This is a genomic window from Arthrobacter sp. B0490 (assembly GCF_002929355.1).
Classification (GTDB): Bacteria; Actinomycetota; Actinomycetes; order Actinomycetales; family Micrococcaceae; genus Arthrobacter_D.
In genome coordinates, this window is record NZ_PJIR01000001.1 from 319,404 (window position 1) to 377,074 (window position 57,671).

Annotated in this window: 41 protein-coding genes and 1 pseudogene (1 of these 42 only partly in view); 20 read left to right on the forward strand and 22 right to left on the reverse strand. The window is 71.4% G+C overall.

Going from position 1 to position 57,671, the window contains the following annotated elements:
• From CXQ97_RS01510 to CXQ97_RS01540, 8 genes and pseudogenes are all read left to right on the forward strand, one after another.
• Positions 1 to 1,454 (forward strand): annotated as a pseudogene (locus CXQ97_RS01510) (lysozyme M1); the annotation flags it as partial.
• Positions 1,455 to 1,490: 36 nt separating this feature from the next.
• Complete coding sequence (locus tag CXQ97_RS01515; RefSeq protein ID WP_104179073.1) at positions 1,491 to 4,016, forward strand: GH25 family lysozyme; 2,526 nt, start codon at positions 1,491 to 1,493, stop codon at positions 4,014 to 4,016.
• 79 nt (positions 4,017 to 4,095) lie between these two features.
• Positions 4,096 to 5,418, forward strand: coding sequence for a polysaccharide biosynthesis protein (locus CXQ97_RS19330; protein ID WP_146069549.1), 1,323 nt, complete (start codon positions 4,096 to 4,098; stop codon positions 5,416 to 5,418).
• The gene (locus CXQ97_RS19335; protein ID WP_146069550.1) at positions 5,415 to 6,410 is read left to right on the forward strand and encodes a glycosyltransferase family 2 protein; all 996 of its coding nucleotides are present in this window, start codon (positions 5,415 to 5,417) and stop codon (positions 6,408 to 6,410) included. Before CXQ97_RS19330 ends, CXQ97_RS19335 begins: the two co-directional genes overlap by 4 nt.
• Before the next feature lie 58 nt (positions 6,411 to 6,468).
• Positions 6,469 to 7,206, forward strand: coding sequence for a glycosyltransferase family 2 protein (locus CXQ97_RS01525; protein ID WP_258062120.1), 738 nt, complete (start codon positions 6,469 to 6,471; stop codon positions 7,204 to 7,206).
• Positions 7,207 to 7,209: 3 nt separating this feature from the next.
• Positions 7,210 to 7,683: a DUF2304 domain-containing protein gene (locus CXQ97_RS01530; RefSeq protein ID WP_104179074.1), complete on the forward strand. Its 474-nt coding sequence runs from the start codon at positions 7,210 to 7,212 to the stop codon at positions 7,681 to 7,683.
• A 58-nt stretch (positions 7,684 to 7,741) separates the two neighbouring features.
• Positions 7,742 to 8,629 carry a glycosyltransferase family 2 protein gene (locus tag CXQ97_RS01535; RefSeq protein ID WP_104179075.1) on the forward strand — a complete coding sequence of 296 codons (888 nt, stop codon included), beginning with the start codon at positions 7,742 to 7,744 and terminating at the stop codon, positions 8,627 to 8,629.
• Positions 8,630 to 8,651: 22 nt separating this feature from the next.
• The gene (locus CXQ97_RS01540; protein WP_104179076.1) at positions 8,652 to 9,749 is read left to right on the forward strand and encodes an NAD(P)-dependent oxidoreductase; all 1,098 of its coding nucleotides are present in this window, start codon (positions 8,652 to 8,654) and stop codon (positions 9,747 to 9,749) included.
• 94 nt (positions 9,750 to 9,843) lie between these two features.
• Here CXQ97_RS01540 and CXQ97_RS01545 read toward each other — a convergent pair whose 3' ends face one another.
• Positions 9,844 to 11,073: an acyltransferase gene (locus CXQ97_RS01545; RefSeq protein ID WP_181034939.1), complete on the reverse strand. Its 1,230-nt coding sequence runs from the start codon at positions 11,071 to 11,073 to the stop codon at positions 9,844 to 9,846.
• A gap of 115 nt (positions 11,074 to 11,188) precedes the next feature.
• On the opposite strand from CXQ97_RS01545, the gene rfbA reads away from it, so the two are divergent.
• On the forward strand, positions 11,189 to 12,058 hold the full coding sequence (gene rfbA, locus CXQ97_RS01550; RefSeq protein ID WP_104179078.1) for a glucose-1-phosphate thymidylyltransferase RfbA: 870 nt from the start codon (positions 11,189 to 11,191) through the stop codon (positions 12,056 to 12,058).
• 65 nt (positions 12,059 to 12,123) lie between these two features.
• On the opposite strand, the gene CXQ97_RS01555 is transcribed toward rfbA, so the two are convergent.
• The 6 genes from CXQ97_RS01555 to CXQ97_RS01580 all read right to left on the reverse strand — a co-directional run bounded on the left by CXQ97_RS01555 (position 12,124) and on the right by CXQ97_RS01580 (position 21,254).
• The gene (locus CXQ97_RS01555; RefSeq protein ID WP_146069551.1) at positions 12,124 to 14,118 is read right to left on the reverse strand and encodes a DUF6541 family protein; all 1,995 of its coding nucleotides are present in this window, start codon (positions 14,116 to 14,118) and stop codon (positions 12,124 to 12,126) included.
• An 81-nt stretch (positions 14,119 to 14,199) separates the two neighbouring features.
• Positions 14,200 to 14,928 (reverse strand): ABC transporter ATP-binding protein, encoded by a 729-nt coding sequence (locus tag CXQ97_RS01560; RefSeq protein ID WP_104179080.1) that lies wholly within the window; start codon positions 14,926 to 14,928, stop codon positions 14,200 to 14,202.
• Positions 14,929 to 14,931: 3 nt separating this feature from the next.
• Complete coding sequence (locus CXQ97_RS01565; protein WP_104179081.1) at positions 14,932 to 15,831, reverse strand: ABC transporter permease; 900 nt, start codon at positions 15,829 to 15,831, stop codon at positions 14,932 to 14,934.
• Positions 15,832 to 15,836: 5 nt separating this feature from the next.
• Positions 15,837 to 17,864, reverse strand: a complete 2,028-nt coding sequence (locus CXQ97_RS01570; RefSeq protein WP_104179082.1) for a glycosyltransferase — start codon at positions 17,862 to 17,864, stop codon at positions 15,837 to 15,839.
• Positions 17,861 to 19,048, reverse strand: a complete 1,188-nt coding sequence (glf, locus tag CXQ97_RS01575; protein WP_104179083.1) for a UDP-galactopyranose mutase — start codon at positions 19,046 to 19,048, stop codon at positions 17,861 to 17,863. Before glf ends, CXQ97_RS01570 begins: the two co-directional genes overlap by 4 nt.
• Before the next feature lie 148 nt (positions 19,049 to 19,196).
• Positions 19,197 to 21,254 carry an acyltransferase family protein gene (locus tag CXQ97_RS01580; RefSeq protein ID WP_104179084.1) on the reverse strand — a complete coding sequence of 686 codons (2,058 nt, stop codon included), beginning with the start codon at positions 21,252 to 21,254 and terminating at the stop codon, positions 19,197 to 19,199.
• A gap of 194 nt (positions 21,255 to 21,448) precedes the next feature.
• Here CXQ97_RS01580 and CXQ97_RS20510 point away from each other — a divergent pair, with 194 nt between their 5' ends.
• Positions 21,449 to 25,699 carry an FtsK/SpoIIIE domain-containing protein gene (locus CXQ97_RS20510; RefSeq protein WP_104179085.1) on the forward strand — a complete coding sequence of 1,417 codons (4,251 nt, stop codon included), beginning with the start codon at positions 21,449 to 21,451 and terminating at the stop codon, positions 25,697 to 25,699.
• A gap of 533 nt (positions 25,700 to 26,232) precedes the next feature.
• Complete coding sequence (locus CXQ97_RS01590; protein WP_055769355.1) at positions 26,233 to 26,481, forward strand: WhiB family transcriptional regulator; 249 nt, start codon at positions 26,233 to 26,235, stop codon at positions 26,479 to 26,481.
• A gap of 112 nt (positions 26,482 to 26,593) precedes the next feature.
• Here CXQ97_RS01590 and CXQ97_RS01595 read toward each other — a convergent pair whose 3' ends face one another.
• The 4 genes from CXQ97_RS01595 to CXQ97_RS01610 all read right to left on the reverse strand — a co-directional run bounded on the left by CXQ97_RS01595 (position 26,594) and on the right by CXQ97_RS01610 (position 35,061).
• The gene (locus tag CXQ97_RS01595; protein WP_104179086.1) at positions 26,594 to 28,072 is read right to left on the reverse strand and encodes a sensor histidine kinase; all 1,479 of its coding nucleotides are present in this window, start codon (positions 28,070 to 28,072) and stop codon (positions 26,594 to 26,596) included.
• A 136-nt stretch (positions 28,073 to 28,208) separates the two neighbouring features.
• Positions 28,209 to 33,044 (reverse strand): NAD-glutamate dehydrogenase, encoded by a 4,836-nt coding sequence (locus CXQ97_RS01600; RefSeq protein ID WP_104179087.1) that lies wholly within the window; start codon positions 33,042 to 33,044, stop codon positions 28,209 to 28,211.
• A gap of 47 nt (positions 33,045 to 33,091) precedes the next feature.
• Positions 33,092 to 34,411 carry a P-loop NTPase gene (locus CXQ97_RS01605; protein ID WP_104179088.1) on the reverse strand — a complete coding sequence of 440 codons (1,320 nt, stop codon included), beginning with the start codon at positions 34,409 to 34,411 and terminating at the stop codon, positions 33,092 to 33,094.
• Positions 34,408 to 35,061 carry an SAF domain-containing protein gene (locus CXQ97_RS01610; protein WP_258062122.1) on the reverse strand — a complete coding sequence of 218 codons (654 nt, stop codon included), beginning with the start codon at positions 35,059 to 35,061 and terminating at the stop codon, positions 34,408 to 34,410. The genes CXQ97_RS01605 and CXQ97_RS01610 overlap by 4 nt, the downstream gene beginning before the upstream one ends.
• Positions 35,062 to 35,243: 182 nt before the next feature.
• On the opposite strand from CXQ97_RS01610, the gene CXQ97_RS01615 reads away from it, so the two are divergent.
• The gene (locus CXQ97_RS01615; RefSeq protein ID WP_104179089.1) at positions 35,244 to 35,471 is read left to right on the forward strand and encodes a helix-turn-helix domain-containing protein; all 228 of its coding nucleotides are present in this window, start codon (positions 35,244 to 35,246) and stop codon (positions 35,469 to 35,471) included.
• Positions 35,472 to 35,565: 94 nt separating this feature from the next.
• On the opposite strand, the gene CXQ97_RS01620 is transcribed toward CXQ97_RS01615, so the two are convergent.
• Entirely contained in the window at positions 35,566 to 36,123 is a 558-nt protein-coding gene (locus CXQ97_RS01620; protein WP_104179090.1) for a hypothetical protein, read from the reverse strand.
• A gap of 115 nt (positions 36,124 to 36,238) precedes the next feature.
• Here CXQ97_RS01620 and CXQ97_RS01625 point away from each other — a divergent pair, with 115 nt between their 5' ends.
• Both CXQ97_RS01625 and CXQ97_RS20045 read left to right on the forward strand, forming a co-directional pair.
• The gene (locus CXQ97_RS01625) at positions 36,239 to 37,225 is read left to right on the forward strand and encodes a LysM peptidoglycan-binding domain-containing protein (protein ID WP_104179091.1); all 987 of its coding nucleotides are present in this window, start codon (positions 36,239 to 36,241) and stop codon (positions 37,223 to 37,225) included.
• Positions 37,226 to 37,437: 212 nt separating this feature from the next.
• A complete protein-coding gene (locus CXQ97_RS20045) occupies positions 37,438 to 38,100 on the forward strand; it encodes an Rv3235 family protein (protein ID WP_258062123.1) in 663 nt (220 codons plus the stop codon).
• On the opposite strand, the gene secA is transcribed toward CXQ97_RS20045, so the two are convergent.
• From secA to mtrA, 7 genes are all read right to left on the reverse strand, one after another.
• Positions 38,101 to 40,809, reverse strand: coding sequence for a preprotein translocase subunit SecA (secA, locus tag CXQ97_RS01635; RefSeq protein ID WP_104179092.1), 2,709 nt, complete (start codon positions 40,807 to 40,809; stop codon positions 38,101 to 38,103).
• Positions 40,810 to 40,928: 119 nt separating this feature from the next.
• Entirely contained in the window at positions 40,929 to 42,149 is a 1,221-nt protein-coding gene (locus CXQ97_RS01640) for a winged helix-turn-helix domain-containing protein (RefSeq protein ID WP_104179093.1), read from the reverse strand.
• A 94-nt stretch (positions 42,150 to 42,243) separates the two neighbouring features.
• On the reverse strand, positions 42,244 to 42,978 hold the full coding sequence (gene raiA / locus CXQ97_RS01645) for a ribosome-associated translation inhibitor RaiA (RefSeq protein ID WP_104179094.1): 735 nt from the start codon (positions 42,976 to 42,978) through the stop codon (positions 42,244 to 42,246).
• A 105-nt stretch (positions 42,979 to 43,083) separates the two neighbouring features.
• Positions 43,084 to 44,115 carry a ComF family protein gene (locus CXQ97_RS01650; RefSeq protein WP_104179095.1) on the reverse strand — a complete coding sequence of 344 codons (1,032 nt, stop codon included), beginning with the start codon at positions 44,113 to 44,115 and terminating at the stop codon, positions 43,084 to 43,086.
• A 61-nt stretch (positions 44,116 to 44,176) separates the two neighbouring features.
• Complete coding sequence (locus CXQ97_RS01655; RefSeq protein ID WP_104179096.1) at positions 44,177 to 45,946, reverse strand: LpqB family beta-propeller domain-containing protein; 1,770 nt, start codon at positions 45,944 to 45,946, stop codon at positions 44,177 to 44,179.
• Positions 45,933 to 47,741: an MtrAB system histidine kinase MtrB gene (mtrB, locus tag CXQ97_RS01660; protein ID WP_258062124.1), complete on the reverse strand. Its 1,809-nt coding sequence runs from the start codon at positions 47,739 to 47,741 to the stop codon at positions 45,933 to 45,935. The genes CXQ97_RS01655 and mtrB overlap by 14 nt, the downstream gene beginning before the upstream one ends.
• Positions 47,713 to 48,390 carry an MtrAB system response regulator MtrA gene (gene mtrA / locus CXQ97_RS01665; RefSeq protein WP_104179097.1) on the reverse strand — a complete coding sequence of 226 codons (678 nt, stop codon included), beginning with the start codon at positions 48,388 to 48,390 and terminating at the stop codon, positions 47,713 to 47,715. The genes mtrB and mtrA overlap by 29 nt, the downstream gene beginning before the upstream one ends.
• A gap of 233 nt (positions 48,391 to 48,623) precedes the next feature.
• Here mtrA and CXQ97_RS01670 point away from each other — a divergent pair, with 233 nt between their 5' ends.
• The 6 genes from CXQ97_RS01670 to CXQ97_RS01695 all read left to right on the forward strand — a co-directional run bounded on the left by CXQ97_RS01670 (position 48,624) and on the right by CXQ97_RS01695 (position 55,186).
• Complete coding sequence (locus CXQ97_RS01670) at positions 48,624 to 50,033, forward strand: hypothetical protein (protein WP_146069553.1); 1,410 nt, start codon at positions 48,624 to 48,626, stop codon at positions 50,031 to 50,033.
• Positions 50,034 to 50,076: 43 nt separating this feature from the next.
• Entirely contained in the window at positions 50,077 to 50,733 is a 657-nt protein-coding gene (locus CXQ97_RS01675) for a DUF4129 domain-containing protein (protein WP_181034940.1), read from the forward strand.
• Positions 50,730 to 51,995 carry a DUF4350 domain-containing protein gene (locus CXQ97_RS01680; protein ID WP_146069554.1) on the forward strand — a complete coding sequence of 422 codons (1,266 nt, stop codon included), beginning with the start codon at positions 50,730 to 50,732 and terminating at the stop codon, positions 51,993 to 51,995. The genes CXQ97_RS01675 and CXQ97_RS01680 overlap by 4 nt, the downstream gene beginning before the upstream one ends.
• Positions 51,992 to 53,086 (forward strand): MoxR family ATPase, encoded by a 1,095-nt coding sequence (locus CXQ97_RS01685; RefSeq protein WP_104179101.1) that lies wholly within the window; start codon positions 51,992 to 51,994, stop codon positions 53,084 to 53,086. The genes CXQ97_RS01680 and CXQ97_RS01685 overlap by 4 nt, the downstream gene beginning before the upstream one ends.
• Positions 53,087 to 53,139: 53 nt before the next feature.
• A complete protein-coding gene (locus tag CXQ97_RS01690; protein WP_104179102.1) occupies positions 53,140 to 54,432 on the forward strand; it encodes a DUF58 domain-containing protein in 1,293 nt (430 codons plus the stop codon).
• 85 nt (positions 54,433 to 54,517) lie between these two features.
• Positions 54,518 to 55,186, forward strand: coding sequence for a DUF4166 domain-containing protein (locus CXQ97_RS01695; RefSeq protein WP_104179103.1), 669 nt, complete (start codon positions 54,518 to 54,520; stop codon positions 55,184 to 55,186).
• 73 nt (positions 55,187 to 55,259) lie between these two features.
• On the opposite strand, the gene CXQ97_RS01700 is transcribed toward CXQ97_RS01695, so the two are convergent.
• The 3 genes in view from CXQ97_RS01700 to mnmA are tightly spaced (at most 43 nt apart) and all read right to left on the reverse strand, a layout consistent with a single transcriptional unit that may run on beyond the window.
• On the reverse strand, positions 55,260 to 56,285 hold the full coding sequence (locus tag CXQ97_RS01700) for a hypothetical protein (RefSeq protein ID WP_104179104.1): 1,026 nt from the start codon (positions 56,283 to 56,285) through the stop codon (positions 55,260 to 55,262).
• Positions 56,278 to 56,688, reverse strand: a complete 411-nt coding sequence (locus CXQ97_RS01705; protein ID WP_104179105.1) for a chorismate mutase — start codon at positions 56,686 to 56,688, stop codon at positions 56,278 to 56,280. The genes CXQ97_RS01700 and CXQ97_RS01705 overlap by 8 nt, the downstream gene beginning before the upstream one ends.
• 43 nt (positions 56,689 to 56,731) lie before the next feature.
• Positions 56,732 to 57,671: the 3' portion of a tRNA 2-thiouridine(34) synthase MnmA gene (mnmA, locus tag CXQ97_RS01710; protein WP_104179106.1), read on the reverse strand. The gene runs 197 nt beyond the window's last position; 940 of the gene's 1,137 nt are visible here — the last part of the coding sequence; its start codon lies beyond the right edge, outside the window; the stop codon is at positions 56,732 to 56,734.

Consider the following 57,671-nt stretch of genomic DNA (forward strand, 5'->3'; position numbering starts at 1 on the left):
CGGTGGCGGGGCCGTTGGTGGCGGCTTCTGCTGCGCGGACGCCGGCGATCGGCAGCGCCCTGTCGGGGCTGGTGTGCGGGATCAGTGGCGGCGGCTGCTACCAGAACTACCAGTACGGCCAGGTGCACTGGACGAAGGCCACCGGGGCGCACGCCACGCAGGGCGCCGTGAACACCGCCTGGGGCAGGACCGGATGGGAGAAGGGCGTCCTGGGCTACCCGGCCAGTGACCTCACCTGCGGCCTGAAGGACAGCGGCTGCGTCCAGTCCTTCCAGGGCGGCAACATCTACTGGAGCCCGGCCACCGGGGCCACACTGACCCTCGGAGCGATCGACGGCGCCTGGAGCGCCCTGGGCCGCGAACGCAGCACCCTGGGCTACCCCACCGGCAACGAGATCTGCGGACTCACCGGCGGCGGCTGCTACCAGAACTTCCAGGGCGGCCAGATCCACTGGTCCGCCAGCACCGGCGCGTCCGCGACCTGGGGCCCCCTGGCCCAGGCCTGGGGACAGGCCGGCTGGGAGAAGGGCACCCTGGGCTACCCCACCAGCAACGAGATCTGCGGACTGACCAACGGCGGCTGCTACCAGAACTTCCAGAACGGCCAGATCCACCGCTCGGCCACGACCAGCCCCTACGCCACCACGGGCGCCATCGCCCGCGTCTGGGCCGGCAGCGGCTGGGAGAAGGGCAAGCTCGGCTATCCGACCAGCAACACCATCTGCGGGCTCGTCGGCAACGGCTGCCTCCAGACCTTCCAGAAGGGCAACATCTACTGGAGCCCGGCCACCGGAGCAGCACTGACCTCCGGCGCGATCGACACGACCTGGAGCGCGCTCGGCCGCGAACGCGGGAAACTCGGCTACCCCACCGGCAACGAGGTCTGCGGACTCACCGGCGGCGGCTGCTACCAGAACTACCAGGGCGGCCAGATCCACTGGTCCCCCACCACCGGCGCCCAGCCCACCTACGGCACCATCGCCTCCGCCTGGGCCAACTCCGGCTGGGAGAACGGCACCCTCGGCTACCCCACCAGCAACGAGATCTGCGGACTCACCGGCGGCGGCTGCTACCAGAACTACCAGAAGGGCCAGATCCACTGGTCCCCCGGCACCGGCGCCTACGCCACCCGCGGCGTCTTCAACACCGCCTGGAGCAAGGCCGGCTGGGAAGCCGGCAGCCTCGGCTACCCCACCGGCAACCAGTCCTGCGGACTCACCAACGGCGGCTGCTACCAGGACTTCCAGAAGGGCCAGATCCACTGGTCCCCCACCACCGGCGCCCACCCCACCACCGGCGCCATCGGAACCGCCTGGCGCGCCACCGGCTGGGAGACCGGCAGCCTCGGCTACCCCACCACCGACGAAACCTGCACCACCAGCCAGACCTGCACCCAGAAATTCCAGAAAGGCCAACTCAGCTGGTCACCCACCCGCGGCATCACCCGCCGCTAACCACCACCAGGCGCGTCGACCCCAAGGACTCCTGACATGAAACCGTTCTCCCGCACGTCCCGGTTGGCCGCCGCCGCCTTCGTGGTGACGCTCGCCCTTGCGCCGCTGCCTGCCGTCGCGGCGGAGGTGGCCGGTCCGCCTCCCTCGGCGCCGGCGACGCAGCCCGAGCTCCAGGCGCAGCCCACCCCGGAGCCGGAAGCATCCCCCGAACCCGACGCCACCGTCGGGCCTCCGGCCTCCGCGGAACCGACAGGGCCCACAGCCCTTCCGACGGAGCCGGGCCGGGCGTCCGTCGCGTCTCCGACGATGGCCGACGCCATCCAGGGATTCGGCAACGCCGCCATGGGGCAGGGCCTCGATCGGCTGAGGGAGACCGGCGATGCGCAGGTGCCGGCCGCCCCCGTGGAGCAGGAGTCCGCAACGACCCAGGCGGAGGGCCTCGCCGCCACCTGGCGGCCGGCAGGTATCCAGGGGATCGACGTCAGCAGCCATCAGGGAGCCGTCGACTGGCGCACGGCCAGGGCGCAGGGCTCCGAGTTCGCGTACGTCAAGGCGACCGAGGGCACGGGCTACATCAACCCGTTCTACGGACAGCAGTACGGCGGGGCGGCTTCCGTGGGGATGGTCCGGGGCGCCTACCACTTCGCGATCCCGACCACGTCGTCGTCCGGCGCCGAGCAGGCCACGTACTTCGTGCAGAACGGCGGAGGCTGGTCCTCGGACGGACGGACCCTGCCCCCGCTGCTGGACATCGAGTACAACCCCTATCCGTCGCTCGGGAACACCTGCTACAACCTGTCGGCGGCGCAGATGGTGTCCTGGATCCGGGACTTCTCCTCGACGATCCGGAACCTCACGGGCCGGGTACCGATGATCTACACGACGACGGACTGGTGGGCCACCTGCACCGGCAACTCGAGCGCGTTCGCCGATCATCCGCTGCACATCGCCGCCTACGGCCAGACGACCGCAGGGGTCCTGCCGAACGGCTGGTCGTCCTACGCCGTCTGGCAGTACAGCAGCACCGGCCCGTTCGTCGGCGACTCGAACGTCTGGCGCGGATCAGCCGCGGAGCTCGCAGCCTTCGCGACGAACTCCCAGGTGTCATCGGTGGCGGGGCCGTTGGTGGCGGCTTCTGCTGCGCGGACGCCGGCGATCGGCAGCGCCCTGTCGGGGCTGGTGTGCGGGATCAGTGGCGGCGGCTGCTACCAGAACTACCAGTACGGCCAGGTGCACTGGACGAAGGCCACCGGGGCGCACGCCACGCAGGGCGCCGTGAACACCGCCTGGGGCAGGACCGGATGGGAGAAGGGCGTCCTGGGCTACCCGGCCAGTGACCTCACCTGCGGCCTGAAGGACAGCGGCTGCGTCCAGTCCTTCCAGGGCGGCAACATCTACTGGAGCCCGGCCACCGGGGCCACACTGACCCTCGGAGCGATCGACGGCGCCTGGAGCGCCCTGGGCCGCGAACGCAGCACCCTGGGCTACCCCACCGGCAACGAGATCTGCGGACTCACCGGCGGCGGCTGCTACCAGAACTTCCAGGGCGGCCAGATCCACTGGTCCGCCAGCACCGGCGCGTCCGCGACCTGGGGCCCCCTGGCCCAGGCCTGGGGACAGGCCGGCTGGGAGAAGGGCACCCTGGGCTACCCCACCAGCAACGAGATCTGCGGACTGACCAACGGCGGCTGCTACCAGAACTTCCAGAACGGCCAGATCCACCGCTCGGCCACGACCAGCCCCTACGCCACCACGGGCGCCATCGCCCGCGTCTGGGCCGGCAGCGGCTGGGAGAAGGGCAAGCTCGGCTATCCGACCAGCAACACCATCTGCGGGCTCGTCGGCAACGGCTGCCTCCAGACCTTCCAGAAGGGCAACATCTACTGGAGCCCGGCCACCGGAGCAGCACTGACCTCCGGCGCGATCGACACGACCTGGAGCGCGCTCGGCCGCGAACGCGGGAAACTCGGCTACCCCACCGGCAACGAGGTCTGCGGACTCACCGGCGGCGGCTGCTACCAGAACTACCAGGGCGGCCAGATCCACTGGTCCCCCACCACCGGCGCCCAGCCCACCTACGGCACCATCGCCTCCGCCTGGGCCAACTCCGGCTGGGAGAACGGCACCCTCGGCTACCCCACCAGCAACGAGATCTGCGGACTCACCGGCGGCGGCTGCTACCAGAACTACCAGAAGGGCCAGATCCACTGGTCCCCCGGCACCGGCGCCTACGCCACCCGCGGCGTCTTCAACACCGCCTGGAGCAAGGCCGGCTGGGAAGCCGGCAGCCTCGGCTACCCCACCGGCAACCAGTCCTGCGGACTCACCAACGGCGGCTGCTACCAGGACTTCCAGAAGGGCCAGATCCACTGGTCCCCCACCACCGGCGCCCACCCCACCACCGGCGCCATCGGAACCGCCTGGCGCGCCACCGGCTGGGAGACCGGCAGCCTCGGCTACCCCACCACCGACGAAACCTGCACCACCAGCCAGACCTGCACCCAGAAATTCCAGAAAGGCCAACTCAGCTGGTCACCCACCCGCGGCATCACCCGCCGCTAACCACCACCAGGCGACGCCCGGGCACGATCCCTCCAGCGGATTGTGTCCGGGCGGAACGGCCTCGCTATGATCGGGGCTTATGTCCCTGAGTAATCCGGCGGAGTCCGCGGCTGACCCCGCGCACGGGAAGGCCGGACGGACCCGGGCCAGGGGACTCCCGGCCGTAGGTGCGGCCTCGGTGATCGCCGCAGCCGCGAGCTACCTGATCCTCTTCCTCGCCGCCCGTGCGCTCACCCCCGAGGAGAACGCCCAGTTCCTCACTTTCTGGGCCGTCCTGTTCTTCGTCCTCGGCGTGCTCGCGGGCATCATCAACGAATTCACCCGGGCAGTGCGGTCGGCGGCGACGGGGAGCGGGCAGGCAGGACCGGCACCAGGCGCGGCGGTCTTCCCCCTCGGACTCCTGATCGGCTGTGGAGCTGCAGCCGTGATCGCTGCGTCATCGCCGCTCTGGGCGCCGTCGATCCTGCCGGACGACACCGTCCTGCTGGTGGCCGTCCTCTCGGTGGCTGCCATCGCGTACGCCGGTCACTGCTCCGTTGCAGGAGCTGCGGGAGGATTGCAGCGGTGGTCGCTGTTCGCGGGACTCGCCGGCTCCGAAGCGCTGCTCCGCCTGCTCCTCGTCGTCGTCGTCGCCCTCGCCGTGTCCACGCGCCTCGGGCTGGAGGTCGCCAGCGCCGCCGGGGCGCTGACCTGGCTGCTCATCCTCCTGTTCGCGCGATCGTCGCGGTCCGCGCTCCGGGCACGGGCCGACGTCGGGAGGGCGGCCCTGCTGTCCAACACCGGCCATGCGATGCTCTCGGCCGCTGCCACGGCGGCACTCGTCACCGGGTTCCCCATCCTGCTGCGCCTGACCACGTCCCTCGAGCAGTACGCCGGTGCGGCGCCCCTCCTCCTCGCCATCTCCCTCACCCGGGCGCCGATCATGATCCCCCTCCAGGCGTTCCAGTCGGTACTGATCTCGCGGTTCGTCGGCGTGAGGGGCACGGCGCTCGTCCGGGCCATCGCCGGTCCCGCGGCGGGGCTGATCGCGCTCGGCGGCGTCGGCGCGATCGCGGCCGGGCTGCTCGGCCCCTGGATCATGCTGGTGTTCGGACCCGCCTACGTCGTCGCACCCCTGACCATGGCCGCCCTGACCTTCGCCGGGTGCCTGATGGCCGTGCTGACCGTGACGGGAACCGCCTGCCTGGCGCGCGGCGCGCATGCCGCGTACTCCGTGGGCTGGGTGGTCGCGACGGCGTCGACCTTCCTCGTGCTCCTGCTGCCCGGGTCCCTCGAAGGGCGGGTGATCCTCAGCCTGCTGGTGGGACCCGTCGTGGGGGTCCTCGTCCATCTCGCGGCCCTCCTGACCCTCGTCCGGGGCCGGAAGACCGGCTCTCCCCAGGAAGAAGGTACCGGCCAGTGACCTCCGGATCCCCCCTCGTCAGCGTCATCGTGCCCGTCTACAACAGCGCCGCGACGATCGAACGTGCGCTGGCCAGCGTCCTCGCCCAGAGCTACGGGAACTGGGAACTGCTGGTCGTCGACGACGCCTCCACGGACGACTCCGCCCGCCGCGCCCGGACCGTCACGGCGACCGTCCCCGACCGGCGGGCGCGCGTTCTCGACGCGCCCGAGAACCGCGGCAGCTCCGCTGCCCGGAACCTCGGCCTCGACGCTGCGACGGGCGAGTTCGTGGTCTTCCTGGACGCCGACGACGAACTGCTGCCCGACTACCTCGAGGTGCTGACGGCCGCCTGCGACGCGGGGGCCGACATCGTGGTGTGCGGTCATGTCGTCTCCGTGGACGGTGCCGAGGACCGGCCCCGGTCGAGCCGCCGGGCCGGACGGATGGACGGCCGGACCGCCCTGCGCCGGGCGCTGGCGGACGACATCACGCCGTTCCCCTGGGACAAGCTGTACCGCCGGAGCCTGTTCGAGGGCGTCCGCTACCCGGAGGGCCTCAAGCGGTTCGAGGACATGGTGATGAACCTCTCCCTCTATCCCAGGGCGCGGCAGGTCGTCGTCCTGGAGCGGCCCCTGTACCGCTACCGGATCTCCGCCGGCTCCCTCACGTGGGGGCGGGTGCCGTCCCGGGACGACGTCGGGCAGGCCCTCGCGCACCTCGACGACCACCTCGACGCGGACTTCCGGCGGGGCCGGTTCCGCGCGCCGTTCCAGGCGATGCTGACGCTCCTGACGCTCCTCGTGGCGCAGAGCGCCGCAGCATCCGGGGACGGCCCATCGGGACGGGTCGACCTCCGCCCGTACGGCGCGGATCTGCCGCTCGGGCGCCTGGCCGGCTGCGCCCGGGTACGACCCGACCTGGCGGCCGCGGGACTGCTGCTCAAGGCCGCCCCGGCGCTCTTCGGAGCCGTGTACCGGCGCTACGCACGCCGTTCCTACGGCGCGGAGTAGGCAGGGCGCGCTGCCGCGCAGCCCGGCCCTCCAGCCGTATTGGTATATCTTTGAAGTCATGCCCACGCCGTCCTACTCCCGCGCGCTCGTCATCATGCCGGCGTGGAACGAGGCCCAGACCGTGGGCAACACGGTCCGCGAGACGCTCGCCCTCGAGCACCGCTACGACGTGCTCGTCGTCGACGACGGCTCCTCCGACGAGACCGCGGCGGAGGCCGCGGCTGCCGGCGCCACCGTCCTGCGGCTGCCGTTCAACCTCGGCGTCGGCGGAGCCATGCGCGCGGGCTTCAAGTACGCGGCCCGCACCGGCTACGACGCCGTCGTCCAGGTGGACGCTGACGGCCAGCACGACCCCCGGGACATCGAGAGGGTGCTGCGCGGGCTCGACGACGCCGACATCTCCATCGGCGCGCGCTTCGCCGAACGCGGCGAATACCAGGTCTCCGGGCCGCGCAAATGGGCCATGCAGTTCCTCGCAGGGGTCATCTCCGCGCTTGCCAAGACGCGCCTGACGGACGTGACCAGCGGCTTCCGGGCCGCCAACACCCGGGCCATCGCCCAGTACCTCGACCACTACCCGGCCGAATACCTCGGCGACACCATCGACTCGCTCGTCGTCGCCATCAAGTCGGGCTGCCGGGTGGTCCAGGTCCCCGTGGAGATGCGCGTCCGTCAGGGCGGCACACCGAGCCACAATCCGACCAAGGCGGCCATCTACCTCGGCCGCTCCGTCTTCGCCCTGCTCTTCGCACTGACGCGCAGGAAATCCGGACCAGTTCACCTCGTGGGAGCCTGACTCGTGGAAACCATCGCCGCCTTCGTGCTCGCCATCGTCATCGTGGCCCTCGTCCTCGACCTCCTGCGACGCAAGAAGATCCGGGAGAAGTACGCGGCCCTCTGGCTGATCGTCGGAGCGGCCACCGTCGTCCTCGGCGCGTTCCCCCAGCTCCTGCGCATCGCCGCCGAGACCGTGGGCGTCAGCATCCCCTCCAATCTGCTGTTCGCCCTGGGGATACTCTTCGTGCTCGGTGTCCTGCTCCACCTCTCCGTCGAGATCTCCTCGGTCGAGGACGAGACGCGGGCCCTCGCCGAGGAGGTCGCGATCCTGCGCGCGCAGCTCGAGGCCCTCGCCCCGGCCCGGGCCCTCCCCGCCGAACAGGGCGCAGCACAGGCACTGGTGGCCCCGGTGGACACCCGCACCCCCGGGCACGGGCCCACGGGAGGGAGCGGCGCGTCCGCCGTGCATCCCCCGCAGAAGCAGAAACACCCCTGACATCGCGATGCACGGCGGGACCACCCGCCGCACCAACCCACGGAAGGCCGACCGACCCATGCCACTGGACATCTTCATCCCCTACTGGGGCGACCCCGGCTACATGAAGGAAACGGTCCGGAGCGTCCTGGCCCAGGAGTCCCACGACTGGAAGCTGACCGTCGTCGACGACGCCTACCCCGACCCGGCGGTGAAGGAGTACTTCGACGGCATGGACGACGAGCGGATCACCTACATCCGCAAGGACCGGAACGAGGGCATCACCGCGAACTACCGGACCTGCGTGTCGCTCGCCACGCAGGACCTCATGACGATCCTCGGCTGCGACGACGTCCTCCTGCCGAACTACGTCGACACGATCCTCGCCGCGCACCGCCGCTTCCCCGAGGCCGCGATCATCCAGCCCGGAGTGCGGATCATCGACGAGGCCGGCACGGTCGTGACGACCCTCGCCGACACCGCCAAGCAGAAGCTGGTCCGCCCGCGCGGTTCCGGGCTCCAGCTCGTCTCCGGCGAGGCCATCGCGGCCAACCTGATGCACGGCGACTGGCTGTACTGGCCCTCGCTCGCGTTCCGGACCGACAAGATCCGCGAGGTCGACTTCCGCGAGGGCTTCCCCATCATCCAGGACCTCGCCCTCGTGATGGACATGGTCTACAAGGGCGACCAGCTCCTCATCGAGCCCACCCTCTGCTTCTCCTACCGGCGCCACTCCGCCAGCGCCTCCTCCGCCAAGCTCGTCGACGGCTCCCGGTTCGCCGGGGAGCGCGAGTACTTCAGTCTCGCGGCCGGCCAGGCCAGGGAACTCGACTGGAAGCGCGCCGAACGCGCCGCCCGTCTCCGCCTCACCTCACGGGCGCATGCCGCGACCCTGCTGCCCGGCGCGCTCCTCCGCCGCAACCGCACCGCAGCGAAGGCGCTCGCGCGCCACATCTTCGGCCTCTAACGGCCCCTTCAGGAAGGCTCACATGACCCACGCCCCACGTTCCGGAGAGTCGGAACAGACAGTCCTCGTCACCGGCGGAGCCGGCTTCATCGGGACCGCCATCTCCGGCGCCCTGGCGGCCGCCTTCGGGCGGGTCGTCGTCGTCGACAACCTCCACCCCCAGATCCACGCCACGGGCGAGCGGCCGGAGGACCTCCATGCGTCGGCCGAACTCGTCAAGGGGGACATCACCGACGCCGCCGTCTGGGACGGCCTCCTCGCCACGGTGACCCCGGACGTCATCATCCACCTCGCCGCGGAGACCGGTACGGGGCAGTCCCTCGAGGAGTCGACCCGGCACACGATGACGAACGTCGTCGGCACCTCCCAGATGCTCGATGCACTCAACCGCCACAAGAAACTGCCGCGCCGGATCGTGCTCTCCAGCAGCCGCGCCGTGTACGGGGAGGGCGCCTGGCGCCGCACCGGAGCGGACTCGCTCTTCTACCCGGGCCAGCGCACCAGCACGACCCTCGACCAGGCACAGTGGGACTTCGCCGACGCCGAACCGACCGCGATGAAGGCCGACGACGTCTTCCCCGCCCCGGTGAGCGTCTACGGAGCCACGAAGCTCGCCCAGGAGAACATCCTCCTGGCGTGGGGCAAGTCCTACGGTGTCGAGACGGCGGTCCTCCGGCTCCAGAACGTGTACGGGCCGGGCCAGTCCCTCATCAACCCCTACACCGGCATCATGTCGCTGTTCTGCAGGATGGCGAAGTCCGGCACCTCCATCCCGCTCTACGAGGACGGGGAGGTGCGCCGCGACTTCATCCTGATCGACGACGTCGCCTCGGCGCTCGTGGCCGCAGCCACCTCGCCGTCCGTCAGCGACACGCCCCTGGACATCGGCTCGGGAGAGTTCCAGACCATCGGGACCGCCGCGGCGATCATCGCCGGGTACTACGGGGCCCCGACCCCGCACGTCACGGGCCAGTACCGGCAGGGCGACGTCCGGCACGCCTGGGCCGACGTCAGCGCGGCCGAACAGGTGCTCGGCTGGACCCCCCGGTACGACCTCGAGCAGGGCATCTACCGCCTCGCCCGGTGGATCGACTCCCAGGCCGACGTCCAGCCGGCCTGACGCTGCCGGACGAACCGCCGACCGGACAGAAGAAGTCCCCGCGCAGTGCGCGGGGACTTCTTCTGTTCGCGGATCACTTCCCGGGATCCGCGTGTCACCCACCCGTCGCGCGGGTCCCGACGACCGAGGGCTGCTGAGGGACGTGCGGGTCCTCCTGGACCACCGGGAGGACTGTCGCCGTGGTCGGCGCGGCTCCCTGGTCAGGTGCGGAGCCGCCGGGCCGCGCGGTGACTGCCGCAGGCCCGGGGGCGGCCTTCCCGTGCCGGCGCACGGCGCGCATCACGGGGCGCTCGACGAGGAGCCAGCTGGCGATGCCGGCGGCGATCGTGAGGACCGCAGCCACGAGCATGTACACGGCCAGTCCACGTTCGTGGACCCCGTGGATCGCGAGCAGCTGCTGGATGGGGAAGGCGTAGATGTACACGCCGTAGGAGACGTCGTTCCTGCGGATCAGCAGCGGCGAGGGCAGCAGCGTCGAGATCCACAGGATGCCGTAGGCGATGAAGACCGCGGAGGCCGCGCCGCCCCAGTTCGGCACCAGGGCCGTGATCGCGACCGACGCCGCCACGGAGACCGCTCCGGGCAGCCAGTGGATGCCGACCCGGTCCTTCCACGCCTGCACGACGGCGCCGCCGAGGAAGAAGGGCAGCAGGCGGAACAGGAGGTCGAAGTCGAAGTTCCCCTGCGTGTAGGCGGTGATGTCCCCGATGGACGCGTGGACGACCACGCTCGCGACGAAGAGGAGGGTGAGGGGCCACGGGGACTTGCGGATGATCGCGAAGACCCCGATGAAGGCGAGGATCGCATAGCAGTAGAACTCGTAGTAGAGGCTCCACAGTGATCCGTTCCAGGCACCCGGGTAGGGCACGTCCGCGGGCGTCCCGGCCACGTCGTACGTGACCATCTTCAGCCCGAGGTTGGCGAACACGTAGTTGAAGGGGGTCGTGCCGGTGGTCAGGAAACCGTCGAGGGTGCCCCTGGCGGCGAGATAGCCGAGCGGGGCGAAGACGCCCGCGACGACGACGAGGCAGACGATGAAGGCCGGCATGATGCGGGCGATACGGTGCACCAGGTACTCGCCCAGGGAGTGGCTGAACCGGCTCGCGGTGATGAGGTACCCGCTGACGACGAAGAAGCCCGCCACGGCCCACCCGCCGAGGGTGTCCCCGGCGAAGGCTGGTTCCTCCATCCGCCCGGACAGGGGCCAGCTGTGGTGCACGAGCACCGTCAGTGCGAGCACCAGGCGGATCAGGTTCAGGCTGTTGTTCCGGGTGTCGAACGGTCGTCCGAACCACAGCCCAGACTGGTTTTTCCTCCGTGGCACAATCTCTCCATCAGCACGACCGACACTGGGACAACCCGGTCATCCTACCTCAGCGCCCGCGCCGGGCCCGGGGAGCGATTTGGCCTTGCAGTGCCGCACGGCAATAATTCGAAGCATGCGCGGGATAATCCTTGCCGGGGGCACCGGATCCAGACTCCACCCGATCACCTTCGGCGTCAGCAAGCAGCTGATGCCGGTCTACGACAAGCCGATGATCTACTACCCGCTGTCCACCCTCATCCTCGCCGGCATCCGGGACATCCTGATCATCACGACGCCCCAGGACGCGGACCAGTTCCGGCACCTGCTCGGCGACGGCAGCAAGTTCGGTGTCTCCCTCACCTACGTCCAGCAGCCCTCCCCCGACGGCCTGGCCCAGGCGTTCATCCTCGGCGCGGAACACATCGGCCAGGAGACGGTCGCCCTGGTCCTCGGCGACAACATCTTCTACGGCCAGGGCATGGGCACCCAGCTCCGCCGCTTCGCCGACGTCGACGGCGGCGCCGTGTTCGGGTACTGGGTGGCCGAGCCCTCCGCCTACGGCGTCGTCGAGTTCGACCGGGACGGCCGGGCGCTGTCCCTGGAGGAGAAGCCGGAGAACCCGAAGAGCAACTACGCGGTCCCGGGCCTGTACTTCTACGACAACGACGTCATCTCGATCGCGCGGGAGCTGAAGCCCTCGCCCCGCGGTGAACTGGAGATCACCGACGTCAACAAGGCCTACCTCGAGGCAGGGCGCCTGCAGGTGGAGATCCTGCCGCGCGGAACGGCCTGGCTCGACACCGGGACCTTCGAATCCCTCAGCGACGCCTCGAACTTCATCCGCACGGTCGAGCACCGTCAGGGACTGAAGATCGGCTCCCCGGAGGAGATCGCCTGGCGCCAGGGCTTCCTCAGCGACGACGACCTGCGCCGCCGCGCCGAGCCCCTCATCAAGAGCGGCTACGGGCACTACCTCCTCGGGCTCCTCGCCCGCGGCAAGTAGCACCCGGGGCACCCCCGCGGCGGGTGCCCCGTCGCCGGCGCTGACCGGCCGGTCCGCGGGCCGGGCTACTGGCAGACGACGACCTCGTACAGCCTCGCCGCGCCCTGCTCGTCGACCAGCCGCACCGCGTCGGAGGTGGCGAGGTCGGCGAGGCCGGGGTACCCCCGGGCCTCCTCACCGTCGATGAGGTACTGCGTACCGAAGTCCAGGGCGTAGGACACGTTCTCGTCCCGGATCGCCTGGCAGGCCTCCGCGGACTGCGCTGCATCGTCCAGGCTCCGCGCGAGGACGAGGGCCTGCGGCGTCGACGTCTCGAAGAGGTGGTGCACCAGGGTTTCGCGACCCGTATAGGCGTAGGCGAGCGAGCTGCCGTTCCACGGGTTGACCGCGATGACGGCGTCCTCCGGGACCTCCCCGTCGAAGCGGTCCAGGAGCGCCTGTTCGTCGGTCGACAGGATCGAGGACGGCGAATCGGGCACGTAGTGGATCTTCGCCCAGGAGACGTATTCGCTCACGGCGCCGGGCTGGGTCGCGGGTACCAGGAGCCCGGCCAGCGCGACCAGGCCCAGGCCTGCGGCGGCACCCCGCAGCACCGGACGGCGGCCGAGGTCGGCCGCTTCGAGCCGTCGTCCTGCGAGCCGCCGGACGACTCCGGACGACGCGTCCACGACGGCGACCGCGCCGAGGGCGGCGAGGACGACCGACACGACCGGCAGCACCGCGGCCAGCCTGTTGGTGTCCGCGTACCAGATGCCGGTCAGCACGGCGCGCCACGGCCCCCGCTCGATGCTGGCGTCGACGAGGTAGAGGTAGCCGATGACGACGAAGCTGAGGATCAGCCAGGCCGACCGGCGGGTCCGTGCCGCGTGGATCAGGCCGATGAGGGCCAGCGCGGACACGGTGTAGGCCATCAGGCGGTAGTCCATCGGTGCGTTGCCCAGCACCTCGCCCACCGCCCCGGAGGTCGTCTGGTGCGGACCCCAGACGTCGTACGGGACGGGCCTGAGCTTCAGCCAGACGACGACGAACACGGCCAGTCCGACGACCGTCCCGGCCGCCCACGGCAGGTAGCGCCTCGGTGCCGCACCGCTGCGGGCGAGGAAGGCGACCTGCCGGGACACGGACCAGAGGACCACCGGCAGGCCCAGTGCCAGCAGCGTGTTGACGCTGCTCATGTGCGAGAACCCGAGGCTCGCGAAGGCCGCGGCCAGGGCGATCCACACCCGGGCCGGCGCTTCGGTCATGGAGGCGCCCATCCGGCTGGCGAGGACCACGAGGGCCAGCGCGGCCGGCAGGAGCGCGACGGAGAGCATGTAGGGGAAGAGAGGGCCCCAGGCCATGAGCAGGTAGGGGAACGCCATGTACCCGGCGGAGGTCACCCCCGCCGTCACCAACCCCACCATGCGCGGCCCGACGACGACGCGGGCGAGGAAGAGCGCCGAGATCGGCCAGACCACCGCGGCGGTGACGATGTTGACGGCGTTGACGGCCAGGGGGACGGAGGCCCCCGTCAGCTGCATCGCGAGGGCGCCGAAGGAGTGCCAGGCCGCCGGGTAGACCGCGGCGAAGCCGGAGTTCCCGGTCATGGTGCCGAGGGTGAGGGTCGAGGCGTCGCCGGTCTCGAAGATGTAGCGGACGGCGTTGAGGTGGAAGACGTTGTCGAAGCGCTGCGAGATGTGCTCGGGGGCCCCGATCATCCGCACGGTGCTCCGGGCGATCAGCACCCCTCCGATGACCGCGCCCGCGACGCCGGCAGCCACCAGCGCCCAGCTGTCGCGCCGGGGTACGGGACCAGCGGACCTCCGGGCCGCGAGGCGGGAGATGAGCAGGCCGATCGCGGCGGTCAGCACCGTGACCGCGAGCAGGAGCCAGCTGGTCCACGGGATCCCCGCGACCGACCCGAGGACGGCGGCGAGTCCCGCGATGCCCACCGAGAACACGGGCGCCACTCCGAGCAGCGCGAGCCGGCGGAACCCGAGCGACAGGCCGATCACCAGACCAGGGCCCACCATCACGGCGATCGTCGCCGCCAGCACCGGCGCAGTACTCCACCAGGACACAAATCCTCCAAAAATCAGCACGAGATGGGATGCCGGGCCCGGAGGCCGGCGGGGCGCCCTCGGCGCCCCGGGTCGGTGTTCCTAGCCCTGCCTCAGGCGTTTGACGACCTCGTCGACAGGACCGTCGAGCAGGACGCGGCCGTGGTCGAGCAGCACCCCGCGTTCGCAGATCTTCGCGACCATGTCGAGGTCGTGGCTCACGACGACGAGGGTCTTCCCCTCCGCAGCCAGTTCCGCGATCTTCGCCAGGCACTTCTTCTGGAACGGTTCGTCGCCGACCGCGAGGATCTCGTCGATCAGGAAGACCTCCGGATCCGTGTGGACGGCGACGGAGAACGCCAGCCGGAGGTACATGCCCGAGGAGTAGAACTTGACCTCGGTGTCGATGAACTGGCCGATCTCGGAGAACTCGACGATCGAGTCGAACCGCTCCTCGATCTCCGCGCGGTCCATGCCGAGGATCGCCCCGTTGAGGTAGACGTTGTCGCGACCGCTGAGGTCGGGGTGGAACCCTGCCCCCACCTCGATCAGCCCTGCCACCCGGCCCCGCGTCTGCACGCTGCCGGTATCGGGGCGCATCACGCCGGAGATGTGCTTGAGCAGGGTCGACTTGCCGGAGCCGTTGAACCCCAGCAGGGCGACGGTCTCCCCCTCCTCGATGGTCAGCGACACGTCCGCCAGCGCATGGAAGCGCTCGGAGAGGTCACCCTTCCGTCCCTTCATCAGCCAGACGAAGGCCTCCTTCATGGACCGGGTGTGCCGGAGGACGAACTGCTTGTTGACGTTGCGGATCTCGATCGCGGTGGTCACGTGTCACAACTCCTGGGCGAAGCGGCCCTCGAGCCGCCGGAAGACGAGCTGGCCGATGACGAGCATCAGGCCCGAGGTCACGAGCGCGACCGGTATCCACAGGGACAGCAGGTTCGGGGGGATCGCCTCGGCCCGCTCCGTGGTGGGCAGCCAGAACGCGAAGTGGAACGTCTCGACGGCCACCGTGATCGGATTGAGCTGGTAGATCAGGAAGAACGTCTCGCCCAGCTTCTCGCGCACGAGCAGCCACGGGTAGAGCACGGGGGACGCCCAGGTGGCGACCATCAGCAGCATGTCGACGAGGTTCTCCGCGTCGCGGAAGTACACGTTGACCGCGCCGAACAGCAGGCCCAGTCCGATCGCGAACATCGTGACGATCAGGAACCCCGCGACGGCCGCGGCGAGCTGGAGCACGGTCGGCGACCACCCGGAGAACAGGCATGCGACGAGCAGGATGAGGATCTGCGGGACGAAGTGCACCGCGGACACCCAGGTCGAGGCGATCGGGAAGAGCTCCCGGGGCAGGTAGATCTTCTTGATCAGCCCGCCGTTCGACACGATGGCGCGCGACGCATTGCCCAGCGCCTCGTTGAAGTAGTTGATGAGCACGATGCCCGAGAACAGGTAGATGGCGTAGTTGGGCAGGCCGGCGGGGTTGCGCTCGCTCTGCTCGAGTCCCAGGAAGACGCCGAGGGCGACGTAGAACACGACGAACTGGACCCCGGGCTTGACGTACGACCAGAGCAGCCCGAGGACCGATCCGCGGTAGCGGACGCGCAGCTCCTTCTGGACCAGCAGCTTGAGCAGGTAGCGGGACCGCACGACATCGCGGAGACCGTGTCCGTAGCCGGGGGCCACGAGCTCGTCGCGCGGCCCCCCGCCGGCCGCCGAGCGGTCCGTCATACTGCTCACTGCGACGACTTCCCCGCGCTTCCGGCCGGGCTGGCGTTCTCGAAGGTCTCGGCCCAGGCCTCCTGCGACGTGAACTCCGGCAGCGCTCGCTGGTACTCGTCGGCGAGGTCGTCCCAGCGGCTCAGCAGCCGCTGGTGGAGGATCACGCTCCGCCGGAGCATGGACTGGAACTTGGCGGAGTCGCGCTTGTACCAGGAGGCACCCGACCCGTCGGCCGAGGACACGAGCGCCGAGTCGAGCTGCGAGAGCCTCCACCACCGGGCGTCCATGGCCGGGACGTTCGCTTCGGGACGCACGCTCGCCTCGGGGCGGGCGGGACGCACCTGGCGGAGGGCTCCCGTGCCGGCCTTGACGAGCGCGCTCCTCAGGGTGCGCGGCGGCGTCGGCTTCAGGCCCTTCTTGGGGGGCTTCACCCGCTTGATGTCCGGGAACTCGGCGATGTTCTTGTTGATGCGCGCGTCGTCGAAGTCGGCGCGGCGCTTGCGGATCTCGGGGAGCTTGGCGCCGATGGTCGCGTGGAGGTGGGAAGGACCGTCGAGCAGGTCCTCCAGCGCGTTCAGGCGGAGCTCGACCGCGGAGTACTGCATCGACAGGAGGTGGCGGACGTCCACGGCGAAGCTCTCACGCGGCATCCGGCCCCCGTGCTTGTACGGCGAGTACAGCATCGCCGCGAGCCAGCGGTTGCGCTGGTGGTAGTAGGCCTGCCAGTCGATGGTGTCGTCCTTCTCGGTCCAGGGCATGTGCCACACCGCCGCACCGGGGAGGGAGACGGTGCGGTAGCCGTGGGCCTTCGCCCGGATCCCGTACTCGGCGTCGTCCCACTTGATGAAGACGGGGAGCGCCAGACCGATCTCGCGGATGATGCTGGTCGGGATGAGGCACATCCACCAGCCGTTGAAGTCGACGTCGACGCGGCGGTGCATCCACGGCGTCGTCCTGAGGTTGCTGGACGAGAAGTCGTGCGCCTCGAAGGTGTTCGACACGGGCCCCCAGAAATAGCGGTACTCGTTGACCTCCTCGCCGAAGCTGTGGAGCACCGAGCGCTCGTACAGGTTGAACATGTGCCCGCCGACGATGGTCGGCTTGCGGGTGAAGTCGGCGAAGTTGGCGGCCCGCAGGATGCCTTCCGTCTCGACCAGCACGTCGTCGTCGAGGAGCATGACGTACTTGCTCCGCCCGTCGTTGACGGTCTCGTGCATGCCGCGCGCGAATCCGCCCGACCCGCCGAGGTTGCCCTGCTCGAGCAGCGTGAACTTGTCGCCGAGGGTCGCCGCGGCCTCGTCGAAACCGTCCTGGTCCCGCACCTTCTGGGTCCCCTGGTCGGTGATGATGAGGCGGTCGAGGACGCCGAGCAGGTCCTCGGACTCGGCGAAGGTGGACAGGTGGCGGACGCAGTAGTCCGGGCGGTTGAAGGTGGTGACGGCGACCGACAGGGTCCCGGCCTCGAACCCCTCGGGCTGCGGCACGGCCCATTCGGCCCGCTGCAGTGTGACGTCGTCCTCCGCGGCGACGAGGTCGAACCAGTACCAGCCGCCGTCGCCGAACGCGGTGATCGGCAGGTCGACGGCCACCGGGCTGCCCGCGTCGACGTGGACGCTCTGGACCCGGTTGGACGTGCCGCGTGCGCTCGAACGGTAGATGACGACCGACGCCTCGGCGTCGGTCTCGACGGTCAGCCGCACCTGCGCGACGTCGGTGTGGGCCCGCCAGTAGCTCGCGGGGAAGGCGTTGAAGTAGGTGCCGAACGAGACCCGCCGGTAGGCGGGGAGGCGCAGGCTCCGGCGGTCGATGATGAAGTCGGAGCGCTGGGTGCTGTGCTGCGCGACGACGGCGGTCGTCCCCGCGCCGGCCCGGGCCGAGCGGTGCTGGTCGTCCACGACGCGCTGCGCCGCGTTGAAGTCGACGTAGAGGGGCAGGGTGTCGGTGTCGCCGTCGGTCGGGAACACCACGCGGTGGACGGTCTTCCAGAGGGCGGCGCTCGTCTCGTCCGTCGCCGCGTCCATCTCCTTGGAAACGATGCTCATGCTTCCACTCCTCCGCTTTCCAGCTTTGCGCCCGACGTGAAGTGGGGTGCGATCTTGTTGTCGAATGCCGACAGCGCAGACCCGATGGCCATGTGCATGTCGAGGTACTTGTAGGTTCCCAGGCGCCCGCCGAACAGCACCGACTCCTCGCCCTTGGCGAGATCGCGGTAGGCGAGCAGCTTCGCCCTGTCGTCGGCGGTGTTGATCGGGTAGTAGGGCTCGTCGCCCTTCTCGGCGAAACGTGAGTACTCGCGCATGATGACCGTCGCGTCCTTCGTGTAGTCCCGCTCCGGGTGGAAGTGACGGAACTCGTGGATCCGCGTGTAGGGCGCGTCCTCGTCGGGGTAGTTCATCACCGAGCACCCCTGGAAGTCCTCGATCGGGAGGACCTCCTCCTCGAGGTCGATCGTGCGCCAGGAGAGGTCGCCCTCGGCGAAGTCGAAGTACCGGTCGACCGGGCCGGTGTAGACCACGGGGACCTGACCGAGCGTGGTCGCGCGGGAGTACTCGTGGCCCTCGTCGAAGAAGTCCGTGTCGAGGTGGACCTCGATGTTGGGGTGGTCCGCCATCCGCTCGATCCAGGCCGTGTAGCCGTTGACGGGCAGACCCTCGTACTTGTCGTTGAAGTACCGGTTGTCGTACGTGTAGCGGACGGGGAGCCGGGAGATGATCTCCGCCGGCAGGTCCTTCGGGTCGGTCTGCCACTGCTTGCCCGTGTAGTACTTGATGAACGCCTCGTACAGGGGCCGGCCGATCAGCTGGATGCCCTTGTCGTTGAGGTTCTGCGGGTCCGTCCCGGCGAGCTCGCCCGCCTGCTCCTGGATCAGGGCGCGGGCCTCGGCGGGACCGAGCGCGGCGCGGAAGAACTGGTTGATGGTGCCGAGGTTGATCGGCATCGGGAACACCTCGCCCTTGTGGCGTGTGTAGACCTTGTGCACGTAGCTCGTGAACTCGGTGAAGTTGTGGACGTAGTCCCAGACCCGCTCGTTCGAGGTGTGGAACAGGTGCGCACCGTAGCGGTGGACCTCGATCCCGGTGCGAGCTTCGTTCTCGCTGTAGGCGTTCCCACCGATGTGGTGGCGCCGGTCGAGCACCGCCACCTTGAGGCCGAGCTGGGTGGCCGCCCGTTCAGCAATGGTCAGGCCGAAGAAGCCCGATCCAACGACAACGAGGTCAACGTTCACAAATGCTCCTGAATTGATTCGAACCACGGACATGCCCGCTTAAGGCTACCCGAGAGTGGTCCTCCACCTCGCCGGACACCGCGAGCGGCGCCTCCGTGGAGGGGAGGTGGGACGGCACGGCGCCGGTCGGCGACGGTGCAGGGAGCGGTCAGGCGGGCTCCAGGACGGACACGCCGAGCAGTCGCTCCTCGAACTGCGGGACCATGGTGCGCCAGTACGTCGCACTGACGTGGTTGTTGTCGATGTACACGTACACGTTGCCGATGATCGGCGGGCAGGTGTCGCCGGGACAGATCACGTCCGTCATGTCGACCGACCGGTAGAGCGGGGTCCCGGGATCGAACCCCTCGAGGGGGGAGACCGCCGGGAGCAGGTCCGCCTTGACCGGGCTGCAGGCGGCCAGGGCGTCCTCGTTCTCCTGGATGCAGGCGGGCATGTTGAACTCGAAGCGCGCATTGTCGCGTACTCCGATGACCTCGATGCCGCGCTCGGTGTACCGCCTCACCGTGTTCTCGAAGTCCGGCACGATCTTCTCGTCGGTCGAGCCGAACTCGGTCTTCGTCGCGATGGTGAAGACGGCGTCGGGCCCCAGCTCCTCGATGTAGGCACTCGAGCCCTCGAAGAAGTCCGCACATTCGGGGGTGATGTCGGGTCCCACCGGTGCGAAGACGCAGCCGAGGGAGATCAGCTCGATGACCGTCCAGTTGTGCTTCTCCGCCAGCGCGACGACCGCCGCGGACATGTGCTGCGCATGGCTGTTGCCCACCACGACGACGGTCCTGCTCGGCTCACCCTCGGCGAGCCTCTGCGTGCAGAATCCCTCCAGGTCGGACGGGACGCCTGTCGCCTCCGCGTCGCACGCCTCGAGCCGGGGGAAGTCGCCCCGGATGGTACTCAACTCGGGCAGGATCACCGCGTCGTCGGACACCTCGTCCTGGTAGCCCGGCAGCAGGGACACCGCGCCGGGATTGTCGGCACTGGTCTGCGCCGCGGCGCGCGCCGCCTGCGCCCGCAGGTCCAGCTGCCAGGCGGTGAGCGGCGCGGCGACGAGGCCCATGCACACGAGCAGGACGACACCGGCACGACGGCGCCGCTTGTCGGCCCACACGAGCGCCCGCATGGGCCGTTCGACGAACCGCATCGTCAGGTAGGCCAGCACCAGCGACACGCCGATGACCAGGAAGCCTCCGAGCACACCGGGCGACGGCCGGTCCTGCCAGACGAGGGCCAGCACGAGTACCGGCCAGTGCCAGAGATACAGCGCGTAGGAGAGGTCGCCCATGCGCACGAGCGGCCCGGCGGACAGGAACCGGTCGGCTCCGAAGCGGCTGCCGGTCTGCCCGGCGACGATCACCAGGGCAGCGGCCGCGAGGGGCCAGAGAGCGACATAGCCCGGGAACTGGCCCTGCACGTCGAGGAGGAAGCCGCCGCTGAGCATCGCGGCCACGCCGACCCACCCCGCCCCGATGCGCAGCGGGCGCGGGAGGCGGATGAACGGCAGTGCCAGCGCCAGGAGCGTCCCGAACGCGAACTCCCAGAGGCGGGCCCGCGTGTCGAAGTAGGCGTACGCCTGGTTCGTCGACGTCTCCCACATCGAGAACGCCAGGGAGCCCGCGAACAGCACACCGAACACGAGCAGGACGACGCCGCGGAACTTCAGCCGGAAGCGGCGCGCCAGGAGGGAGCTGGCGAGGAACAGGAGCGGCCAGAGGATGAACACCTGGCCCTGGACGGAGAGCGACCAGAAGTGCTGGAGCGGACTGGCGAGGCTGTGGTCGTCGGCGTAGTAGTCGACGGCGTTCGAGGCGAGGACCCAGTTCTGCACGTAGAGCAGCGACGCCCACGACTGCTCGATGATGTCGGTCCACCTGGACCGCGGCACCAACACGTAGCTGGCTGCCAGTGTCGCGAGGATCACGACGACGACGGCCGGCAGCAGCCGCTTGAACTGGTGGAGCCAGTGCCGGACGAGATCGAACGGCTTGCCCGCCTCCGCCTTGCGCAGGAACGACAGCGCCAGCAGGAAGGCCGAGATCAGCAGGAAGACGTCCACGCCGCCGGACACCCGGCCGAACCAGATGTGGTACGAGACCACCATCAGGACGGCCAGGGCGCGGAGGCCCTGCACCTCCGGGCGGAAGCCGCGATCCGCGCCGACGGCCGCGGCGGGGGGAGCCGCGGAACGGCTCGCTTCAGCGACGGACATGGAGGACTTCAGGGGTAGACACGATGGTCAAGTGTAGCGGGAGCACCCGGGGAAGCCCGGGACATCCCCCGCCCGCGCGGAGGGTCGCGCGGCCCGGTCCGCGTGCGGCCCTTGTCCACAACCCGCGATATCCCCGCCCTCCGCGAGCGGCTCCTCCCTAGCCTCGGAGGCAGTCCCCACCCGAGGAGGCCTCCGTGGATCTGCACGTCACGCTCGCGAGCGCTCCCCCGTGCGCGTTCCCCACCCGGGAGATCGTGGTCGACACCCTGGCCCTGCCCACGGGTGCGGCGCTCGCCGCCCGGCTGGCGGCCGCGGGGTACCGGGGGCCCTTCGCGATCGACGGCGCACCGCTCGCGGCGATGACGGCATGCGTGGGGAGCCTGACGGACGGCGCGATCATCGTCTGCGGATCCTCCCCGCTCCAGGACGACGCGCCGCCGATGCCCCATCTCGTCTTCGTCGTCCGCTCGGGCCCGGACGCCGGGCAGGTGGTCCCGCTGCGGCGCGGCGGCTACACGATCGGGCGGGCGGCCTGCGACATCGTGATCGCCGACCCCGCGCTCTCACGCCGGCACGCGCTCCTCACGGTGACCGGGAACGCCATCGTCCTGGAGGATCTGGCGTCGGTGAACGGGACCTTCGTGGACGGCCGACGCATCGGCACGGCGGAGGTCACGGTGTCGGCGGCCCTGCGACTCGGCGGGAGCCGGTGCCGCATCGAACTGGTCGACGGCGACGGATGGCGCTACGTCCCGCCCGCCGACGTCCTCGCACCCGTGCAGGTCGGACGCGAACCCCCGAGGGCACCGTCCCGCGTCCTGGTCCTCACCGCCGTGCTGCCGCTGGTCCTCGGCATCGTCCTGGCGGCGACCACGGGCCTGTGGTTCTTCCTGGCCTTCAGTGCCCTGTCGGCGGTGACCGGATCGGTTCCCCTCGCCGTCCATCGGCGGAACGGCCGCGTCTTCGCGGACGCCCTTCGCGAAGCGGCCGAGCGCGACCGCGTGCGCCGGATGCTCGCCGTCCCGGACCCCGGGCAGACCGCCCTCGACGCCCTGCGCGCCTGCCGGCCCGTCGCCGGAGGGCCCGCAGCAGGGGCGCAGCCGCTCGCTGCGGAGATCCTGCTGAGGATCGGCACGGCGGACCAGCCGGCCAATCTCGCCACGGCGCGGGAGCCTGCCTTCGTCCCACCGGTCCTTCAGGACCTGCCGCTGGTCCTGCCCTGTCGGGCGGGCCGACCCGGCGCGACACCGGGCGGGGCCTCGGAGGGGACATCGGGCGGCGTGGCCGGGGAGTCCTTCACCATCACGGGCGACCCCGCCGCCGTCCTGGGCAGCCTGCGCGCCCTGCTGCTCCAGGTCGCCCACCCCGAGCAGGGATCACCTCCCGTGGTCTGCTGGGGTTCGGCGCGGCACCTCCCGGTCCACGCCCGGTTTCTCCCGAACGTCCTGCTCACCAGGGACCCGCGGGTCCTGGCCGGGATCGACCGCCGGGCCGGCGTCCTGCTCGTCCTCCAGGTCGCGGAGGACCTTCCCGAGGGTGCCCGACGCCCCGACGCGGTCGTTGTCCGCTTCCGGCTGGACGGGGCCGGCGCCGGTCACGCGACGTCCGGGACCGCGCTGCCCGCGGCGGGCATGGTGATGGCGGCCGACGGCGCCCGTGCGCGCATCGACGGGCGGGAGTACCGGGTCGTTCCCGACGGCGTCTCCGAGCGGACGTTCGAGCGGACCGCCCGGGCGCTCGCCCGTGCCGCGCGGCACCGGCCCGGAACCCGTACCCGACCGGGGCCGGGAGACGGATCGGACGTGCCGTCCTCGGTCTCCCTCTGGTCCGGGCAGTCCGGGCCGGACACCCTCGCCTCGTCGGTCCCCGGCCGCTGGGCTGCGGCCGACGCCCGGCGGCCGACCGCGTTCGTCGGGCGGTCGGCTGCCGGGCCCGTGGCGATCGACCTGGTCCGGGACGGCCCCCACCTCCTGGTCGCCGGCACCACGGGCTCCGGCAAGTCCGAGTTCCTGAGGACCCTGGTGCTCGGACTGGCACTCGACCAGCCTCCCCGGCACCTGTCCCTGCTCCTCATCGACTACAAGGGCGGCTCCGGGCTCGGCGCACTCGCCGCGCTCCCCCACTGCGTGGGGAGCCTCACGGACTTGTCCCCCGAATCGACGGCCAGGGCCCTGACCTCGCTGCGGGCGGAACTGCGACGCCGGGAACTCCTGTGCGCCGGCCACGGCGCCCGGGACCTCGACGGACTGCGCAGGATCTCGCCGGCCACCTGCCCGGCCAGGCTGGTCGTGGTGATCGACGAGTTCCGGGTCCTGGGCGACGCCGTGCCGACCGCCGTACCGGATCTGATGAGGATCGCCGCCCTCGGCCGGTCGTTGGGCGTCCATCTCGTACTCGCCACCCAGCGGGTACAGGGAGCGGTGACGCCCGAGCTGAGGGCGAACATCACGACGTCGGTGCTGCTCCGGGTCCAGACCGCGGTGGAGTCGCAGGACCTCCTCGGGTCCGGCGCGGCGGCCGAGATACCGGTCGACGCCCCGGGGCGGGCCTTCGTGCGCCGCGGGGCCGAAGCGCCCGTCGCCGTCCAGGTCGCCTCGCCGTCAGGACTCCCGACGGCGGACCGGAGGCCCGGCTGGCAGGACGTCGCGGCCTACCTCGGAGGGGCGGCAGCGGATCCTCGCCCCGGGGAGGCCGCCGGCACCCCCGATACCGAGGATGCGGGAGGTCCTCCCCGGGATCCCCTCGTGGAGGCGGTCGCCGGACTCGCGGCGGCCGCCCGTGGCGCGGCGGCCTGGCGAGAGCCCCGCCCCGTGCTGCCACCGCTGCCCGTACGCCTCACGCCCACGGCGTGTGCCGGCTTCCGCCCGGTCGGGCCCGGCCCGTCCCCCGCGGACGCCGTCGGCGTGGCGCTCGGGATCGTCGATCTCCCCGGGCGCCAGGCACAGCACGTGCTGCGCTGGCACCCCGACAGCCACTCGCACCTCGCCCTCGTCGGTCTTCCCGGCAGCGGTGTGGCAGAGGCACTCGCGGCCGTCGTGGCATCCCTGCCCGGGAGCGACCCGGACCTCCACCTGTACGTGCTGGACGGCGACGGGACATTGGGGCGGTGCTCCGCGGACCCGCACGTCGGTGCGTACGTCCTGCCGCAGGAGACGAGGCGGGCCGGCCGCGTCCTCGAACGGCTGGCGGCGCCGGGGCCCGGAGGGCGCGCCACCGGCCGGATCGTGCTCGTGGTCACCGGCTGGGCACGGTGGAGCAGTCGGTTCCGCAACGGGCGCCTCGCACGGGCGGAGGACGACCTGCAGGCGCTGGTCCGGGACGGTGCCAGGAGCGGCGTGAGCGTCCTCGTCGACGGCGACCGGGACCTGACCACGTCGCGGTTCTTCCCCCTGCTGCCGAACCGCGTCTACCTGCCCCTCGGTGCGCATCAGGAGACGACCATGACGTGGCCGGCGATGCCGCCGATCGATGCCGTTCCCGGTCGGGGATTCGCGCAGGGACCGATCACGGGCGGCTGGGGAGACGGCACGTGCCAGCTCGTCACGGACCGCACGGACCCGACGGACCTCATGGATCCCGCGGGCGCCGGGCCGGTCCGCCCGCCCGTCCGGACTCCCTTCCCGGTGCATCCCCTCCCCCGCGAGGTCGGCCTGGCCGGCATCGCCGTGGCAGGGACACCGGACCGGCTGGTGGCGGGTGTGCACGGCGACGACCTGGAGCCGTTCTCCCTCGCCCTCCACCCCGGCGACGTCTACCTGGTGCTGGGACAGCGAGGATCGGGACGCACGAACACGCTGCGCGTGCTGGCGGAGTCCGCCGGGCGCCTGATCCCGCCCCGCTCCGTCCTCGTGCCGCCCGCCGGCGCAGCGGGACTACCGGCGCCCGCGTACTGGCGGGACGTCGCCGGCGGTACGGGGCCGGGCGCCCTGGACGGGTACATCCTCGTGGTCGACGACGCGGACCGGCTGCCCGCCGATGTACAGCAGGCCCTGGCCGGCTTCGTGGCGCGGGGCGCCGCGTGCGTCCTGTCCGCCACCCCGGGTCCGGCCCTCCTGACGCGCGTCCCCCTCGCCCTGCAGGCCCGCGCGGCGGGACGCGGACTCGTCCTGGCGCCGAGGACGGCGGGGGACGGCGACTTCTTCGGGGTGCGGCTCGACACGGACGGGGAGCCCGTCGCGGGCCGGGGCTTCGCCTGCGACCCGACAGGAGTCACCGAGGTGCAGATCGCCCGCGTATCCGGAGGGACGGAAGGACCGGAAGGGATCCGCGGGCCGGGGGCGGCGGACGACACCCCGGAACGGGTCGGCGGCCCCTACAGTGCCTTCCCGGTCACCGTGGTGCGGACCGTGTACCCGACGACCGGTCCGGAGAAGAGCGTCACGATGACGACGGCGGCGGGGACGAGGAGCGCCACCCCGATGAGCGGTGCGCCGATGGAGAAGTAGGGGAACGCCAGGATCACCAGGAACAGCTGGACGACGAGCGAGGGCGACCTCGGCCAACGGAAGCCCGCGGCGAGCTGCCGGGCGAGGGCCATGAGGCCCGCGCCGACCAGGAGCAGGAGGACTGCCATGAAGACCGATCCCCCGACGGAGAGGGCATCGTCGCTGAAGGCGGTCACCACGAAGCCGGCGGCGACCGCGAGCAACGCGACCGCCTCGAGCACCAGGATCGCCGCGATCAGGAGGACGCCGCGGGGGCGGCTCGAGGGAGGCAGGGCTGGGTCAGGAACCACCCTCGAACCCTACCCGACGTGCTGCGCCCTCCCCCGGGGACGACAGGACACCGGCGCTGCTGTGACTAACCCCTCATGCGCACGGTCAATCGGAGCTGTAAAACCCTTGTTTACCCGCTGGTAACGTGACAGCCTTAAAAGCAGTGGATACCCGGGGGGCCCAGAGTCGGCCCCCTTTACTATGAGCCCGCTCGTGAATCTTTTCACAAACGAAGAGCGAGGCCGAAGGAGAATGTGATCACCATGGATTGGCGTAGTCGTGCAGCCTGCCTGGACAAGGACCCGGAACTGTTCTTCCCGGTCGGCAACACCGGACCGGCCCTCCTCCAGATCGAGGAGGCCAAGAGCGTCTGCCGCCGCTGCCAGGTGCAGGACACCTGCCTGCAGTGGGCCATCGAGTCCGGGCAGGATGCCGGAGTATGGGGAGGACTGAGCGAGGACGAGCGTCGGGCGCTGAAGCGCCGGGCCGCGAGGGCCCGCCGCGCCTCCTGACCCGAGCCGGGAACTCCCGGATCAGCCGGTCGGCGCACCGGCAGACGACGAAGGGCCGCCCACCGGGCGGCCCTTCGTCGTCTGCGTGGCAGTCGCCCTCCCGGGGCGCGCGTCAGGGGCCCTGGTTCAGGCGCAGCGGGAGTTCGATGGTCACCGAGGTCCCGCCACCGCCCCGGGTACGCCACTCGATCGTCCCGCCCAGTTCACTCGTGACCAGCGTCCGGACGATCTGCAGTCCCAGCCCCTCCGCGTGGCCGCCCGCCGGCAGACCGACGCCGTCGTCGGCGATCGTCACCCGCAGGATCTCCTCCTCGTCGATCACGGCCCGGCGGTTCGCCATGAGCCACACGGTGCCCGCGCGGCCGGAGAGACCGTGCTCGACGGCGTTCGTGACGAGTTCGTTGATCACGAGGGCGAGCGGCGTCGCGAGATCGCTGGGGAGTTCGCCGAAGTCCCCGCTGCGCTCGGTGCGTACCGCCTGGGACGGCGACGCGACCTCGGCGGACAGGCGGAACTGCCGTGAGATGAGCTCGTCGAAGTCGACGCTCTGCGCGAGGCCCTGCGACAGCGTCTCGTGGACGAGGGCGATGGTCGACACGCGGCGCATGGCCTGCTCGAGGCCCAGCTTGCCCTCCTCGCTGACCATCCGGCGGGACTGCATCCGGAGCAGCGCCGCGACGGTCTGGAGGTTGTTCTTCACCCTGTGGTGGATCTCTCGGATGGTCGCGTCCTTGGACACCAGTTCCATTTCCCGGCGACGGAGTTCCGAGACGTCCCGGCAGAGGACGAGGGCCCCGAAGCGCTCCCTCTCGTCACGCAGGGGGATGGCCCGCAGCGACAGGCTGACCCCGCGTGAGCCGATCTCGGTGCGCCAGGGCATCCGCCCCGTGACCACCAGGGGAAGCGTCTCGTCGACCATCCGACGGTCCTTCAGCAGCGCCGTCGTGATCTCCGCGAGAGGTCGCCCCTCGAGGGTCTCGACGTCGCCGAGACGGCGGAACGCCGACACCCCGTTCGGGCTCGCGTACTGCACGATCCCGTCCACGTCGAGCCGGATCAGCCCGTCGCCCACGCGGGGAGCACCCCGGCGGGATCCGGTCGGCGTCGCGAAGTCGGGCCACAGCCCGAGCGTGCCCATGCGCAGGAGATCGTAGGCGCACTGCCGGTAGGTCAGCTCGAGCCGCGACGGCATCCTCGAACTGGACAGGTCCATGTGGGTCGTCACGACCGCGAGGGTGCGCCCGTTCCGCACCATCGGCACGGCCTCCACGCGCATCGCCATCTCCGTGGTCCAGTTCGTCTCGCCGGAGCGTTCGATCTTCTGCGTCTCCCAGGCCACGTCCACGAGCGGCTGCAGGTCGGCGCGGATCCGCTCGCCCACGAAGTCGCTGTGGAAGACGGTGTGCGACGTCGACGGACGGGCGTGGGCCAGGGCGACATAGCCGCCGCCGTCCAGCGGGAACCACAGGGCCAGGTCGGCGAACGCGAGGTCGGCCACCATCTGCCAGTCGCCGACGAGGAGGTGGAGCCACTCGGCGTCGCCGGGTTCGAACCCTGTGTACTCGCGGATGGGATCGGTGAAGATTGCCATGGGATCTCTCTGTTGCTCGGGACGAACGCGGCAGCTCGCGCCGCACGGAGTGCGCGACGACAGGCCGGACCCGCGGATCGAGGAGCCGCAGGTCCAGTCTGTCACCCTCGGCCGTCGACGCCGACAGGACGGGCCACTACCGGACGATGGACCTCAGGAGCCGAAGGGCCACGGACAGGGACGAGATGTCGTCCTGCTCCAGCAGGTTGACCTCGGCGAACATGTTGCTCGCGCGCTGCAGCTGGTCGGCGTTCAGTTCCTGCCACGCGAGGAGCCGCTCCCCCGCGTCGCGGTCCTGCAGGTCGCCGGTGGCCCGCATGACGGCGACCGTGATGTCGGCCACCGTCGAGTACAGGTCGTCGCGCAGTGCAGCCCGGGCCAGGGCCTGCCAGCGGTCCGTCCGCGGCAGCTTCGTGATGCGCTCGAGCAGGTTGTCGACCTCGAAGCGGTCGTACACCGCGTAGTACACCTTCGCGATGTTCTCGACCGGCTCGTCGACCCGGCGGGTGCTGTAGGCGATGTCCAGCAGCGCGAAGGACTCGAACTGCTCGGCCCAGTGCCGTCCGAGCTCCGCCGGCAGGTCCCACGCCGTCGCCGTCGCCGTCGCCTCCCGCGCCCGCTCGAGGTCGCAGCCGCGCAGGTACTCCCCGAGCCGCGAGCGGAAGGGCGCGACGAGCGGCTTGAACGCGTCGATGTCCTCGCCCACGGCCGTGCCCTGCTCCACGTGGTTGACGAACCATCGCACGGCCCGATCCAGGAGCCGGCGCAGGTCCAGGTGGACGGTGGTCCAGTGGTCCGTGGGGAAGTCCGCGGGCAGGGCCGCGAGCGCGTCGACGGTCTCGTCCAGCGAGTAGATCTCCCGCAGGGCCACGAAGGCGCGGGCCACCACCGGCTCGGGTACCGACGTCTCCTCCATCACGCGGAACGCGAACGTGATCCCCCCGAGGTTGATGATGTCGTTGGCGATGACGGTGGAGATGATCTCCCGGCGCAGCGGATGCGTGTCGAGCAGGTCGTCGAAACGCTCCACGAGTCGGCGCGGGAAGTAGCGCCGGAGGGTGCCCCTGAAGTACGGGTCGTCGGCGAGGCCGCTGGCGGACAGGACCTTCGTCAGCTCGATCTTCGCGTAGGCGGCGAGCACCGACAGCTCCGGGGAGGTGAGTCCCTGCCCCGCGTCGATCCGGCGGCGCAGCTCGGCCGTCGTCGGGAGCGCCTCGAGCTCCCTGTCGAGCTCGGCCTTCTTCTCCAGCCAGTCCATCATCCGCTCGTAGCTCGGACTCCACTCGATGACCCTCTGGCGGTCGTTGAGCAGGAGGACGTTCTGGTCGATGTTGTCCTGCAGGACGAGTCGGCCGACCTCGTCGGTCATCGACTGCAGGAACTCCGTGCGTTCCGCGGGCTGCAGGCGTCCGGCGCGCACCATCCGGTCGACGAAGATCTTGATGTTGACCTCGTGGTCGGAGCAGTCGACACCGGCGCTGTTGTCGATGGCGTCGGTGTTGAGGAGGACACCGGCCAGCGCGGCCTCGATCCTGCCCCGCTGCGTCATGCCGAGGTTGCCGCCCTCGCCGACGACGCGGGCGCGCAGTTCGCTGCCGTCGACGCGGATGGCGTCGTTCGCGCGGTCACCGACATCGCCGTGGGTCTCGTCCGTCGCCTTGACGTAGGTGCCGATGCCGCCGTTGTAGAGCAGGTCCGCGGGCGCGCGGAGGATGGCCTTCAGCACCTCCGGGGGGCTGAGCCGCGTCACGCCCGCGTCGAGCCCAAGCGCTTCCTGCACCTCCGGGGAGATGGGGATGGACTTGGCCTGCCTCGGGTAGACACCGCCCCCGCGGCTGATGAGGGTGCTGTCGTAGTCCTCCCAGCTCGATCGCGGGAGGTCGAACAGCCGTCGGCGCTCCGCGAAGGACCGGGCAGCATCGGGGTCCGGATCGAGGAAGATGTGGCGGTGGTCGAAGGCCGCGAGGAGGCGGATGTGCTCGGACAGGAGCATGCCGTTGCCGAACACGTCACCGCTCATGTCGCCCACACCGACCACTGTGAAGTCGTCGGTCTGCGTGTCGACGTCGAACTCGCTGAAGTGCCGCTTCACGGACTCCCACGCGCCCCGGGCGGTGATGCCCATGGCCTTGTGGTCGTAGCCGACGGAACCCCCGGAGGCGAACGCGTCGCCGAGCCAGAAGTCGTACTCGGCGGAGAGTTCGTTGGCGATGTCGGAGAACGACGCCGTCCCCTTGTCGGCCGCGACCACCAGGTAGGTGTCGTCGTCGTCGTGCCGGACCACGCGCGCGGGCGGCAGCACCGATTCGGTGGTGCCGTCGGTGGTGAGGTTGTCCGTGATGTCGAGCAGCCCCCGGATGAACGTGCGGTAGCTCGCCTGGCCCTCGGCGAGCCACGCCTGACGGTCGACCGACGGGTCGGGCAGCTGCTTGGCGAAGAAGCCGCCTTTCGCGCCGGTCGGCACGATCACGGCGTTCTTCACGGTCTGCGCCTTCACGAGCCCGAGCACCTCGGTGCGGAAGTCCTCGCGTCGGTCGGACCAGCGGAGGCCGCCGCGGGCCACCTTGCCGAACCGGAGGTGGACTCCCTCGACCTGGGGCGAGTAGACCCAGATCTCGAACTTCGGCCGAGGGAACGGCGCGCCGTCGATCCGGGAGGTGTCGAACTTGATGCTGACGTGCCGCTTGTCCTGGAAGTAGTTGGTGCGGAGGCTCGCGCCGATGAGGTTCGCGAAGGTGCGCAGGACCCGGTCCGCGTCGAGGGTCGGCACACCCTCCAGCCCCTCGTCGAGCGCCGACCGCGCCGCGTCCACGGCGGCCGGTCGGTCGCCGTCGAGGTCGGGATCGAAGCGGGCGCTGAACAGGGCGACGAGCGCACGGCTGACCTCGCCGTTACGCAGCAGGGTGTCCGCGACGAAACCGTAGGAGTTCGTGTTGCCCATCTGCCGCATGTACTTGGCGTAGGCGCGGAGGATCAGCACCTGGCGCCAGCCGAGCTCGTCGCTCAGCACGAGCCTGTCGAACGCGTCGGACTCGCTGTCGCCCGTGACGGCGGCACTGAAGGCATCCTGCAGCAGGGCGGCGGTGCCGAGCGGGGAGATGCCGGCGGGGTACTTGAGGCCGAGGTCGTAGAGGAAGAAGGCCCGGCCGTCCGACCGCGTGATCTCGAAGGGCCGCTCGTCGAGTACCTCGAGGCCCAGGTTGTGGAAGTACGGGAGGATCTGGGTGAGGCTCTTGGCCTCCGTCAGGTAGAGCTTGAGGCGCGCGTCGGCGGCGTCGGCGGGCGGGCCCTCGGGGACGTAGACGTGCAGCTGCGGCGCTCCGGGATCCCCGGAGGCGAGCTGCTCGAACCGGGAGATGTCCTCCAGGGCGTCCTCGACCTCGTAGTCGACCCGGTAGCCGGCCGGGAACGACTCCGCCCACAGCGCGGCCAGGTGCTGGGCGGTGTCCTGCTCGAACCTTCCCTGTGCGACCTCCACGATCCCCTCGGGCCAGGACCGGGCCGCCCGGACGAGGCGGTCCTCGAGCTCGGCGGCGTCGACGACGGGGATCTCAGCCCCGCGCTGGAGCCGGATGCGGAAGAACAGGCGTGCGAGGGCCGATTCGCTCATCCGGGCCTCGAAGTCGATCGAGTCGGCGTCGAGCGCCGTCCGGAGCTCCTGCTCGATGCGCAGGCGGACGCTCGTCGTGTACCGGTCCCGCGGCAGGTAGACGAGGGCGGACATGAAGCGCCCGTAGACGTCCGGGCGCAGGAAGAGCCGCGTGCGCCGCCGCTCCTGCAGCCGCAGGATACCGAGGGCCGTGGACACCAGGTCCGAGACCTCGATCTGGAACAGCTCGTCGCGGGGATAGGTCTCCAGGATGGAGAGCAGGTCCTTGCCCGAGTGGGAGTCCGACGGGAAACCGCACAGGCGGAGGACCTCGGAGACCTTGTCGCGGACGAGGGGCACGTTGCGCACCGAACCGGTGTACGCACTGGTCGCGAACAGGCCGATGAAGCGCCGCTCACCGTTCACGTTGCCCTGGGCGTCGAAGCTCTTGATGCCGATGTAGTCGAGGTAGGCGGCACGGTGCACCGTCGACCGCGAGTTGGCCTTGGTGATCACGAGGGTGCGGCGCTCCCGCGCCTTCGCGCGTCCTGCCTCGGTGAGTTGCTGCACCTGCCCGGGACCGATGCCATGGCGCAGCAGGCCGAGGCCGCTGCCGTCCCGGACCCGGAGGGCGTCGGCGCCTTCCTCGTCGGTCACGAGCTCGTATTCCTTGTAGCCGAGGAAGGTGAAGTTGCCGCTGTCGAGCCAGCGGAGCAGTTCCTGCGCCTGCCGCAGGTCGGGGATCGCCTCCGCGCCGACGATCGAGTCGAGCGACGCCTCGATGGAGCGGACCGTTCGCCGCATGGCGGGCCAGTCCTCGACGGCGGAGCGGACGTCTCCCAGCACGCGGTGGAGGCCGTCGATGATCGACGCCTTGGCCCCGGCGTCGGGAAGCCTGGCGACCTCGACCGAGATCCAGGACTCGATGTGGGTGGTGCGGCCGGCCAACCCGGCGTACTCGCCGATGCTGGGGAGCGCCGCGGTGTCTCCGCTCGACGCGCCGGCCGTCGACGGGACGCGCTTCAGTGCCGTGAGCGAGTGCGACTCGTCCTCGCGGACCGCGAGGAACGTCGGGTGGACCACGAGCTGGATGGCCGCGTCCTGCCGCACGAGCTCCGCGGTGACGGAGTCGACGAGGAAGGGCATGTCGTCGGTGACGATCATGACGACGCTGGAGTTCCCCTGGTCCATGACCCCGATGGCGGCGGTGCCGGGTTCGCGGGCTTCGGCCAGATCGCGGTGGGCGAAGGCCCGCTGGCGGAGATCGGTGGGCCGGTATCCGACGGCGTCCTCGCGTGCGAGATGCTCGAAGTAGTGCTCGACGAAATCCTCCCGCGACGTGTCCGAGTTTGACTGATCCGTTGTCCTGGATCCAGACGACATGGGGAGGGCCTCCGTAACGAAATGAAAGGCCGCGTCATTGCGACCTCTTACCGGGGAAGCCTATCCGGCTTGCCTGGAAATCTCACGTCGCGCAGGCGCCGTCCCGGTGTCCGGCGCCGCCTCTCGCCGACGGGCACCTCGGCGAGGTCCGCGATGGCGATTCTGAGCGCCGAGGCCGGCGCCGTCTCCAGCAGGGCGGTGCCGGCCAGCAGGGCCTGATCGGCGGCCGCGTGATCGGCCGGCAGGAAGGCGGTGATGGGCGTCGCCGGCCCGAAGCGCTCCCATGCCTCCCGCAACTGCGCCTCCGGGGAGCGTCCCGCCGCCGGCGCCCGCACCTTGTTGAAGACGACCCGGGGCACGGCGGTCGGCACCCTCTCGGCGAGTTCGGCGAGTGCCTTCACCATGCGTGGGACGCCGATCGCGTCGGCTCCCCCGACGGCGATGACCGAGTCGGCTGCCTCCAGGCAGCGGAGCGCTGCCCCGTTGCGGCGCGGCGCGAGGGTGTCGAAGCTGAGTTCCTCGTCCGCCTCGAGGCAGAATCCGCAGTCCACGACCGTGACGTCGGCGAGGGAACGGGCGGCGTCGAGTACCTGCCCCAGGGCCGCGGGACGCAGCTCGGGCCAGCGGTCCGGGCGCGTGATGCCCGTCAGGACGCGCAGGCGCCCGCCCTTGATGGCGACGCTCACGGCGACCCGGCCGAGCGCCGGGCCGGAGAAGCCGCCCTGGTCGGCGATCCTGCAGGCCTGGGCGAGGCCGGCGGACTCGTCGAGCAGTCCGAGCGACGCCCCGATGCTCGCGCCGTAGGTATCGGCGTCGACCAGCAGGACCGACCCGCCGGCCGCCGCCAGTTCCGCGGCGATGTTGATCGCGACGGTGGTCCGCCCCGGGCTGCCGGACGGTCCCCACACTGCCACGACCCTCCCCTCCCCCGGCCCCTCGACAGGGGAGACGGGCGGGGGCGACGAGGTCTCCGGCAGGTGCAGCGGGTCGGCGTAGGCGAGGGCTCCCCGCCGGTCGGAGCCGTCGCCGATCCTCTCGACGGCACGCGACACCGCCTCGGCGAGCACCTCCGGCTCGACCGCCGAACCCACGTACTCGACCCCGTCGAGGACGTCCGCGACCGGCGCGCCGTCCGTCAGCGCGACGACCGCGACCCCTGCGAACCGCAGGCGGTCGACCAGGGAGGCGGTCAGCCCTGCCGTTCCGGGCGCGATGATGGCCGCCCGCGCGAGACCGGTCTGGCAGGCGGCGACGAGCTCCGGCAGCTCCTGGCAGCGGCGCACGACCGTGACCGGGCCGCGGAGCTGCTCGAGCCCCGGCACGTAGGCGCTCGCCGCAGCTCCGAGCGTGATGACGGGAATGCTCACGAACCTGCACCCGGGTTCAGGACGACGGCGATGCGCGCGTCGTTGGACAGGGCGTCGAGGAGGTCGGGCATCGCCTCGTCGTCGACCAGCACCTGCACCAGCGTCGAGGCGCGGGCGCCCAGGGCCGACTCCCCCACGGTCAGCTCTGCCACCTCGGCGGCCTCGAGCAGGAGCAGGGGCTCCTCGTAGGTGTTCGTGTCGGTCCTGAGCGATACCCAGACGTCGACGCGGTCGCCGGCGGCCGTTCCTGTGGGCAGCGGGTCCTCGACCGAGAGTCCCACGGGCTTCCGGTCCAGCTCATCGGCGCTCCCGAGGGCTGCGGACGGGACCAGCTCGCCCTGCGTGACGAGCCTTGTGGCGACCGCGCCGTCGGGGAGCCCCTCGGAGACGGGCAGATATGCTCCGGCGGCATCGCCCAGGCGGACGGGTACGGCCACGAGGTCCTCGGCGGACAGTGCGGAACCGACCGGGATGTCCCTGCGAGCCGAGTACACCTCTGTAGTGGTGTCCTGGCTGTCCAGCAGTGCGATGACACCGACCGTCGAGGCGAGCACGAGCAGCAGCCCGATGAGGAGGCGCGGGTCCTTCCAGGACGGCTTCTTGAGCCGGGGTGCCTCGCCTGGCAGCCGGGCGCGCGTATCGGTGCTCACTGTCGTCCCCCCACCAGACCGGTGCCGCCCGATCGGGCTGCTCAGTCCTGTCATTCTGGCCCAGCAGGGGGCCGAAAGGAACCGATCGGGCGCAAATCAGGTCAAAGTGTGGAAATCCTCTCCGATCGGCACCGCCGGTGGCAGACTGGAGATCTACCCGCAGTACCAGGAAAGGCGGACCCGTGGCCGAGCGCCGCTTCCTCACCCTCGCCGATGTGGCCGAGGTGCTCAACATCAGTTCATCCCAGACCTACGCCCTCGTCCGGTCCGGCGACCTGCCGGCCATCCAGGTGGGCGGCCGGGGCCAGTGGCGCGTGGAGACCCGGGTCCTCGAGGAGTACATCGCGAAGGCCTACGAGAAGACTGCTTCCGCCCTGCGGAACGACACGGAGAGCACACCGGTCCTCTGACGGGCAGGTGCTCCCGGTGCTTCCCCGCGGCTCTCCGGTGGTGCGATCCGACGGAGCCGGTCGTGACGGAGGGAGTACCGGATCGGTCCTCCGCTCACTCCGCCGGGGCCGCTGACTCCAGCGCATCGATCGCCGCGAACGGCACCGTGAGTGCGTCGCGGACATTCGCTGCACGCCTCTCGTCACCGGTGGCCACCAGCCCCAGTTCGAAGAAGTCCGCCCCGACCCGATCGATCACTCCGGTATGGCGGGCCGCCGACCCCAGCCAGAGCGACACCTGGGCCCTGTCACGGGACAGTGCCCGCAGGGCGGCGCCCAGTCCGAGCCTGGTCCGGACGCCCGCCGGGACCTGACCTACTCCGCGCCCCAGCCCGCGGAGGGACCGCAGTGATGCGAGCGGCACGATGACCGACCTCCCCTCGACCGCCAGCGAAATCCACTGGGACCCGACGTGCGTCAGGGTGCCCGAGAGGAACTGCCCGCCGGTAGTGGAGGCGTCGACGGGGGCGCCTACCTGGCCGAGCAGCCTCTGCACCAGCGTCAGGCGCGACTGCTCCACCCGCGTCCGTTCCCTGATCTCGCTCTCCAGGCCGGCGGCCGTGGCCGATTCCAGTTGCGACTCCAGGTCGTCGAAGAGGGCATCCCACCGCATCCCCCCAACGTAGGGGGCACCCCGGTTTCCGTCAATCGATACAAAACGTCTTCATCGATACCAATCGTAGACAAATGGCATCCAAATAGCTCAAACTGATTGCTCGAGGGGAGGGATGATGAAGAGCAGCGATGCGGCGCAGGCGGGCCTGGTCCTCGTCTGCGGAGGGGTGATGGTGGCGGCGGGACGGTCCCTGGTCGGCGCGCTGCCGGGAGCGCCGGGGATGGAGCGCGTCATCGGCGTCGTGCTGTCGGCGCTGGGCGTCGGGATCGCGGGTCTCTGGGTGCTCGCGTTCGTGGCGGCCGTCCTCGCCGAGCTGCTCGAGCGCCGCGGTGCGTCGTCCGCCGCGACACTCGCCCGACGCTGCAGCCCGGCGGTGCTGCGCCGGATCGCTGCCGCTCTCCTCGGCATCCACCTCCTCGCGGTGCCCGCCGTGGCACAGGCCGCACCGAACGGATCGTCCGGTGGCAGCGCCGTACCCGTCTTGGGAGCGGCTGCAGCGGACGAGACCGCCGGCCCGCGTGCCGGTGACGGCGCTTCGGCGGATCCCGGCGTGCAGGACGTCCCGGGCTCGCCCTGCCGGTCGCCAGTGACCGTCCTCGAACGGGCAGCCGACAAAGCCGGGCATGGCGTACCGTCGACCGCGCCCGGGGGGCCAGTGGAGCCCACGGGGGCAAGCGGTGCAAGCGGTGCAACGGGTGCAACGGGTGCAACGGTTCCGACAGAGCCGACAGAGCCTGTGGGCCCGGCGGACCCTGCCCCGGCACCGGAGGCACGGGCGTCGCCTACCGCCGCCGGACCGCCGCCGTCGCCGGTATCCGACGCCACCCCGGTGTCGCCGGCCTGGGAACCGGCCCCGATGCCCGTCGACGGAGGACTGCTGGTCCGGCCGGGGGCGAGGCCTACGGCCGGCGGGGCCGAGGTCGTCGTGGCTCCGGGGGACTCCCTCTGGTCCATCGTGGCCGTCCGACTGGGGCCGCTCGCGACCGCAGCGGAGGTCGCTGAATCCTGGCCGGCCTGGTACGAGGCCAACCGCGCCGTGATCGGGGAGGACCCGTCCCTCCTGATGCCGGGCCAGGTCCTGGCCGCGCCCCTGCTCTGAGCGGGGCGGGCGGTTCCGGCTTCAGTGCACCTCCGCACGACGGCTCGACCACCCTGCCATCGGCTCGCTCTTGCGCCGGATCCGCGCGACCACCGAGGACCGGAGTGCATGCCCGTCGTTCGCGTCGACACCGCGTCGACACCGCGTCGACGCCGAATCGACACCGCGTGAACCCTGCAGAAGCCAGTGCACACCTCAGGAGAGGACACAGCATGCCTGCCGCGACCCGGCTCCACAGCACCGTGACCACCGGACCCACCGACGCCGGGGGCCTAGGCTCCCTGCTGCCGCCCCCTGACCCGGCCGCCGGTCCGGCACCCGTCGTCGGACCTCGGCCTCCGGGAGACCCGCCGGACCCGGCCGGCCCCGACAGCGGCTCCCGGGAGGCGACCCTCGACGGCGCCCCGCAGGAGACCGCCTTCGACGATGTCATGCCGGCGATCCGGCCCGACGGGGCAGGAGCCCCCGAGGAGGACGGGCGCCGCCGGGAAGCACCCCGGACGGACACGGATCCCGAGGCTGCCCGCCGCATCTCCGGCATCGCGCGGTCCGTGGCGCAGGGGGCGCTCGAGGTGCTGGGCGGGTCCCGCCCCCTGCAGCAGATGGCGCGCTGGCTCGATCCCGAGAACTACGAGCGGCTCCAGCTGCGCGCGAACCTCGTGCGCTGCATCAACGATGCGCCGGGGGGACGGGGCACCACCCTGCCCAGGGCGCACCGCCACATCATCGTCCGCTCCGCACGGGTCTGCTCCGTCGGCCCCGGCATCTACGAGGCGTCGGTCGTCGCGTATGACCAAAAACGGGTCCGCGCCGTCGCTCTCCGGATCGAGCGACGGCGCGGAGCGTGGCGGGTGACCGCCCTGGAGATCGGCTGACTACTTGCGCTTGGCCTTCTTGCCGCCCGCCGGCGCAGCCTGCGTCCTGTTGCGTTCCACGTGCACCTCCGCTTCGCCCTGTGCGTTGGGGGCGATGAAGTTGAGCGTGGCCGGCTTCGCCGGGGCATCGAGCCCGGCGGCCTTGATGGTCGGGGGCTGCACCACGTTCCGCCCGTCTGTCACGCCGGGAAGGCCCGTCTGCGCGGGAGCAGACGTCTCGACCTCGAGGTTGAAGAGGTAGCCGATGCTCTCCTCGCGGATCGACTCCATCATCGCCTGGAAGAGGATGAAGCCTTCGCGCTGGTACTCGACGAGGGGGTCCCTCTGGGCCATGGCCCGCAGGCCGATGCCCTCCTTGAGGTAGTCCATCTCGTAGAGGTGCTCCTGCCACTTCCGGCCGATCACGGAGAGGACGACGCGGCGCTCCAGCTCGCGCATGGTCTGCTCACCGAGGCCCTCCTCGCGTGCCTGGTAGGCGAGCCTGGCGTCGGAGAGGATCTCGCCGTGCAGGAAGTCGCGCGTCAGTCGCGACGTCCCGCCCGCCTCCTCGATGACCTCGTCCGCGGTCAGCGTGATCGGGTAGAGCGTCCTGAGGTTCGTCCACAGCACCTCGTAGTCCCAGTCGTCGCCGTGGCCCAGCTCCGTGGCCTCGTCGACCATCGCCGTGATGACGTCCTCGAGGAAGAACTGGACCTTCTCCTTGAGGTCCCCGCCCTCGAGGATCCTGCGGCGGTCGCCGTAGATGGCCTCGCGCTGGCGGTTCAGGACGTCGTCGTACTTCAGGACGTTCTTGCGCTGCTCGGCGTTGCGTCCCTCGACCTGGCCCTGCGCGTTCTCGATCGCCTTCGAGACGAGCTTGGACTCGAGGGCGACGTCGTCCGGCATGGTGGCGCTGTTCATGATGCGCTCCGCTCCGCCGGAGTTGAACAGCCGCATGAGATCGTCGGTCAGCGAGAGGTAGAACCGTGACCGTCCCGGGTCGCCCTGGCGTCCCGACCGGCCGCGCAGCTGGTTGTCGATGCGCCGCGACTCGTGGCGCTCCGTGCCGAGCACGTAGAGGCCACCGAGATCGCGGACCTCGTCCTGCTCCGCCTTCACGGCGTCCTTGGCGGACTCGAGGGCGCCGGGCCACTCGGCCTCGTACTCGTCGGGGTTGTCCGCCGGGTCGAGCCCGCGCTTCTCGAGGGCGGCGACGGCGTTGAACTCGGCGTTGCCGCCCAGCATGATGTCGGTGCCTCGTCCGGCCATGTTGGTGGCGACGGTGACGGCGCCCTTCCGGCCGGCCTGCGCGATGATGGCGGCCTCGCGTGCGTGGTTCTTCGCGTTCAGGACCTCATGGCGGACTCCCGCCTTTGCGAGCTGCTTCGAGAGGTATTCGCTCTTCTCCACGCTCGTGGTGCCGACGAGGACCGGCTGGCCGGTCTCGTGGCGCTCGATGATGTCCTTGACGACGGCGTCGAACTTGGCGACCTCGTTCTTGTAGATGAGGTCGGAGAGGTCCTGCCGGGCCATGTCCTTGTTGGTCGGGATGGGGACCACGCCGAGCTTGTACGTCGACATGAACTCGGCCGCCTCGGTCTCGGCGGTGCCCGTCATGCCCGAGAGCTTCTCGTACAGGCGGAAGTAGTTCTGGAGGGTGACGGTCGCGAGTGTCTGGTTCTCCGCCTTGATCTCCACGCCCTCCTTCGCCTCGATGGCCTGGTGCATGCCCTCGTTGTAGCGTCGGCCGGCGAGGATGCGCCCGGTGTGCTCGTCGACGATCATGACCTCGCCGTTGAGGACCACATAGTCCTTGTCGCGCTTGAACAGCTCCTTGGCCTTGATGGCGTTGTTCAGGAAACCGATCAGCGGCGTGTTGGCGGATTCGTAGAGATTGGAGATGCCGAGGTAGTCCTCGACCTTCTCGATCCCGTCCTCGAGCACACCCACGGTGCGCTTCTTCTCGTCGACCTCGTAGTCGGCCTCGACGGCCAGCTTCTGGACCACCTTCGCGAACTCGTTGTACCAGCGGTTGACGTCACCGGACGCCTGGCCGCTGATGATGAGCGGCGTGCGGGCCTCGTCGATGAGGATCGAGTCGACCTCGTCGACGATGGCGAAGTTGTGTCCGCGCTGCACGAGCTCGGCCGCACTCCACGCCATGTTGTCGCGCAGGTAGTCGAAGCCGAATTCGTTGTTGGTGCCGTACGTGATGTCGGCTGCGTACTGCTCGCGGCGCATCGCGGGGTCCTGCTTGGAGAGGATGCACCCGCTCGTCAGGCCGAGGAAGCGGTAGACGCGCCCCATCAGGTCCGACTGGTACTCGGCGAGGTAGTCGTTGACCGTGACGACGTGGACGCCCTTGCCGGTCAGGGCGTTCAGGTAGGCGGGGGCGGTGGCCACGAGGGTCTTGCCCTCGCCGGTCTTCATCTCGGCGATGTTGCCGAGGTGGAGGGCGGCGCCGCCCATGAGCTGGACGTCGAAGTGGCGGAGGCCGAGGGTCCGGCTCGAGGCCTCGCGCACGGCGGCGAACGCTTCCGGCAGCAGGTCGTCCAGGGTGGCGCCATCGGCGTAGCGCTTCTTCAGCCGCTCCGTCTCGCCACGCAGCTCTGCGTCGGACATCTCGCGGAATTCGTCCTCGAGGACATTGATCGCGTCAGCGTAGTTCCGGAGTCGCTTCAGTGTCTTCTTATCGCCGGTGCGTAGAACTCGTTCAAGAAGTGATGGCACTGGTATCTGCTCCCAATCTGATGCTGCCCAAAGATGGCGTATCTAGTCTACGTGAGTGACGTCCGGTGCCCCGGTTTTGTTCCCCGTCAGGGACCGACGTCGCCGCACCACGTGTCCGCTCAGAGTAGCCTGCCGACCTGCGCGTTGAGCGCGCCCGCAAGGTTCCCCCGGTCGGCGACGACGACGTCGGCGAGGTTCAGCCATCGCGCGAGCAGGCGAAGCTCGTCGGCGAGCTCGGCTGCCGTGTCCGAGGGGGCGCCGGGCTCCGCGTGGCTCGCCTGCACCATCAGGCGGTTCGCGGCACGGTCGGCCTTCAAGTCCACACGCGCCACGATGGCATCCCGCAGGAGGAACGGCAGCACGTAGTAGCCGTGGATCCGCCGCTCCGCAGGGGTGTAGATCTCGATGCGGTAGTGGACGCCGAAGAGACGGTCGAGCCTTCCCCGATCGAACACCAGGGAATCGAACGGGCTGAGCAGGGCCCTTCCCCGAGCCTGCCGCGGCAGGCTGGCCCGCGCATCGAGGTACCAGGGCTCCGCGCCGCCGTCGACGGCCACCGCCTGCACGGCGCCGTCGCGCACGAGGCCGTCGAGTGCTGCCCGCGTCTCGCGCACCGGTGTTCGGAAGTAGTCGGCGACCGAGCGGGCCGGCGCGACGCCGAGCGCCCCCACGGCCCGCCCCGCCAGCACCGTGAGGGCCTCGGCGCGGTCGGGCTCGGCCGCGGCGAGTGCCGCGTCGGGCAGCACCGAGGCGATGGGTGCGTAGAGGCGTTCGAACTGGGCCGTCCGGCCGGCCGACCCGATCTCGCCCCGCGCGAACAGGTCCTCCAGGACCCGTTTGGCCGCCGTCCATCGCCATCCCCAGCCGTCCGCGGGCCGCGCGGTGTCCGCGCCGAGCCGTCGCTGGATGCCGGCCGCGGTCAGCGGCGTGCCGAGGCCCAGGATCTCGCCGATCCCCGTCTCGAGGGCGCCCCTCTCGTCAGCAGGGACGCTCGTGGCCCCCATCCACGTCCGTCGCTGCCACACCCGCAGGTGCGGGAACAGCTCCGGGGGGACGAGGCTCGCCTCGTGGGCCCAGTACTCGACCAGCCTGCGCGGCCCGCGGGAGAACAGGGCGTCGAGGTCCGCCGGGTCGTAGGAGCCGAGGCGCGAGAACAGGGGGAGGTAGTGGGACCGTGCGAGGACGTTGACCGAGTCCAGCTGGAGCACCTGCAGTCGCTGGACGGCGGAGTTGACGGCACGGCGTGACGACGGCGCCTCGAGGCGCGGCCGGTGCAGGCCCTGCGCGGCGAGGAGGATACGTCTGGCCTGGGCGGTCGTGAGGTGGGGCAGAGTAGGCATGGTCTCCTGCACGGCACTGCCTCCGCGCGGGGCGCGGAGGCAGTGCCGATCGGACTCCGGGAAGCGCCGGGGCGCTTCCCGCTGGCGGTGGTGCCTAGGCGGAGGCGGCCTCCCTGGCCCGGTAGGCGAGCAGCTCCTCGTGGGGCTCCTCGGTGCCTTCGGCACACTTCGAGTCGAGGGTGATCACGCCGTACGTCCACCCCTGCCGCCGGTAGACCACCGAGGGTGCGCCGGTGGCGGAGTCGACGAAGAGGTAGAAATCGTGTCCGACGAGTTCCATGTTGTCGACGGCGTCGTCCAGGGTCATCGGGATGCCGGAGAAGACCTTGCGACGGATCAGCACGGGGGAATCGCCCGCGGGCACGTCGTCCGGCGAGGAGTACGCGTCGATCTCGTCGGGTTGCGCGGCGGGCTGGTCGGTCGTCGGCTCGATGCTCGACGTCTCGAGGTAGAGGGGCTGGGTCGGATCGGCCGGTTCGAGGTCGGCGGTCGCCACCCGGACGGCCACGGGGGTGTGCCGGCCGTGGTGGACCTTCCGCCGGTCCCGCGCCCGGCGCAGGCGCTCGAGGAGTTTCGCGTAGGCGAGGTCGAAGGCCGCGAACTTGTCGGCCGCGGAGGCCTCGGCCCGGACGACCGGGCCCCGGCAGAGGACGGTCAGCTCGACCGTGAGCGAGGTGTCCGCCATGCGCGCACTGGGCTCCTTGGTGATCTTCGCGTCGACGCGCTGCACCTTGTCGCCGAGCTGCTCTATCTTGTCGATCTTCTCCGTCGCGTACTCACGGAAACGGTCCGATACCGCCAGGTTTCGACCATTGATGACAAATTCCATGGTGCCCTCCACATCGCTAGGTGACACGACGACGGCCGAGGCATTGAGCAGAGCCGCCGCCGACGGGTACGGACCATCTCTGGGTACCCGTCTCATCACGGTAGTTCACGCCTGTCCTTTATTCACCCTCCGACGCTCTCGAAATTCCGGTGGCCCGTCGGGTGCCCGATGGGCCACATCGCCTGCTCCGGGGGTCGTCCCGGGATCCCCTCCGGCGGGCGGGGACGTCGCGGCGACGACCACGGCCCCGAGGACCCGCGCGCCGGCGGCGGCCAGCACGCGGTGCACCTCGCCGATCGTCGCCCCCGTGGTCAGGACGTCGTCCACGATGAGGCAGTCCCGCCCCGCGAGCGCCCTGCGCGCGTGTCCGGCGGTGCCCATGGAATGCAGCACGCCGGCCCGCCGTCGCCTCCGGCCGAGGCCCTTCTGACCTCCGCGCAGGCCGGCAAGCACCGCCGACGCGGTGGGGACGAGCGCGGGTACCCCGCCCCGCGCGAAGGCGGCCGTCAGCCGCCGGGTCGCCGGGAGCTGCCGGACCGCGGGGGCGAGGACCGTGGCCGCGGGAAGACGGCCGCTCCGGTCGAGGCGCGACAGGAGCAGCATCAGGGGATCGTAGCCGCGCCTGCGGCGCGACGACGCCCGGGTGGGCACGGGCACCAGCAGGACGGGCCCGGAGGACGGCCGGGCCGCCGCCCCGGCTGCGGCATGGAGCACTCCGCCGAGGGCCGACGCGACGGGTACCGCCAGATCGACGTGCCCGTGGTTCTTGAACGCGAGCAGCACCACGGACACCGCGCTGCCGTACCGGCCCGCCGCGAGGACGGGCAGGGGGCCGAAGGCGGGAGCGCCGGCACCCGGCGCGGGCCGGCCGCGCCCGGGTGCCGTCCGCTCCCCCGGGACGGGGAGCTCGACGTCGGGCAGCGATTCGGCCCCCGCCTCGGCGCGGAACGGTCGCGCGGTCGCCCGCCGGAAGGCACCGAGGCACACCGGGCACAGGGAGGCGTCCCACCGGCCGCAGACCACGCACGACGACGGCAGGACGAGGGCTCCGAAGGCGGAGAGGGCGCGCGCCACGCGCTGGTAGGCCCGGCCGAGGACGAGCGCGTCGAGGAGGCGGGCGGGGGTCGTGGAGCGCATGCCTCCAGCGCATCATGCGTGAACCGGAAGGCCGTCCGCGGGGCCCCCTATGTGGACAGGCCTAGCCCGGGAACGCCGGGTCGCGGACATCCAGCTGCTCGTCCACCCAGCTGCTGCCGATGCGGCGGTAGAGTGTGCCGCCGGCCTGCGCGTAGAGCGTGTCCTCCGCGTCGGCTCCGGCGCTGATGCCGAGCACTCCGGCCAGGGCCGCCATGGTCTCCTGTTCGCCGTCCAGCTGCAGGATGACCGGGGCCGCCTCCTCGTCGGCTCCGAGCGAGGACACGACGATGGTGCTCTGCCCCGCCCAGGCTGCGGTGTCGACGGTCCCCGCCACGGGCAGGGCGAGCGGTGTGGTGAGCGTCTGCGGCGTCCCGTCGGCCGATCGGGTGATCCCGGCGAGAAGCAGCTCGCTCGTCCCGCCGCGGTCCGCGACGATCAGTGCCCGGGAGCCGTCCCGCGAGATCCGCAGCTCCTCCACCCTGCGGTCGCCGAGCCAGGCCGCGGCCAGGACTGCCGCGTTCTCCTCCGTCCCGCCGGGCGGGACGGCCAGGATCGAACTGCGTCCTCCCGAGGCCCTGCTGGTCCATACCCAGTTCTCCGGGTCGAAGGAGGGCCGGGTGAGCCCGGTCCCCGTCACGACCTCGCGGGCCTCGCTGCCCGGCGCCGTCACGAACAGTGCGGTCCCGTCCTCGTCCACGAAGGCGTAGGCGCTCCCCGACACCGAGGCCGCGGGGGTGCGCGGCTTCAGCCCGGCCACGGTGGGCATGCCGTCGATCGGGACGACGGCGCCGTTGCGCACGCGGACCAGTTCCCCGTCCGCGACAGCGACCTGCTCTCCGCCGACGTCGGGTGTCAGCTCGGGGACGACGAGGTCCGGGGCGGGATCACCGAGTTCGATGGGCTGGCCGCTGGTCATCTCCACCGAGGTGACGTCGTTCAGGCCGACCAGGTTCGCGTTGAGTTGCTGGTTCATCTGCTGCAGGCCGAGGTTGGTGGCGTCCTCGAGGACCTCGGACGAGAACTCGACGGACGCCGTGCCGGACGTGATGGGCACCGAGTCCCGGGCCAGCGTCACCCCTTCGGGGAAGGCGCTGGTCACGGAGCCCTGCAGGTAGGGGGCCGGGCCGGCGAGCATGGCGCCGACGATCCTGGCCGTCACGCCGGTCCGCCGCACGAACCAGCGGGCATCGGGGACCCAGTAGCGGTAGTTGCTGCTGTAGAAGTAGAGGTTGTGCGAGATCAGCAGGTCACGGGCGCTGCTCTGGGCGAGCATGATGCCGTCCGGGATCTCGTCGATCCGCCACTCCCCGCCCACCTGCACCATCCGGACGCCGAGCGTCTCCGGGGCCGGGAGCAGGGTGTTCGTGCGCAGGCCCCGCGAGTCGACGGTCCCCGTCGTCTCCAGCTGGATCTGGTAGACCCCCTCGGTCTCGCGCTTCTCGACGCGCGGATCGGACCGGAACAGGACGATCCTCTCCTCGGGTTTCCAGGTCTTCGCCAGTTCGGTGGTGAGGAACTGGCGGGCCACGCTGTACCCGTCACCGGCCCCCGTCCCGGCGGTGATGAAGTCACGCAGGATCCTCTCGGGCGTGGCACCGGGGGCGGGGCCCTCCGGGTCGAAGGCGGGCGCGACGGCGTCGACCTCCGCGTCCGCCGCGGGGATCACTCCGACGGGACCCCTCGTGGGGATCGCCGAACAGGCCGTGAGCACCAGGAGGCACACCACCAGCAGGGCGGCGACGAGCGCCCCGGGCGTCCTGCCGGGGGCGGAGGCGGGGGGACGTGATCGACCGGTGATCCGGTCGCCGAGCCTGGTCCTACTGCGTCGCATTGCTCTCCCTCGCTTCGGTCCCGGTGCCGTCCGGTGCTCCGTGCCGGTACTCCCGTGCTGCGGCCTCCGCCCGGCCCTCCGACGCCGCGGGCGGCAGGGCCAGGGGGGACGACGCCAGCTCGGCGCCCTGGTGCCGCGGCAGGGTCAGCCGGAAGCACGCGCCCTCGCCCGGCAGTCCCCATGCCTCGAGCCACGCGCCGTGCAGCCGCGCGTCCTCGGTCGCGATCGACAGCCCCAGACCGCTGCCTCCCGTGGTCCGGGCACGCGCGGGGTCGGCCCGCCAGAACCGGTCGAAGACGCGGGAGGCCTCGAGCGGTGTCATCCCGATCCCGTGGTCGCGCACGGCGACCGCGACGGCCTCGGGGTTGCAGGCGATGTGGACCTCCACGGGCCGCCCCTCGCCGTGCTCGAGCGCGTTGACGATCAGGTTGCGCAGGATCCGGTCGATGCGGCGGGCATCGGCGTCGGCGATGCACCGGGATCCGGCGGACACGATGGACAGGTCGGTGCCGAGCCTCTCGGCGAGGGGACGCGCCCCGTCGATCGCGTGCTGGACGAGCTGCGCGATGTCGACCGATTCCGCTTCCAGCTCCGCGGCCCCGGCGTCGAACCGCGAGATCTCCAGCAGGTCCGCGAGCAGGGCCTGGAACCGCTCCACCTGGTCGAAGAGGATCTCCGCGGACCGCTTGTTCACGGGATTGAACTCGTCGCGCGCATCGTGCAGGACCTCCGCCGCCATCCGCACCGTGGTCAGGGGCGTCCTGAGCTCGTGGGACACGTCGGAGACGAAGCGCTGCTGCATCTGGGACAGCTGCGCCAGCTGGGTGATCTGGTCCTGCAGGTTGCCCGCCATGCGGTTGAAGGAGGCTCCGAGCCGGGCCACCTCGTCCTCGCCGGTGACCTCCATGCGTTCCTGGAGCTGCCCGGCGGCGAGCTTCTCCGAGACGGACGCCGCATGGCCGACCGGCAGCACCACGCTGCGCGTCACGTACCAGGTGACGCCGCCGATGACGAGCAGGAGGACGACACCCGCCAGCCACAGGACGCCGTGGATGTAGTCGAGGGTGGCCTGCATGGAGGAGAGGTCGTAGTACACGTACAGGGCGTAGGGGCTGCGTTCGGGTGGCAGCTGGACCTGCGTGCCGAATGCGATGCCCGGCGCGTCCGGGTCGCCGTCCTGCGTCACGGGGATGGTGATCGGCGCCCAGTAGACGTCCTGGCCCCCAATCACCGCCTGCTGGAGGTCGTCCGGGAGCATGCCCGCCGTCGCCCCGTCCTGGGTCACCGTCGTCGGGATGAACAGCCCTTCGTTGCCGGTGATCGGTACCAGCATGGCCTGGCGTGGCGCGTTGGTCCTGCTCCCGACGATGGCGTTGACGGAGTCCAGTACCAGCCGGCTCGTCGTGTCCCGGTCCGTCGCCGAGGAGTCCCGGAAGACGGCCTTGGTGGAGATGAGGGCGGAACGGGCCTCCGCGCTGAACTGGTCGAAGCGCTCGTCGTAGAGCGCGCTCGCGATCTGGTTGGAGAGGAAGCCGCCGACGGCCACGAAGGACACGGAGGTGAGGAGCATCGTCGCGACGACGGTGCGGAACTGCAGCGATCGACGCCAGCTGCGCGCGACGGCACGGAGCGAGGCACGGACGCGATCGGCCCCGTCCTGCAGCCGGCGGCCGGCGGGTGGCGACGCGACGCCGTCGGGTACCGGGGACGAGCCGTCCAGCGGTGGACTGCCGGGATCGGGGGCACGGAAGCCCGCGCCCGCGGCGTCAGCCCTGCCCGGCCTTGTAGCCGACACCACGCACCGTCAGGACGATCTCGGGTGCCTCGGGATCACGCTCGATCTTCGAGCGCAGCCGCTGCACGTGGACATTGACGAGCCGGGTGTCGGCGGCGTGCCGGTAGCCCCAGACCTGTTCGAGGAGCAGTTCGCGGGTGAACACCTGCCACGGCTTGCGCGCCAGGGCCACCAGGAGGTCGAACTCGAGGGGGGTGAGCGAGACCCGCTCGCCCCCACGGGTGACCTCGTGACCGGCGACGTCGATGCCCACGTCACCGATCCGGAGCGTCTCCGGGGCCTTCGACTCGGCCGGACGCAGCCGGGCGCGCACGCGGGCCACGAGTTCGGCCGGCTTGAAGGGCTTGGGGACGTAGTCGTCGGCACCGGACTCCAGGCCCCGGACGACGTCGGACGTGTCCGACTTCGCGGTCAGCATCACGATGGGGAGGTCCGATTCGCTGCGGATCTGACGGCACACCTCGATGCCGTCCATGCCGGGCAGCATCAGGTCCAGCAGCACGAGGTCCGGCTGGGTCGAGCGGAACACGCCGAGCGCGGCTGCGCCGTCGGCGCAGAAGACGGGGTCGAATCCGTCGTTGCGGAGGACGATGCCGATCATCTCGGACAGGGCCTCGTCGTCGTCGATGACCAGTATGCGAGCCTTCATACCCCCATACTGTCCCATCGGACGTGCAAAGTCCCATCAGCCCCACCGTGTGCTGCGTCGGGAGGGTGCAGGAGCGGTACGGGAGCGGCCCCGGGCCCGCCCTGGACCGGCGCGGGCGCGGGCGCGGACCGCGACGGGACCGGCCGGCAAAAGGGCGGGCACGGGTGCCCGGCCTATGATGCAGGTGGGGAGCCGCGGACGGACCTCCCCGGAGCATCGACCAAGGGGACGCCATGAGTGATCAGGTGAAGGGTCAGCCGGACGACGGGACACCGGGAGGCGCACAGGGAGGCGTGCCGGGTGGGCACGGTGGCGACGATGCATCGGCCCGCCGCGCCGCCGTCCCGGCGGAGTGGCAGTCGCCCGGCACCGAAGCTCAGGACACCCAGGGCCGGCCCGCGCAGTCCTGGCCGTCCCCTGCCCCGCCGCAGGACCCTTCGACCCGGCCCGGCGGCTGGGGCCCCTACCCGCCGCAGAACCCGGGCGTGCAGCCCGGCGGCTGGGGCAACCCCTACCCGCCGCAGGGCCCGGGCGCGCAGCCCGGCGGCTGGGGCCAGGGCTACCCTCCTCGAGGGCCGGGCCCGACGACAGGACCCTACGGCGGCCGTCCCCTCCCTCCGGGCCCCCTGTACCAGGCGCCGCCCAAGCCGGGCGTCATCCCGCTCCGGCCGCTGGGACTCGGCGAGATCCTCGACGGGGCCTTCCAGGCGTGCCGGAAGAACCCGCTGGCCACCTTCGGCATCGCGATCCTCCTGCAGGCCGTCGTCGCGCTGGTGACCGTGCTCCTGCTGGGGAACGTCCTCTCGTCCTTCGAGGCGCTCGAGGCCGAGAACCCGACGCCCGACAGCATCATCGCGGCGGCCGCCGGCTTCGGCGTCGTCGCCACCGTGTCGGGCGTGGTGTCCGCCGCGGCGCTGCTCGTCCTGCAGGGCATCCTCGTCGTCCCGATCGCCCGCGCCGTCATCAACCAGCGGACGTCCTTCGGCCAGGCATGGCGGCTCGCCCGCCGCCGCATCCTCCCGCTCCTCGGGTTCGGCCTCCTCTCCTTCGCCGCCGGCCTCGTGGGCCTCGTCCTCGTGGTGGGGATCTCGGCGCTGGCGGTCCTGGGACTGGAGGAGTACTCGGCCCTCGTCATCGTGCCGCTCGTGCTCGGCGCCGTGGCCCTGCTGGTGTGGGTGAGCATCAAGGTCGTGGTCGCGCCCGCGACCCTCATGCTCGAGGGGACCGGACCGTGGACGTCGATCAAGCGGTCGTGGGCACTCACCCGCGGCAACTGGTGGCGGACGTTCGGCATCGTCCTGCTGACGAGCATCATCGTGTCGATCATCGCGTCCGTCATCTCCGCACCCCTCACCTTCGCCGTCTCGCTGATCGTCGGCTTCGGTTCCACGACCTCCGCGACACCCGACGTCCTGGATTCGCTGCCCGTGCTCCTCGCCACGCAGGCCATCACGGCCCTCTTCTCGGCCATCGGCTACGCCTTCCAGGCGGGCGTGACCTCCCTGCTGTACGTCGACCTGCGCATCCGCCGCGAAGGCTTCGACGTCGTCCTCATGCGTGAGCACGAACGGGCGGGATCCGGGCCGAGCGACATCGTGCCCGGCGGCACCTCGTTCGGGCACCAGCCGGGAGCACCTGCGTGACGCGAGTCCCTCCCGCTCCCCCGCCGGCCGGACGGCGCCGCTCGTGAGGGCCGCCCCGCACGCGCTGGTCGCACCGGATGCGGACGAGGCCCGTCGGCTGCTGCAGGACGAGCTGGCGAGACCCGCCTACGTCGAGGCCCAGCCCAACATCTTCGAACGCCTCCTCGCCGACGTCCTGCGCAGCATCGGCAGGCTCCTCGACGGGGTGGGCGGCCTGGGCCCCGGGCCCGGGACGCTGGTGATCGCCCTCGGCGCGGTGCTGCTCGTCGTCGTCGCGGTCGTGCTCGTCAGGCCGCGCCTCAATGCGCGCGGGCAGAAGCAGGAGGCCGCGGTCTTCGAGGACGGCGCGCGGCGCGCGGCCGAGCACCACCGCCGCCGGTCCGCGGCGCTCGCGTCCGGCCGCGACTGGAACGGTGCCGTGGCCGAACTGCTGCGCGCCGTCATCCGGTCGGCGGAGGAGCGTGTCGTCGTCGACGAGCAGCCCGGCAGGACGGCCTCGGAGGCGGCGGGGCAGCTGGGGTCCGCGTCCCCGTCCCTGGCGCCGGACATCACCTGGCTCGCCGACCTGTTCAACGAGACCCACTACGGCAGCGGCACGGCCACGGCGGACGACTACCGGCGTGCCGCCGACGTCGACGCGCGGTTCCTCGCCGAACGGCCCGGAGCCGGGAGCACCACGACCCCGGCGGCACCACGATGAGCGACGCGCGGCCGGCGGCAGCCCGGCCCGCCGCAGGGCCCGTTCCCGCGGGGTCCGTCCCCGCGCCGGGCGGGGGGTCGGGTGCGCCACGGGTCGAGGTCATGGGCGACGGCGGGAGCGCGCTGGGGACCGCCCGGCGGCGCCTCCGGCGGTCCCTGCCCCTGCTGGCGGGGGCGATCGTCCTCGCGGTGATCGTCCTGCTCAACCTCCTGCCCGGCCCGGAGGAGGACGACGGACCGCTCTCCCCCGGCAATCCCGCGCCCCAGGGTGCGCGGGCGGTGGCGGAGGTCCTCGCAGCCCGGGGCGTCGACGTCGTACGCGTCGACTCGTTCGGCGAGGCGCTCGACGAACTGGACGAGGCGCCGGCCACGCTGTTCCTCAACGACGCGCGGCAGTACCTGAGCGCCACCCAGGTCGCCGGGCTGGCGGAGGCGTCGGAGCGCACGGTCCTCGCCGGACCGGGCGCCCGACAGCTGACGGCCCTGGACGAGGAGTTCACACTGCTCGGCCCCGCACCCCTCGACTTCGGCGACCCGCCGGCACTGCCCGCGGCGTGCGCCGACGACGCGGCCACGGTGGCGGGCACGCTCTCCGCGACGGGGACGGCCTACACGGGCCCTGTCGAGTGCTTCCCCACCACGATCGACGGCGTCCCGGGCGGCCTGTACACGACGAGCTCGGACGGATCGGTCGCCGTCCTCGGGGCGCCGTCGATCCTGTCCAACGAGTCGATCGTCGACGAGGGCAACGCGGCCCTCGCCCTGCGGGCGCTCGGGACCGACCCGACGCTCGTCTGGTACGAGCCCACCGGTGCGGACGTCGCCTCGAGCGGCGAGGGCATCGACCCGCGGACCCTCCTGCCCCCGTGGCTGGATCCGCTGCTGGTGTGGCTGCTCGTGTGCGGAGTCCTTGCGATGGCCTGGAAGGGCCGACGCCTCGGGCCGCTGGCGGTGGAGCCGTTACCCGTCGTCGTCCGCGCGGCCGAGACGGCGGAGGGGCGCGCCCGGCTCTACCAGGACTCCCGGTCGGTGGCGCATGCCGCGGCGACCCTCCGGGCGGCGGCGCTCACCCGGATGGCCCGCCGGCTCCGGGTGGACCGCTCCGCCCTGCCGGGCGAGATCATCGACGCCGCGGCCCGCCACAGCGGACGGCCCCGCATCGACCTCGAGCGGCGGCTCCTCGGCCACACCCCGACCACCGAACGCGAGCTTGTGCTCTGGGCACAGGAGATCCTCGACCTCGAGAAGGAGATTCGACCATGAACGATTCCGTCGGCCGGCAGGACGGGTCCGCGCAGGCGCCCGCCATCACCCCCGGCGCCTCCCAGGCGATCCGCGTCGTGGAGCGGGACGAGGCGCCCGGCCAGGTATCCGGCCGGACATCCGGCCGGGCGGACCACGACGGCGAGACGGCGCGGGCTGCGCTCCTGCGGGTACGCGCGGAGGTCGGGAAGTCGATCGTGGGCCAGGACGCAGCCGTCACCGGGCTCCTCATCGGGCTGCTGGCCGACGGGCATGTGCTGCTGGAGGGCGTGCCCGGCGTCGCCAAGACCCTCCTCGTCCGCACCCTGGCCACCGCGCTGGACCTCGACACGAAGCGCGTGCAGTTCACGCCGGACCTCATGCCCGGCGACATCACCGGCTCGCTGATCTACGAGTCGAAGACCGGTGAGTTCACCTTCCGCGAGGGCCCCGTCTTCACGAACATCCTCCTCGCCGACGAGATCAACCGCACGCCGCCGAAGACGCAGGCGTCACTGCTCGAGGCGATGGAGGAACGCCAGGTCTCGGTCGACGGCGTCTCCCGCCGCCTGCCCGCCCCCTTCATCGTCGCCGCTACGCAGAACCCGGTGGAGTACGAGGGCACGTACCCCCTGCCCGAAGCGCAGCTCGACCGCTTCCTGCTCAAGCTCACGCTGCCCCTGCCGGGACGCGACGACGAGATCGAGGTCATCCGCCGCCACAGCGTCGGCTTCGACCCGCGCGACCTTGGGGCGGCCGGCGTCCGGGCCGTCGCCGGCGCCGAGGACATCGACCGCGCCCGCGCAGCAGTGGCGCGCGTCGCGATCGCTCCGGAGGTCCTCGCCTACATCGTGGACATCGCCCGGGCCACGCGGTCCTCGCCGTCGTTCCAGCTCGGGGTGTCGCCCCGCGGTGCCACGGCCCTGCTGAACACGTCACGCGCCTGGGCCTGGCTCTCGGGCCGGTCCTTCGTCACCCCCGACGACGTCAAGGCCCTCACGCTCCCGGCGCTCAGGCACCGTGTGGCGCTGAGACCCGAGGCGCAGATGGACGGCGTCGGCGTCGACGACGTGCTCGGCGGCATCCTCGCCACCGTCCCCGTCCCGCGGTAGCGCGCACCCACCCGCACCGGTCGCCGCCGCGGCCGAACCCGAGAGGAGCTCCAGTGGTAGTCACCGGCCGCCTCGTCCTGCTGGCGCTGCTCGGCGTCGTGCCGGTCATCCTGTACCCGGGCGCGACGTCGATCCTGCTGTGGGCGGCGCTCCTCGCCGCCCTGGCCGGCCTCGACGTCTCCCTCGCGGCGTCCCCCCGCCGGGTGGGGATCGTCCGCGAGCTCCCCGACGGCGTCCGGCTCGGCGAGGAGTGCCGGAGCTCCCTGCTGGTGCGCAACGACACGCGCCGGCCGCTGCGGGCCACCGTGCGCGAGGCCTGGCAGCCCTCGGCGGGCGCCGGCGATCCCGAGCAGGTGCTCCTGGTGCCGCCCGGAGAGGTGCGCCGCATGGCGGTCCTCCTGCGCCCGACACGCCGCGGCGTCCTCCGCGTGGAGACCGTGACCGTCCGCAGCGCCGGTCCGCTGGGGGTCGCCGCCCGCCAGCTCACCGTCCCGGCGCCGGGCGTGCTCCGGGTCCTGCCGGCCTTCACCTCGAAGCGCCACCTGCCCTCCAAGCTCCGCCGCCTGCGCGAGCTGGACGGCCGGTCCGCCGTGCAGATCCGGGGAGCGGGCACGGAGTTCGATTCCCTGCGGGACTACGTCCGGGGCGACGACGTCCGCTCCATCGACTGGCGTGCGACGGCCCGACGGCGCGATACCGTGGTGCGGACCTGGCGTCCGGAGCGGGACCGCCGCGTCGTCGTCGTGCTCGACACCTCGCGTACGTCGGCCGCGCGGGTGCTCGACGAACCACGCCTCGACACCGGGATCGAAGCAGCGCTGCTGCTGTCCGTCCTCGCAGAGCGCGGCGGCGACAAGGTGCACTTCCTGGCGTTCGACCGCCGCCTGCGGGCCCGCGTGGACTCGACCGCGAAGGGCAACCTGCTCGGCTCGCTCGTGACGGCGATGGCGCCGCTGGAGGCCGAACTCATCGAGGCCGACTGGTCCCGCGTCCCGGCGCAGGTGCGCGCGGCGTCGCCCCACCGCAGCCTCGTCGTCCTCCTGACCTCCCTCGATGCGGGCGCCGTCGAGGAGGGCCTGCTGCCGGCGCTGCCGGCCCTCACCGGGCGTCACGTCGTCGTGATCGCCTCGGTCCGTGACCCGCGGCTGGAGGAGATGGCGTCGGACCGGTCGACGGCGGCGGCGACGTTCCGCGCTGCGGCAGCCGAACGCGCCCTGCTGGACCGCGCGGCGGTGGCGGACCAGCTCCGCCTCGTCGGCGCCGAGGTCGTGGACGCGGTGCCCGCCGACCTCCCGCCGCTGCTCGCGGACGCGTACATCAGGCTCAAGGCGGCCGGGCGCCTCTGAGGGCGGCGCCCCGCCACCGGCCGGGCTCTCCCGGGCGATCCGCCGGCGTGGTTGACTGGTGGTCCGGACGACGGAAGCGGGCGGCATGACCTCGATCTACCAGCAGGCGATGGGCGGCGACTTCGGCCGCCTGCAGCCGGAGCTGCGCGAGTACTTCGGACTGCACGCCGGCAGCGGCCTCTCCGGCCGCGGACGCGGGGTGTTCGACGTCGCCGGCTGCCCCGCCTGGTTCGCCCGGCCGGCGTTCCGCCTCACGGCCCTCGAGAACGCCTTCTTCCCGGAGTACGAGGACGACGTCCCCTTCACGATCAGGAACTTCCCCCACACCGACCCGTTCGGTCGGCCGGCGCTCACCGCGCGCCGTGAACTGGACTTCGGGACCGCGCAGCGCGTCTTCGAGGACACGACCTCCCTGCAGGACGGCGTCCTCACCGACTACGTGGGCCGGCACCGCCGCATGGCCACGCTCCTGACCTGCACCGCCACGGCCGAGGGGCGCATCCGTATGGTGTCGTCCGGGACGCGGGTGTTCGCGGGCCTCCGCGTGCCCCTCCCCGACGCGGTCGGCGCGCTCGCCTACGTGGAGCAGTGGTGGGACGACGACGCCGGCGCGTTCCGGATCAAGACCCGGGTCGTCCACCGCCAGCTCGGGACCCTGCTGGTCTATGCCGGCACCTTCGACTACGCGCTCGAGGAGTTCGACGGCGTCCTGCCCGCCGAGGTGCGTCCGCGCCGGTGGGAGCACCGCGTCTGACGGGCGTGCCGGGGCCGGACCGTGCACGGCCGGGCCGGGCCCGGCCACGTCGCACCGGCGCCGACGCGCCCGATCAGCTTTCGGCGCGGACCTGGTCCAGCGCGTCGGCGACCTGCGCCATGCGCGTCAGGGCTTGGGTGGCGTCGCCCGGGGACCGGGATGCGAGGCCGGGCTGCGTCGTGACCGTCAGCGACCCGAGCGCCGACAGGGGCAGGCCGACGCGCCGCCAGGCGGCGAGCACCGACTCTGCGAGGACCCTCACCTGCGGGACCGGCCGGCCGGGATCGAGGATCGCGACCTGCAGTTCGCGCCCCGCCTCGATGTCCTCCGCGAGTGCTTCCCAGTGGCGGTCGGTGATCCCGGGCAGGTCCAGGGACACGGCCGATGCGGCACCGGAGCGGGCGGCCTCGAGCGCGACGTCCCCGCCGCCTGGGGCCAGGACGGTACCGGCAGCCCCGGCGGCGACCACCGACGAGGTCACGAGGTCCCAGGCCTCGGTGGCCTCCCGCCGGTCGATCGCCCGCAGCGTGCGGTAGCCGCTCGCGGTCGGCACGCGTCCCGTGAGGATCTGCTCGGCATCGGGTTCGTCGAACTGCAGCAGCACCTCCGCTCCCCGGGCTACGGCGGACACGCGGCGGACCAGGTCCGCCGCTCCCGTGGCGAGCGACGCGTAGAGCTCCCGCCGGGCGCCGTGGTCCACCAGGACGCGTTCGCCGTTGTGCAGGTGGACGCCGGCCGCGAGGGACAGCGGACCGCGCAGGCGCAGTCCCAGGCGCGGCGCCGGACGTTCCTCGGCGCCGGCGACGTCGCCCAGCGCGTTGATGTCGGAGGACAGGGCCGAGTCCGCACGCCGCTGGTCCCGGCCGGGCCGCTGGACGAGGCGCCAGCCGTGCGGCTGCAGGTCGAAGGGCAACTCGACGAGGACGCCGAGCGTCCGCCCGATCGCGTCGCTGCCCGGTCCGCGTGCAGGCAGCGACGGCAGGAACGGCAGGTTCGCGCCGCCGAGCTCGCCGCGCACCGCACGGTTGGCCTCGAGGGGATCGGTGCCCGGCCAGTCGCCGGCGGCCGTCGCCCCCACCGATCGGGTGGGCTCAGGCATGCGTACCGTGGGTCGGCGTCGGAGGAGCGGACGGTGCCGCACCCTCCGCGGGGGGCCTGCGGTTCTCGGAGATCGCCTGGTGGTGGCGGATCACCTCGGAGATGATGAAGTTCAGGAACTTCTCCGCGAACGCGGGATCCAGCTGTGCCTCCTCGGCCAGCATGCGGAGCCGGGCGATCTGCGCCGCCTCGCGCTGCGGGTCGCCGGCGGGGAGGTCGTGTTCGGCCTTGAGGTGGCCCACCCGCTGCGTCGCCTTGAAGCGTTCGGCCAGCAGGTAGACGAGCGTCGCGTCGATGTTGTCGATCGAGCTCCTCACCGAGAGCAGCTCCGCCATCACCTCGGGGGCCACGTCTCCCGCGAGTGAACTGGCTGCCGGGTCGAAGCCGCTGCGTGGATGCGTCATGGTTCCAGTCAAGCAGAAGCCGGGGGCGCTCCGTGAACTGCGACTAGCCTGCCGCGACCGGCTCGGGACGCAGGGCGGACCTGGCGGAATCGATGGTCGCCTGCCCGAGCACGCGGGTGCCCTGGTAGAGGACCACGGTCTGGCCGGGTGCCACGCCGCGCATCGGCTCCACGAGGCGCACCACGAGGTGCTGGACGCCGTCGGTCGACTCGACGGACGCACGGGCCGGCACGGGGTCGCCGTGCGCCCGCACCTGCGCCATGCAGTCGAACTCGTCCCCCCGGTGCACCTCGTCGATGGGCAGACCCGCCCAGGACACCTTGATGCCGCGCATCTCGTCGATCGCGAGCAGGTGCTCCGGCCCCACGACCACCTCGTTCTGCTTCGGACGGATCTCGAGGACGAAGCGGGGCTTCCCGTCCGCCGCGGGGGTGCCGAGCTTCAGCCCGCGCCGCTGGCCGACCGTGAAGGCGTTCGCGCCGGGGTGGCTGCCGATCCTCGCGCCGTCGACGTCGAGGATGTCGCCCTCGGTCATGTCGATGCGCTCCTCGAGCCAGCCGCGCGTGTCGCCGTCGGGGATGAAGCAGATGTCGTGGCTGTCGGGCTTGTTCGCGACCGAGAGCCCCCGCCGCTCGGCCTCTGCACGGACCTCGGCCTTCGACGGCGTCTCGGCCAGCGGGAACAGGGAGTGCCGGAGCTGCTCGTGGGTCAGCACGCCGAGCACGTAGGACTGGTCCTTCGCCCAGTCGGCCGCGCGGTGCAGCTCCGGGTTGCCGTCGCCGTCCTCGACCACCTTCGCGTAGTGGCCGGTGCAGACGGCGTCGAATCCCAGGGCGAGCGCCTTCTCGAGCAGGGCCGCGAACTTGATGCGCTCGTTGCAGCGCATGCAGGGGTTCGGCGTGCGCCCCGCCGCGTACTCGGCGATGAAGTCGTCGACGACGTCCTCCTTGAACCGCTCGGAGAAGTCCCACACGTAGTAGGGG

What these genes read in the sequence shown, in the direction of transcription:
- CXQ97_RS01515 (WP_104179073.1), top strand. Translation starts at nt 1,491, where the DNA reads ATGAAACCGTTCTCCCGCACGTCCCGGTTGGCCGCCGCCGCCTTCGTG.
- CXQ97_RS19330 (WP_146069549.1), top strand. Translation starts at nt 4,096, where the DNA reads ATGTCCCTGAGTAATCCGGCGGAGTCCGCGGCTGACCCCGCGCACGGG.
- CXQ97_RS01525 (WP_258062120.1), top strand. Translation starts at nt 6,469, where the DNA reads ATGCCCACGCCGTCCTACTCCCGCGCGCTCGTCATCATGCCGGCGTGG.
- CXQ97_RS01535 (WP_104179075.1), top strand. Translation starts at nt 7,742, where the DNA reads ATGCCACTGGACATCTTCATCCCCTACTGGGGCGACCCCGGCTACATG.
- CXQ97_RS01540 (WP_104179076.1), top strand. Translation starts at nt 8,652, where the DNA reads ATGACCCACGCCCCACGTTCCGGAGAGTCGGAACAGACAGTCCTCGTC.
- rfbA (WP_104179078.1), top strand. Translation starts at nt 11,189, where the DNA reads ATGCGCGGGATAATCCTTGCCGGGGGCACCGGATCCAGACTCCACCCG.
- CXQ97_RS01565 (WP_104179081.1), bottom strand. Translation starts at nt 15,831, where the DNA reads ATGACGGACCGCTCGGCGGCCGGCGGGGGGCCGCGCGACGAGCTCGTG.
- CXQ97_RS01570 (WP_104179082.1), bottom strand. Translation starts at nt 17,864, where the DNA reads ATGAGCATCGTTTCCAAGGAGATGGACGCGGCGACGGACGAGACGAGC.
- CXQ97_RS01580 (WP_104179084.1), bottom strand. Translation starts at nt 21,254, where the DNA reads ATGTCCGTCGCTGAAGCGAGCCGTTCCGCGGCTCCCCCCGCCGCGGCC.
- CXQ97_RS01590 (WP_055769355.1), top strand. Translation starts at nt 26,233, where the DNA reads ATGGATTGGCGTAGTCGTGCAGCCTGCCTGGACAAGGACCCGGAACTG.
- CXQ97_RS01595 (WP_104179086.1), bottom strand. Translation starts at nt 28,072, where the DNA reads ATGGCAATCTTCACCGATCCCATCCGCGAGTACACAGGGTTCGAACCC.
- CXQ97_RS01600 (WP_104179087.1), bottom strand. Translation starts at nt 33,044, where the DNA reads ATGTCGTCTGGATCCAGGACAACGGATCAGTCAAACTCGGACACGTCG.
- CXQ97_RS01620 (WP_104179090.1), bottom strand. Translation starts at nt 36,123, where the DNA reads ATGCGGTGGGATGCCCTCTTCGACGACCTGGAGTCGCAACTGGAATCG.
- CXQ97_RS01625 (WP_104179091.1), top strand. Translation starts at nt 36,239, where the DNA reads ATGATGAAGAGCAGCGATGCGGCGCAGGCGGGCCTGGTCCTCGTCTGC.
- CXQ97_RS20045 (WP_258062123.1), top strand. Translation starts at nt 37,438, where the DNA reads ATGCCTGCCGCGACCCGGCTCCACAGCACCGTGACCACCGGACCCACC.
- CXQ97_RS01640 (WP_104179093.1), bottom strand. Translation starts at nt 42,149, where the DNA reads ATGCCTACTCTGCCCCACCTCACGACCGCCCAGGCCAGACGTATCCTC.
- raiA (WP_104179094.1), bottom strand. Translation starts at nt 42,978, where the DNA reads ATGGAATTTGTCATCAATGGTCGAAACCTGGCGGTATCGGACCGTTTC.
- CXQ97_RS01650 (WP_104179095.1), bottom strand. Translation starts at nt 44,115, where the DNA reads ATGCGCTCCACGACCCCCGCCCGCCTCCTCGACGCGCTCGTCCTCGGC.
- CXQ97_RS01655 (WP_104179096.1), bottom strand. Translation starts at nt 45,946, where the DNA reads ATGCGACGCAGTAGGACCAGGCTCGGCGACCGGATCACCGGTCGATCA.
- mtrA (WP_104179097.1), bottom strand. Translation starts at nt 48,390, where the DNA reads ATGAAGGCTCGCATACTGGTCATCGACGACGACGAGGCCCTGTCCGAG.
- CXQ97_RS01670 (WP_146069553.1), top strand. Translation starts at nt 48,624, where the DNA reads ATGAGTGATCAGGTGAAGGGTCAGCCGGACGACGGGACACCGGGAGGC.
- CXQ97_RS01680 (WP_146069554.1), top strand. Translation starts at nt 50,730, where the DNA reads ATGAGCGACGCGCGGCCGGCGGCAGCCCGGCCCGCCGCAGGGCCCGTT.
- CXQ97_RS01685 (WP_104179101.1), top strand. Translation starts at nt 51,992, where the DNA reads ATGAACGATTCCGTCGGCCGGCAGGACGGGTCCGCGCAGGCGCCCGCC.
- CXQ97_RS01695 (WP_104179103.1), top strand. Translation starts at nt 54,518, where the DNA reads ATGACCTCGATCTACCAGCAGGCGATGGGCGGCGACTTCGGCCGCCTG.
- CXQ97_RS01700 (WP_104179104.1), bottom strand. Translation starts at nt 56,285, where the DNA reads ATGCCTGAGCCCACCCGATCGGTGGGGGCGACGGCCGCCGGCGACTGG.
- CXQ97_RS01705 (WP_104179105.1), bottom strand. Translation starts at nt 56,688, where the DNA reads ATGACGCATCCACGCAGCGGCTTCGACCCGGCAGCCAGTTCACTCGCG.